This is a genomic window from Flagellimonas oceanensis (assembly GCF_003992595.1).
GTDB classification, from domain to species: domain Bacteria; phylum Bacteroidota; class Bacteroidia; order Flavobacteriales; family Flavobacteriaceae; genus Flagellimonas; species Flagellimonas oceanensis.
The window spans coordinates 115,344-172,589 of record NZ_RZNA01000003.1; the positions used below are offsets into that span (position 1 = coordinate 115,344).

The 57,246-nt window shown below is 43.6% G+C and carries 62 protein-coding genes and 1 pseudogene (2 of these 63 running past the window's edge); 41 read left to right on the forward strand and 22 right to left on the reverse strand.

Going from position 1 to position 57,246, the window contains the following annotated elements; genetic code table 11:
• The 9 genes from atpA to EO132_RS00605 form a co-directional block, all read left to right on the forward strand.
• On the forward strand, positions 1-755 hold the 3' end of the coding sequence (gene atpA, locus EO132_RS00565) for a F0F1 ATP synthase subunit alpha (RefSeq protein WP_127136100.1). The gene continues 826 nt to the left of window position 1, outside the view; 755 of the gene's 1,581 nt are visible here — the last part of the coding sequence; the start codon falls outside the window, past its left edge; the stop codon is at positions 753-755.
• A 100-nt stretch (positions 756-855) separates the two neighbouring features.
• Positions 856-1,716: an ATP synthase F1 subunit gamma gene (gene atpG / locus EO132_RS00570; RefSeq protein WP_127136101.1), complete on the forward strand. Its 861-nt coding sequence runs from the start codon at positions 856-858 to the stop codon at positions 1,714-1,716.
• A gap of 139 nt (positions 1,717-1,855) precedes the next feature.
• On the forward strand, positions 1,856-3,319 hold the full coding sequence (locus EO132_RS00575) for a lipopolysaccharide biosynthesis protein (RefSeq protein WP_127136102.1): 1,464 nt from the start codon (positions 1,856-1,858) through the stop codon (positions 3,317-3,319).
• Positions 3,309-3,743, forward strand: a complete 435-nt coding sequence (gene dut, locus EO132_RS00580) for a dUTP diphosphatase (protein WP_127136103.1) — start codon at positions 3,309-3,311, stop codon at positions 3,741-3,743. Before EO132_RS00575 ends, dut begins: the two co-directional genes overlap by 11 nt.
• 82 nt (positions 3,744-3,825) lie before the next feature.
• Positions 3,826-4,842: a sugar phosphate nucleotidyltransferase gene (locus EO132_RS00585; protein WP_127136104.1), complete on the forward strand. Its 1,017-nt coding sequence runs from the start codon at positions 3,826-3,828 to the stop codon at positions 4,840-4,842.
• Positions 4,843-4,886: 44 nt separating this feature from the next.
• Entirely contained in the window at positions 4,887-5,804 is a 918-nt protein-coding gene (locus EO132_RS00590) for a tetratricopeptide repeat protein (protein WP_127136105.1), read from the forward strand.
• Positions 5,804-6,583 carry a lipoprotein insertase outer membrane protein LolB1 gene (gene lolB1 / locus EO132_RS00595; protein ID WP_127136106.1) on the forward strand — a complete coding sequence of 260 codons (780 nt, stop codon included), beginning with the start codon at positions 5,804-5,806 and terminating at the stop codon, positions 6,581-6,583. Before EO132_RS00590 ends, lolB1 begins: the two co-directional genes overlap by 1 nt.
• 1 nt (position 6,584) lies before the next feature.
• Entirely contained in the window at positions 6,585-7,811 is a 1,227-nt protein-coding gene (locus EO132_RS00600) for a murein hydrolase activator EnvC family protein (RefSeq protein ID WP_127136107.1), read from the forward strand.
• Between the two features lie 4 nt (positions 7,812-7,815).
• Complete coding sequence (locus EO132_RS00605; protein ID WP_127136108.1) at positions 7,816-8,652, forward strand: aldo/keto reductase; 837 nt, start codon at positions 7,816-7,818, stop codon at positions 8,650-8,652.
• Between the two features lie 3 nt (positions 8,653-8,655).
• Here the strand turns inward: EO132_RS00605 and EO132_RS00610 are convergent, their stop codons facing one another.
• Together EO132_RS00610 and EO132_RS00615 are read right to left on the reverse strand one after the other, a co-directional pair.
• Positions 8,656-9,168 carry an acyl-CoA thioesterase gene (locus EO132_RS00610; RefSeq protein WP_127136109.1) on the reverse strand — a complete coding sequence of 171 codons (513 nt, stop codon included), beginning with the start codon at positions 9,166-9,168 and terminating at the stop codon, positions 8,656-8,658.
• Between the two features lie 58 nt (positions 9,169-9,226).
• Complete coding sequence (locus EO132_RS00615) at positions 9,227-10,171, reverse strand: HU domain-containing protein (RefSeq protein WP_127136110.1); 945 nt, start codon at positions 10,169-10,171, stop codon at positions 9,227-9,229.
• A gap of 105 nt (positions 10,172-10,276) precedes the next feature.
• Here EO132_RS00615 and EO132_RS00620 point away from each other — a divergent pair.
• Positions 10,277-11,384 (forward strand): annotated as a pseudogene (locus tag EO132_RS00620) (DNA-processing protein DprA).
• A 448-nt stretch (positions 11,385-11,832) separates the two neighbouring features.
• Here EO132_RS00620 and trpS read toward each other — a convergent pair.
• Positions 11,833-12,801: a tryptophan--tRNA ligase gene (gene trpS / locus EO132_RS00625; RefSeq protein WP_127136111.1), complete on the reverse strand. Its 969-nt coding sequence runs from the start codon at positions 12,799-12,801 to the stop codon at positions 11,833-11,835.
• A gap of 113 nt (positions 12,802-12,914) precedes the next feature.
• Between trpS and EO132_RS00630 the strand changes: the two genes are divergently transcribed.
• Entirely contained in the window at positions 12,915-13,646 is a 732-nt protein-coding gene (locus EO132_RS00630; protein ID WP_127136112.1) for a lysophospholipid acyltransferase family protein, read from the forward strand.
• A 16-nt stretch (positions 13,647-13,662) separates the two neighbouring features.
• Here EO132_RS00630 and EO132_RS00635 read toward each other — a convergent pair whose 3' ends face one another.
• The 6 genes from EO132_RS00635 to recA all read right to left on the reverse strand — a co-directional run bounded on the left by EO132_RS00635 (position 13,663) and on the right by recA (position 18,553).
• A complete protein-coding gene (locus tag EO132_RS00635) occupies positions 13,663-14,481 on the reverse strand; it encodes a histidine kinase (protein WP_127136113.1) in 819 nt (272 codons plus the stop codon).
• A gap of 134 nt (positions 14,482-14,615) precedes the next feature.
• Positions 14,616-14,828 carry a hypothetical protein gene (locus EO132_RS00640; protein ID WP_127136114.1) on the reverse strand — a complete coding sequence of 71 codons (213 nt, stop codon included), beginning with the start codon at positions 14,826-14,828 and terminating at the stop codon, positions 14,616-14,618.
• Positions 14,829-14,974: 146 nt separating this feature from the next.
• Positions 14,975-16,441 (reverse strand): outer membrane beta-barrel protein, encoded by a 1,467-nt coding sequence (locus EO132_RS00645; protein WP_127136115.1) that lies wholly within the window; start codon positions 16,439-16,441, stop codon positions 14,975-14,977.
• Between the two features lie 8 nt (positions 16,442-16,449).
• The gene (locus EO132_RS00650; RefSeq protein ID WP_127136116.1) at positions 16,450-16,980 is read right to left on the reverse strand and encodes an RNA polymerase sigma factor; all 531 of its coding nucleotides are present in this window, start codon (positions 16,978-16,980) and stop codon (positions 16,450-16,452) included.
• Positions 16,981-17,008: 28 nt separating this feature from the next.
• Entirely contained in the window at positions 17,009-17,449 is a 441-nt protein-coding gene (locus tag EO132_RS00655; RefSeq protein WP_127136117.1) for a hypothetical protein, read from the reverse strand.
• Between the two features lie 96 nt (positions 17,450-17,545).
• A complete protein-coding gene (gene recA / locus EO132_RS00660) occupies positions 17,546-18,553 on the reverse strand; it encodes a recombinase RecA (RefSeq protein WP_127136118.1) in 1,008 nt (335 codons plus the stop codon).
• Between the two features lie 273 nt (positions 18,554-18,826).
• Between recA and trhO the strand changes: the two genes are divergently transcribed.
• The 6 genes from trhO to EO132_RS00690 all read left to right on the forward strand — a co-directional run bounded on the left by trhO (position 18,827) and on the right by EO132_RS00690 (position 25,500).
• The gene (gene trhO, locus EO132_RS00665) at positions 18,827-19,858 is read left to right on the forward strand and encodes an oxygen-dependent tRNA uridine(34) hydroxylase TrhO (protein WP_127136119.1); all 1,032 of its coding nucleotides are present in this window, start codon (positions 18,827-18,829) and stop codon (positions 19,856-19,858) included.
• Between the two features lie 203 nt (positions 19,859-20,061).
• Positions 20,062-21,222: a PSP1 domain-containing protein gene (locus EO132_RS00670; RefSeq protein WP_127136120.1), complete on the forward strand. Its 1,161-nt coding sequence runs from the start codon at positions 20,062-20,064 to the stop codon at positions 21,220-21,222.
• Complete coding sequence (locus EO132_RS00675; RefSeq protein ID WP_127136121.1) at positions 21,212-21,703, forward strand: gliding motility lipoprotein GldH; 492 nt, start codon at positions 21,212-21,214, stop codon at positions 21,701-21,703. The genes EO132_RS00670 and EO132_RS00675 overlap by 11 nt, the downstream gene beginning before the upstream one ends.
• Positions 21,703-24,042, forward strand: a complete 2,340-nt coding sequence (locus EO132_RS00680) for a penicillin-binding protein 1A (RefSeq protein WP_127136122.1) — start codon at positions 21,703-21,705, stop codon at positions 24,040-24,042. Before EO132_RS00675 ends, EO132_RS00680 begins: the two co-directional genes overlap by 1 nt.
• Positions 24,043-24,142: 100 nt before the next feature.
• Positions 24,143-24,844, forward strand: a complete 702-nt coding sequence (locus tag EO132_RS00685; RefSeq protein WP_127136123.1) for a CoA transferase subunit A — start codon at positions 24,143-24,145, stop codon at positions 24,842-24,844.
• 2 nt (positions 24,845-24,846) lie between these two features.
• Positions 24,847-25,500 carry a CoA transferase subunit B gene (locus EO132_RS00690; RefSeq protein WP_127136124.1) on the forward strand — a complete coding sequence of 218 codons (654 nt, stop codon included), beginning with the start codon at positions 24,847-24,849 and terminating at the stop codon, positions 25,498-25,500.
• A 328-nt stretch (positions 25,501-25,828) separates the two neighbouring features.
• Here EO132_RS00690 and EO132_RS00695 read toward each other — a convergent pair whose 3' ends face one another.
• The gene (locus EO132_RS00695; protein WP_127136125.1) at positions 25,829-26,140 is read right to left on the reverse strand and encodes a hypothetical protein; all 312 of its coding nucleotides are present in this window, start codon (positions 26,138-26,140) and stop codon (positions 25,829-25,831) included.
• Between the two features lie 141 nt (positions 26,141-26,281).
• On the opposite strand from EO132_RS00695, the gene EO132_RS19715 reads away from it, so the two are divergent.
• Entirely contained in the window at positions 26,282-26,377 is a 96-nt protein-coding gene (locus tag EO132_RS19715) for a helix-turn-helix domain-containing protein (RefSeq protein WP_127136126.1), read from the forward strand.
• 236 nt (positions 26,378-26,613) lie between these two features.
• Complete coding sequence (locus tag EO132_RS19645) at positions 26,614-26,742, forward strand: hypothetical protein (protein ID WP_262707576.1); 129 nt, start codon at positions 26,614-26,616, stop codon at positions 26,740-26,742.
• Between the two features lie 213 nt (positions 26,743-26,955).
• Here EO132_RS19645 and EO132_RS00705 read toward each other — a convergent pair whose 3' ends face one another.
• The 4 genes from EO132_RS00705 to EO132_RS00720 all read right to left on the reverse strand — a co-directional run bounded on the left by EO132_RS00705 (position 26,956) and on the right by EO132_RS00720 (position 30,940).
• Positions 26,956-27,444 (reverse strand): very short patch repair endonuclease, encoded by a 489-nt coding sequence (locus EO132_RS00705; protein ID WP_127136127.1) that lies wholly within the window; start codon positions 27,442-27,444, stop codon positions 26,956-26,958.
• Positions 27,445-27,515: 71 nt separating this feature from the next.
• Positions 27,516-28,262, reverse strand: coding sequence for a succinate dehydrogenase/fumarate reductase iron-sulfur subunit (locus tag EO132_RS00710; RefSeq protein WP_127136128.1), 747 nt, complete (start codon positions 28,260-28,262; stop codon positions 27,516-27,518).
• Positions 28,263-28,268: 6 nt separating this feature from the next.
• The gene (locus EO132_RS00715; protein ID WP_127136129.1) at positions 28,269-30,272 is read right to left on the reverse strand and encodes a fumarate reductase/succinate dehydrogenase flavoprotein subunit; all 2,004 of its coding nucleotides are present in this window, start codon (positions 30,270-30,272) and stop codon (positions 28,269-28,271) included.
• A gap of 2 nt (positions 30,273-30,274) precedes the next feature.
• Positions 30,275-30,940: a succinate dehydrogenase cytochrome b subunit gene (locus tag EO132_RS00720; protein ID WP_127136130.1), complete on the reverse strand. Its 666-nt coding sequence runs from the start codon at positions 30,938-30,940 to the stop codon at positions 30,275-30,277.
• A gap of 116 nt (positions 30,941-31,056) precedes the next feature.
• Between EO132_RS00720 and EO132_RS00725 the strand changes: the two genes are divergently transcribed.
• Positions 31,057-32,004 (forward strand): RimK family alpha-L-glutamate ligase, encoded by a 948-nt coding sequence (locus tag EO132_RS00725; RefSeq protein ID WP_235856348.1) that lies wholly within the window; start codon positions 31,057-31,059, stop codon positions 32,002-32,004.
• Between the two features lie 28 nt (positions 32,005-32,032).
• Here EO132_RS00725 and EO132_RS00730 read toward each other — a convergent pair whose 3' ends face one another.
• Positions 32,033-32,449 (reverse strand): hypothetical protein, encoded by a 417-nt coding sequence (locus EO132_RS00730; protein ID WP_127136131.1) that lies wholly within the window; start codon positions 32,447-32,449, stop codon positions 32,033-32,035.
• An 85-nt stretch (positions 32,450-32,534) separates the two neighbouring features.
• Positions 32,535-32,924 carry a DUF2721 domain-containing protein gene (locus EO132_RS00735; protein WP_127136132.1) on the reverse strand — a complete coding sequence of 130 codons (390 nt, stop codon included), beginning with the start codon at positions 32,922-32,924 and terminating at the stop codon, positions 32,535-32,537.
• Positions 32,925-33,003: 79 nt separating this feature from the next.
• Between EO132_RS00735 and EO132_RS00740 the strand changes: the two genes are divergently transcribed.
• From EO132_RS00740 to EO132_RS00770, 8 genes are all read left to right on the forward strand, one after another.
• Entirely contained in the window at positions 33,004-34,296 is a 1,293-nt protein-coding gene (locus EO132_RS00740; RefSeq protein WP_127136133.1) for an aminopeptidase P family protein, read from the forward strand.
• A gap of 69 nt (positions 34,297-34,365) precedes the next feature.
• Entirely contained in the window at positions 34,366-34,539 is a 174-nt protein-coding gene (locus EO132_RS19130; RefSeq protein ID WP_164732250.1) for a hypothetical protein, read from the forward strand.
• Between the two features lie 39 nt (positions 34,540-34,578).
• A complete protein-coding gene (locus EO132_RS00745; RefSeq protein ID WP_127136134.1) occupies positions 34,579-35,340 on the forward strand; it encodes a cyclase family protein in 762 nt (253 codons plus the stop codon).
• Positions 35,341-35,412: 72 nt separating this feature from the next.
• Positions 35,413-35,682 carry a hypothetical protein gene (locus EO132_RS00750; RefSeq protein WP_127136135.1) on the forward strand — a complete coding sequence of 90 codons (270 nt, stop codon included), beginning with the start codon at positions 35,413-35,415 and terminating at the stop codon, positions 35,680-35,682.
• A 62-nt stretch (positions 35,683-35,744) separates the two neighbouring features.
• A complete protein-coding gene (locus tag EO132_RS00755; protein WP_127136136.1) occupies positions 35,745-36,839 on the forward strand; it encodes a serine hydrolase domain-containing protein in 1,095 nt (364 codons plus the stop codon).
• Positions 36,840-36,900: 61 nt separating this feature from the next.
• Positions 36,901-37,548, forward strand: coding sequence for a cation efflux transmembrane domain-containing protein (locus tag EO132_RS00760; RefSeq protein WP_127136137.1), 648 nt, complete (start codon positions 36,901-36,903; stop codon positions 37,546-37,548).
• A 64-nt stretch (positions 37,549-37,612) separates the two neighbouring features.
• Positions 37,613-38,848, forward strand: a complete 1,236-nt coding sequence (locus EO132_RS00765; protein ID WP_235856349.1) for an alpha/beta hydrolase — start codon at positions 37,613-37,615, stop codon at positions 38,846-38,848.
• A gap of 9 nt (positions 38,849-38,857) precedes the next feature.
• Entirely contained in the window at positions 38,858-39,466 is a 609-nt protein-coding gene (locus EO132_RS00770) for a class I SAM-dependent methyltransferase (protein WP_127136138.1), read from the forward strand.
• Here the strand turns inward: EO132_RS00770 and brnQ are convergent.
• Positions 39,463-40,770, reverse strand: coding sequence for a branched-chain amino acid transport system II carrier protein (gene brnQ, locus EO132_RS00775; RefSeq protein WP_127136139.1), 1,308 nt, complete (start codon positions 40,768-40,770; stop codon positions 39,463-39,465). The two genes, EO132_RS00770 and brnQ, sit on opposite strands and share 4 nt — an antisense overlap.
• A 241-nt stretch (positions 40,771-41,011) precedes the next feature.
• Here brnQ and EO132_RS00780 point away from each other — a divergent pair, with 241 nt between their 5' ends.
• Positions 41,012-41,266: a hypothetical protein gene (locus EO132_RS00780; RefSeq protein WP_127136140.1), complete on the forward strand. Its 255-nt coding sequence runs from the start codon at positions 41,012-41,014 to the stop codon at positions 41,264-41,266.
• Positions 41,267-41,386: 120 nt separating this feature from the next.
• On the opposite strand, the gene thiL is transcribed toward EO132_RS00780, so the two are convergent.
• Positions 41,387-42,433 carry a thiamine-phosphate kinase gene (gene thiL / locus EO132_RS00785; RefSeq protein WP_127136141.1) on the reverse strand — a complete coding sequence of 349 codons (1,047 nt, stop codon included), beginning with the start codon at positions 42,431-42,433 and terminating at the stop codon, positions 41,387-41,389.
• 248 nt (positions 42,434-42,681) lie between these two features.
• On the opposite strand from thiL, the gene EO132_RS00790 reads away from it, so the two are divergent.
• The 10 genes from EO132_RS00790 to EO132_RS00835 all read left to right on the forward strand — a co-directional run bounded on the left by EO132_RS00790 (position 42,682) and on the right by EO132_RS00835 (position 50,552).
• A complete protein-coding gene (locus EO132_RS00790) occupies positions 42,682-43,011 on the forward strand; it encodes a HesB/IscA family protein (RefSeq protein ID WP_127136142.1) in 330 nt (109 codons plus the stop codon).
• A 40-nt stretch (positions 43,012-43,051) separates the two neighbouring features.
• On the forward strand, positions 43,052-44,497 hold the full coding sequence (gene sufB, locus EO132_RS00795; RefSeq protein WP_127136143.1) for a Fe-S cluster assembly protein SufB: 1,446 nt from the start codon (positions 43,052-43,054) through the stop codon (positions 44,495-44,497).
• Positions 44,498-44,535: 38 nt separating this feature from the next.
• Positions 44,536-45,288 carry a Fe-S cluster assembly ATPase SufC gene (sufC, locus tag EO132_RS00800; RefSeq protein ID WP_127136144.1) on the forward strand — a complete coding sequence of 251 codons (753 nt, stop codon included), beginning with the start codon at positions 44,536-44,538 and terminating at the stop codon, positions 45,286-45,288.
• Positions 45,289-45,362: 74 nt separating this feature from the next.
• Positions 45,363-46,679, forward strand: a complete 1,317-nt coding sequence (gene sufD, locus EO132_RS00805; protein WP_127136145.1) for a Fe-S cluster assembly protein SufD — start codon at positions 45,363-45,365, stop codon at positions 46,677-46,679.
• A gap of 26 nt (positions 46,680-46,705) precedes the next feature.
• On the forward strand, positions 46,706-47,932 hold the full coding sequence (locus EO132_RS00810) for an aminotransferase class V-fold PLP-dependent enzyme (RefSeq protein WP_127136146.1): 1,227 nt from the start codon (positions 46,706-46,708) through the stop codon (positions 47,930-47,932).
• A gap of 72 nt (positions 47,933-48,004) precedes the next feature.
• Positions 48,005-48,427, forward strand: a complete 423-nt coding sequence (locus EO132_RS00815) for a SufE family protein (protein WP_127136147.1) — start codon at positions 48,005-48,007, stop codon at positions 48,425-48,427.
• A 6-nt stretch (positions 48,428-48,433) separates the two neighbouring features.
• A complete protein-coding gene (locus EO132_RS00820; RefSeq protein ID WP_100816841.1) occupies positions 48,434-48,763 on the forward strand; it encodes an iron-sulfur cluster assembly protein in 330 nt (109 codons plus the stop codon).
• A 20-nt stretch (positions 48,764-48,783) separates the two neighbouring features.
• Complete coding sequence (locus EO132_RS00825; protein ID WP_127136148.1) at positions 48,784-49,017, forward strand: TIGR03643 family protein; 234 nt, start codon at positions 48,784-48,786, stop codon at positions 49,015-49,017.
• Positions 49,018-49,044: 27 nt separating this feature from the next.
• On the forward strand, positions 49,045-49,554 hold the full coding sequence (locus EO132_RS00830; protein ID WP_127136149.1) for a DUF2480 family protein: 510 nt from the start codon (positions 49,045-49,047) through the stop codon (positions 49,552-49,554).
• Between the two features lie 65 nt (positions 49,555-49,619).
• Positions 49,620-50,552, forward strand: coding sequence for a DUF3078 domain-containing protein (locus EO132_RS00835; protein WP_127136150.1), 933 nt, complete (start codon positions 49,620-49,622; stop codon positions 50,550-50,552).
• Positions 50,553-50,805: 253 nt separating this feature from the next.
• Here the strand turns inward: EO132_RS00835 and hflX are convergent, their stop codons facing one another.
• On the reverse strand, positions 50,806-52,017 hold the full coding sequence (gene hflX, locus EO132_RS00840) for a GTPase HflX (RefSeq protein ID WP_127136151.1): 1,212 nt from the start codon (positions 52,015-52,017) through the stop codon (positions 50,806-50,808).
• Between the two features lie 94 nt (positions 52,018-52,111).
• On the opposite strand from hflX, the gene EO132_RS00845 reads away from it, so the two are divergent.
• Positions 52,112-53,062, forward strand: a complete 951-nt coding sequence (locus EO132_RS00845) for an endonuclease/exonuclease/phosphatase family protein (RefSeq protein WP_127136152.1) — start codon at positions 52,112-52,114, stop codon at positions 53,060-53,062.
• A 151-nt stretch (positions 53,063-53,213) separates the two neighbouring features.
• Positions 53,214-55,409 carry a S8 family serine peptidase gene (locus EO132_RS00850; RefSeq protein ID WP_127136153.1) on the forward strand — a complete coding sequence of 732 codons (2,196 nt, stop codon included), beginning with the start codon at positions 53,214-53,216 and terminating at the stop codon, positions 55,407-55,409.
• A gap of 71 nt (positions 55,410-55,480) precedes the next feature.
• Here the strand turns inward: EO132_RS00850 and EO132_RS00855 are convergent, their stop codons facing one another.
• The 3 genes in view from EO132_RS00855 to EO132_RS00865 are tightly spaced (at most 9 nt apart) and all read right to left on the reverse strand, a layout consistent with a single transcriptional unit that may run on beyond the window.
• A complete protein-coding gene (locus tag EO132_RS00855) occupies positions 55,481-56,194 on the reverse strand; it encodes a 3'-5' exonuclease (RefSeq protein WP_127136154.1) in 714 nt (237 codons plus the stop codon).
• A 9-nt stretch (positions 56,195-56,203) separates the two neighbouring features.
• Positions 56,204-56,674: a methylated-DNA--[protein]-cysteine S-methyltransferase gene (locus EO132_RS00860; protein ID WP_127136155.1), complete on the reverse strand. Its 471-nt coding sequence runs from the start codon at positions 56,672-56,674 to the stop codon at positions 56,204-56,206.
• Positions 56,674-57,246: the 3' portion of a CNNM domain-containing protein gene (locus EO132_RS00865; RefSeq protein WP_127136156.1), read on the reverse strand. 549 nt of this gene lie beyond the right edge of the window; the window shows 573 of its 1,122 coding nt (coding positions 550-1,122); the start codon falls outside the window, past its right edge — the gene reads right to left on this strand; the stop codon is at positions 56,674-56,676. Before EO132_RS00865 ends, EO132_RS00860 begins: the two co-directional genes overlap by 1 nt.

Genomic DNA, 57,246 nt, shown 5'->3' on the forward strand with positions numbered 1-57,246 from the left:
CTTACCGTGAGGTTTCCTTGCTTTTGAGAAGACCTCCGGGACGTGAAGCATACCCTGGTGACGTTTTCTTCTTGCACTCAAGATTGTTGGAGCGTGCCGCTAAGGTTATCAGTGATGATGATATCGCAAAGACCATGAACGACCTTCCAGAATCATTGAAACCAATGGTGAAAGGTGGTGGTTCGTTGACAGCACTTCCAATTATCGAAACACAGGCAGGTGACGTTTCCGCATATATCCCGACCAACGTAATCTCCATTACGGATGGTCAGATATTCTTGGAACAAGATTTGTTCAACCAAGGGGTTCGTCCTGCGATCAATGTGGGTATCTCCGTATCTCGTGTGGGTGGTTCCGCGCAGATCAAGTCGATGAAGAAAGTGGCAGGTACCTTGAAACTTGACCAGGCCCAGTTCCGTGAATTGGAAGCCTTTGCCAAGTTCGGTTCCGATTTGGATGCCGCTACCTTGAACGTGATCGAAAAAGGACGTAGAAACGTGGAGATCTTGAAACAAGGTCAGAACGATCCATTTACCGTGGAAGATCAGGTGGCCATCATCTTTGCAGGTTCCAAGAACCTGTTGAGGGACGTTCCTGTGGACAAGGTAAAGGAGTTTGAAAAAGATTACTTGGAGTTCTTGAACGCCAAGCACAGAGATGTTTTGGATACGCTTAAAGCCGGTAAATTGACCGATGAGGTTACTGAAACTTTGACTGCTGTTTGCAAGGACCTTTCAAGCAAGTACAAAGCATAACAATTGTCATTTCTGAAGGGCCCTGAGCGTAGTCGAAGGGCACTGCAGGAATCCATAACCAAAAAGATTCCGCATCAATTGCGGAATGACAAAGTAGAATATGGCGAATCTAAAGGAAATACGTAACAGGATATCATCCATCTCATCAACGATGCAGATTACCAGTGCCATGAAAATGGTTTCTGCTGCAAAGTTGAAAAAGGCCCAGGATGCTATCACGGCGATGCGTCCGTATTCCGATAAACTGACCGAGCTCCTACAAGGGCTTAGTGCCAGTTTGGAAGGAGACGGTGGAAGCGAGTACGCCGACAAGAGACCCGTAAACAAAGTTTTGGTGGTTGCCATTACTTCCAACAGAGGTCTTTGTGGTGGATTCAACTCCAACATCATCAAGCAGAGCAACAATCTGGTGTCCAATACCTATCCGGGTAAACAAGTTGACTTTTATACCATTGGTAAAAAAGGAAATGACATCCTCAGGAAAAGGCATACCATTTTGGGTGACCAAAGTAAGGTGTACGATGATTTGACCTTTGAGCATGTTGCCGAGATTGCGGAACTTTTGATGCGTTTGTTCACCAAAGGCGATTACGATAAAATCGAATTGGTGTACAACAAGTTCAAGAACGCCGCTACGCAGATCGTAATGACAGAGCAGTTCTTGCCCATTGTTGGAGCAGAAGGGGATGAAGCGATTGCTGCGGATTACATTTTTGAACCATCCAAAGTGGAAATAGTAAAAGAATTGATACCTAAATCCTTGAAGACACAGTTGTTCAAGGCCATCAGGGATTCCTTTGCCAGTGAGCACGGTGCCCGTATGACTGCGATGCACAAGGCGACCGATAATGCCGCGGAACTTAGGGATGAATTAAAATTGACCTATAACAAAGCACGTCAGGCAGCGATTACCAACGAAATCCTGGAAATTGTTGGTGGAGCGGAAGCGTTGAACAATTAAGATCATATACTTTTATAATAACAAAAGGCCACCACATCGGTGGCCTTTTTGTTTTTCTTAGGGCAAGAAGGTTTAGCTACTAATGGCTTTTGCGTAACTTGTGGGCACCTAATCAAGGTTTTTAAAGAAGCAACACCTATTGAACCCACTTAAGAGGCTTTTTAAACAAACGTTTATCTACGGTTTGGCCACGGTATTGCCAAGAGTGCTCTCTTTTCTATTGGTGCCGTTGTACACCTCCGTAATGAATCCTGAAACCTATGGTGAGATTTCAGTGATCTTCTCGTGGTTTGCCATTTTTAATGTGGTGCTCGCTTACGGTATGGAAACGGCTTTTTTCCGATTTTTCAATAAGCACGCGACTAAAGAGCATGTAATTTCAACTTCTTTGCTGTCATTGTTACTGTCTTCCTTGATATTCTTTGTAGCGGCACTGATGTTCAAAGAGACGTTTGCTTCGCTCATTGATGTCAAAGAGTCATTGATCATCTACATCATCCTGATTCTGGTTTTGGATGCACTGGCCATTGTTCCCTTTGCTTGGCTCAGGGCAAAGGAGCGACCGCTTCGGTATTCCATTGTAAAAGTGACCAGTGTGGCCATCAATTTACTGCTGAACATTTTCTTCTTGACCCTGTTGCCAAAAATGGCCGAAAACGGACAGCCATTCTGGTCGGAAATCTATAAAGAGGACTTTCAGATTGAATATGTCTTTATCGCCAATGTCATTTCCAGCGGCGTGGCCTTTTTGTGGATCAGCGGCATCTATTTTGATACCAAATACAAGTTCGACAAGCAATTGTGGAGGGAAATGCTCAAATATTCCTTGCCCATTATGATAGCTGGACTTGCATTTACGGTCAACGAAGTATTCGACCGTATCCTTCTGGATAGGTTATTGCCCGAAGACATAGCCAAGGCGGAAATCGGAAAATATTCAGCCTGCTATAAGTTGGCGGTATTCATGACGCTATTCGGCACGGCCTTCCGATTAGGGGTGGAACCGTTCTTTTTCAGTCATGCAAACACTGAAAACCCGAAAAAGGCCTATGCACAGATTACCAACTATTTTGTGATTATGGGCAGTCTTATCTTCTTGGGCGTCATGGTGTTTATCGACCCCTTGAAAAAATTATTGGTCCGCGACGAAGCATTTTGGGAAGCCTTGGATGTGGTTCCCATCATACTTTTGGCCAGCTTCTGTTTGGGCATCTACCACAATCTGTCCGTCTGGTACAAGGTAACCGACCGAACAAAGTTTGGCGCTTATATTTCATCTGTAGGAGCCATCATCACACTGGTCATAAACATAAGCCTGATTCCAAAAATCGGTTATATGGCATCGGCCCTGGCCACCTTGGCCGCCTATGGTAGCATGATGTTGTTGTCCTATCATTTTGGGAAGAAATATTATCCCGTGCCCTACAATATGCGGAAGATTGTGTTTTATCTATCCGTATCGTTTGTGTTTTCGGTACTTTCGTTCTATGTTTTTAATAGAAATTTAATAGCCGGCAGCCTACTGTTTTTGTTATTTTTGGGGCTAGTGTACAAGATGGAAGGAGATAAATTAAAAAGCATATTTATAAAGCGTGAAGATTAAGATCATCAACAAATCGGGCCATAAGTTGCCACATTACGAAACACTTGCCTCAGCAGGGATGGATCTAAGGGCGGATTTGGAATCTCCCATAACACTGAAACCCTTGGAGAGGGCCATTGTCCCAACGGGACTGTTCATGGAGCTTCCCGTGGGTTATGAGGCACAGGTTCGTCCACGAAGCGGATTGGCCGCCAAAAAGGGAATTACCGTGCTAAATGCGCCGGGCACCATTGATGCCGATTACCGAGGAAACGTCGGAGTGATCTTGGTCAATCTTTCCAATGAGGATTTTACCGTAGAAAATGGTGAGCGCATTGCCCAAATGGTCATCGCCAAACACGAACGTGCCGAATGGGAAGAGGTGGAAACCCTTTCAAGCACCGATCGGGGCGAAGGCGGATTCGGAAGTACGGGCACTAAATGATGAATAATGTCAGGTCGAGCGCAGTCGAGACCAACTGAATAAGTATAACCTATAAAAGATACCCGCCTGCGCGGGCATGTGTATGAAAATAATCGTTCCAATGGCGGGAAGGGGATCCCGTTTAAGACCACACACATTAACCATTCCCAAACCATTGATTCCTGTTGCGGGAAAACCTATCGTACACCGATTGGTCAGCGATATCGCCAAAGTCTTGGGTGAACCTATTGACGAAGTTGCTTTTATTTTGGGCGACCCGGCATTTTTTGGAGATGATGTGGTGGAGAGCCTCATGGAGCTGGCCGATGAACTAGGGGCCAAAGGCTCTATTTACAGGCAAGACAAACCACTGGGAACGGGTCATGCCATTATGAGTGCCAAGGAATCCTTGAGCGGACCTGCTGTGATCGCTTATGCCGATACCTTAATACGTGCTGACTTTGATTTGGATAAATCAGCAGACAGCGTTATTTGGGTAAAGCAGGTAGAGCGTCCAGAAGCTTACGGGGTGGTCCAGTTGAACAATGACAAAGAAATCATCGAATTGGTGGAAAAGCCGCAGGAATATGTCTCAGACTTGGCCGTAATCGGTATTTATTACTTCAAGGACGTTGGGGTGCTCAAAAATGAACTGCAGCACGTACTGGATAACGACATCAAACACGGTGGCGAATACCAAATCAACGATGGCATCAAGCGGATGATGGAGAAGGGCATGAAATTTGTTCCGGGAAAAGTGGACGAATGGATGGACTGCGGCAACAAAAATGTGACCGTAGAGACGAATCAGCGTATGTTGGGCTTCTTGGAAAAAGAAGGAGAGCAAATGATTTCCGATTCCGTAAAGCAGGAAAATGCCAATATCGTTGAGCCCTGTTTTATTGGTGAAAATGTGGTCCTAAAAAATACAACGGTCGGACCTTATGTGTCCGTTGGGGCGAATACCGTTTTGGAAAACTCAACGGTAAAGAACAGTCTGATCCAGAGCAATAGCAAAATCAGCAATGCCAATCTGGATAATGCCATGATCGGCAACCATGTAGTGTACAATGGTAATTTTGAGACCATTAGTATTGGAGATTATTCCGTTTTGGAATAACTTTAGAATGGATTTTTAGTTGGATGGGGACTTAGGGTGTTATTATGAAAAAGAAACTTCTTCTTGGTATGGTTTTGGGAGCATCATTTATGATGCTTTACGGCACCTATGCCCAAGAAGAACAAGAAGGTGCCGATGTCTACCTTGAAGAATATACCGATGAGTTTCAAGAAAACTTCTTTGAAGCCCTAAAGCAAAAGGGCATCCAGAACTACGATAGGGCCGTGGATTTGTTCCTAAAATGCAAGCAACTGGAACCCAACAACAGCGTGGTTGACTACGAACTGGCCAAAGCCTACATGCTGGACAAAAAATATGTACAGGCCCAAGACTATGCCATTGAAGCCTTGCTGTCGGAACCAACCGATTATTGGTATTTGGATAATTTATTGACCATTCTGGATAAACAAGGAAGTCCCATAGAGACTATTAAACAACGCATACCCTACGACAACAAGAAGTTACAGCAGAACATGGCCGTTTCCCTTTTTAAAATGAAAAAGTACCGGGAAGCTTCACAGGTGCTGGATGATTTGGAGAACTCAACATTGAAATCGGAATTGAACCGTAAGATAAAAGATTCCCTCCAAAAGGATTTGCAGCCGATAGAAACACCAATCGTTCAACAAGAAACAGATTTGGATGACCCACTGGCTCCATTGAAAGCTCAGATGGAGCAATTGATTGCGGATGCTGACTTTAAAAAACTGTTGAGCGATGCCCAAGAAGCATTGGGTTCGTATCCGTTGCAGCCGTATTTTTATTATGCCTACGGAACGGCTTTGAACAATACCGGAAATCCGAACAAGGGCATTGAGGTTTTGGAAAGCGGACTCGACTATCTTTTGGATGATGAAGGATTAAGGAACAAAATCTACAAGCAGCTATCCGAAGGGTATTCCAAAATGGGCAATACCCAAAAAGCAAACGAATATTTGAACAAGATCAATTCAGGATTATAATGAACCTATATAAAAACATATCTAAAATAGCCGCGGTTACGGTGTTTCTTTATACACTCGGAGCTTGTAAAAGTACCAAGTCGATTACGGGTGGAGAGGTTAACTCCCGACTGTCCGCAAAGAACATCATCAATGCACATTATTCCAATCAGCCCAAATTTAAAACCTTGAGAGGCCGGGTTAAAATCGATTACGTGAATGGAGACGATTCGCAAGGTGTGAACGTTAGCTTCCGTATGGAGAAGGACAAGGTCATTTGGATGAGCGCCCCCCTCGGTGTGGTTAAAGTCCATATTACACCGAACAAGGTATCGTTTTACAACAAACTCCAAAACGAGTATTTTGATGGAGACTTCAGTTATTTGAGCGATTTATTGGGTACCGAACTGGATTTTGAAAAGGTGCAGAACCTGTTGTTGGGCAACGCGGTGTTGGACTTAAGAAAGGAAAAATTCAATTCGGAGGTGTACAATGGCACCTACCAATTAAAGCCGAAAAAGGCGAGGCAGCTCTTCAAGATTTTGTTTCAGTTGGAGCCTAAAAACTTTAAAATAGCGACCCAAGAGATTTCACAGCCTGAAAACGCCAGACAGTTGATGGCTAAATATACCTATCAGGATATTTCTGGTAATGTACTCCCCGAGGATGTAAAGATCATTGCCGAAGAGGCAGGCGATTTAACCACCATAGATTTGAGTTTTCGTAACTTAGAGTTGAACAAACCCATGAACTTTCCCTATAAAGTGCCCAAGGGATATGATAAAATTACATTAAAGTAATATGAAAGGTAAAATTTCATATTGTATTTACTGTCTGATAGTTATATTTTTTACTTCAGTGGGTTCTTATGCCCAAACAAGTGAGCAAAAGGTGCTCGAGGCCAAAAGGGAACGGCTTCAAGAAGAAATCAAGGAAATCAATAGATTGCTCTTCGCTGAACGTAAGGAAAAGGGAACGGTTTTGGACCAAATGGAGGCCTTGGACAACAAAATCAATGTTCGTCAAGAGCTTATTCGGGTGACCAATCAACAATCCAATTTGCTTAACAGGCAAATCAACGTCAATATCAGAAATATAAGTAAGCTTCGGGAAGATTTAAAAATATTGAAAGAGGATTATGCGGAATTGATTCAAAAAACCTATCAGAACAAATCACAAAGTAACCGGTTGATGTTCTTGCTTTCTGCCGAAAACTTTTATCAGGCATACAAACGATTGCAATATATGCAGCAATACGCAAAGCATCGGAAAAAGCAGGGGGAAGGAATCGTCCAGAAAACGGAAGAGCTCAAGACCTTGAATCAGGATTTGGTGCGTCAACGAAAGGAAAAGGACCAGCTCATTGCCGAAAATCAAAAGGCCAAAGCGGAACTGTCCAAGGAAATCGAATCCCAAAGAAGCCTTTTGACAAGCATAAAACAAAATGAGGCGAAATACACCGCTGCGATTGCCGAAAAGCAAAAGGAGGCCCGTAAGATCGATCGTGAGATAGAACGAATGATCAAAAGTGCCATTGCCAGTTCCAATAAAAGCTCTGGAAAATCTACCAATAGTGCCACCTTTGCCATGACGCCTGAAACCAGATTGTTGGCCGATAACTTTACTTCCAACAAAGGAAGGTTGATTTGGCCCGTGGAAAAAGGTGTCAAAAGCCAAGGGTACGGTGTCTATGCGGATAAATTGTACCCAGGAATCAAGCACCGGAACAATGGAGTTACCATTACCACGGATGCAGGGAGCAAGGCAAGGGCCATTTTCGAGGGCGAGGTCATCGCCATACTTTCGGTTCCCGGCGGAAACAAAGGGGTGCAAATAAAGCACGGAAACTACATCAGTACCTACTATAACCTTTCCAATCTGTACGTGAAAAAGGGGGATAAAGTAGCTGCCAAAGAAGTGTTGGGAGACATAAATACCAATCGGTTGGACGGCACTACCAAATTGAAGTTCTATCTTTATAAGGACTCCAATCGCTTGAACCCCGAAGATTGGATCTATCAATTGTAACACTATGAAGAAAATAACAGATTTACAAGGCTCCTTTGAACTGCACAATGGGGTCCAGATGCCCTATTTTGGATTGGGTGTATATCAATCCGAGGATGGAAGGGAAGTGATCAACGCGGTAAAAGCGGCATTGAACCATGGTTACCGCCATATCGATACTGCTGCCATATATCATAATGAGGAAGGCGTTGGCACAGGAATCCGTGAAAGCAATGTCGACCGAAAGGACGTTTTTTTAACGAGCAAGGTCTGGAACAATGACCAAGGATACGATGCTACCCTGAAAGCATTTGATGCCAGTTTGGACCGTTTGGGAACCGATTATCTGGATTTGTACCTCGTACATTGGCCAAAAGGCGAAATTTCCAAGGACACCTGGAAGGCACTTGAAAGGTTATATCAAGAGAAACGGGTACGTGCCATTGGCGTGAGCAATTTTCTACAGCATCATTTGGAGGACTTATTGACCTCTGCCGAGATTGTGCCGATGGTCAATCAAATGGAGTTCCACCCGTATTTGGTACAACAGGATTTGATAGATTTCTGTAACTCAAAAGGGATTCAATACGAAGCTTGGTCTCCGTTGATGCAGGGGAATATCTTCGATCTCGATATCATGAAGGATTTAGCCTCGAAATACAACAAGACGATTGCCCAAATCGTATTGCGATGGGACCTTCAAAAAGGCGTGGTCACCATTCCGAAATCATCTAAAGAAAAACGTATCATCGCCAATTCCGACCTTTTCGATTTTGAACTATCAGAAGAGGATGTACAACTGCTCGATGGACTGGAAAAGGGCAAACGATTTGGCCCGGACCCGGATAATTTTGCTTTTTAAGAGTTAAGAAGTAAAAAGCGCCTTTAGTTCGGTGGCATCCGCGGGCTTCATTTTACCCGCAAGTACCAAACTCAACTGTTTTCTTCGAAGCGCTGCGGCATAGCGCTCTTTTTCCAGATCGGTTTCAGGTTCCAATGGCGGTACTTCCGTAGGTTTTCCGGTATCATCCACCGCAACAAAGGTATAAATGGCCTCGTTGGCCTTGGTACGCTCACCTGTAAAACGGTCCTCGATCCAAACATCGATAAAAATCTCCATAGAGGTTTTAAAAGCTCTGGAAACCGATGCTTCCACTGTTACCACGCTACCCAACGGAACAGCTCTGTTAAAAGCTACGTGGTTCACCGAAGCGGTCACAGTGATACGTCGGCTGTGCCTACGGGCCGAAATACTGGCAGCCCGGTCCATACGGGCCAAGAGTTCCCCACCAAAAAGGTTGTTGAGGGGGTTGGTTTCGCTGGGCAATACCAAATCGGTCATTACCGTGCGGGATTCACTGGGAGTTTTAGCGCGCATACCATAAATTTTGCGCAAAGATATTGAAGTGTGGAATGGTTTTTAAAGGAAAGCGGGATTATTTCTCTGAAAGCATCCAAGCATCCCTGGAATCCTCAGCTTTTACCTTTCTTAAAAAGACAAGAGCTTCTTTTGGGTCGTCAAAGCTATCGTAGGCCACTTGATGCAGCCCATATTTGTTTACACCCAAATAAAAAGCATTGTAGCCCTTTTGTTTAAGCTGGTCCACCTTTTTGTCCGCATTCTGCTCTTCACGGAAGGCACCGGCAATAATATGGTGTTTGCCCAATTGCTTTTTGGTCACTTTAATATTGATGGCAGGAAGTTCCAATGGAGCACTTTCAAAAAAAGTAGCTTCTTGAATCAAACGGGACACTTCTTGTTGGGCATCTTGTTGAGCGGCCACTTCTTTTTGTTGAAGGTCGCCGTAAGTACGATATGAAGTCACACCCAAAGACACCGCCAATAAAAACACGGCAGCATACTTTAACCAAGGTCTAAAGGAAGTTTGTTCTCTTTTTTCAGGAGTGATGATGAACGGAATGCGTTCTTCCAATTCTTCTACTTCTTCTTTGATGACCTCACGTTGAATAGGAGTAGCTGCAAATGTGGACAGTCCAAAAGAAGAAGTCAAAAAGTTGACTGTGTCCTCTGGCTGAAACTGAATGCGTTGTTCGCTGTTGTGCCACAATTTTCCAATGCCAAAAAGCTCAATGCTTTCTCCTTTTGCCAACTTATTGTTCCAATGCTGGGCAATGTTTTCCACCTCCTGGAGCATATCCTCATATCCCAAATTCTTTTCTTTGGAAATATGGGAGACCAACAGGCCATCATTCTTGGAAAGTTGGGCATTGAAGGAAATGGCTTTGCTTGGCGGCACCAACGTATTGGTGGCCAAATCAATTTCTGCGGATTTACCATGGGCCAAAAAAGCGCCAAAACCTGGTACCACGACACAGTTGTAATCGAACAACAATTTTTCTATGTATGAATCTATCCGCATAGCCACAAATATTGTAAAAAAAGGGACAGCACAAAATATGCTGGATAACTTTTTATTAACATTTGAAAATCTGTATTTTGTGGACAACTTTGACGCCCAAATCAAATGACTGAACCTGAAATTATTGCGGCTCTACGGTTGCAGAACATTCCCAATATCGGGGATGTTACGGCAAAAAATTAATTGCCCATTGTGGAAGTCCATCGGCCATTTTCGAGGACAAATTGCACCATCTTTTAAAAATAGATGGGATTGGCAAAATGACCCTGAAAGGTCTTTTTGATGCTACCCACTTGGAAGAAGCCCCAAAGGAGTTCGAATTTCTGTCCCAGGAAAAGGTTGCTATCTCATATTTTATGGACGATGATTATCCTGCCCGTTTAAAGCATTGCGTGGATGGCCCGATTTTGCTGTTCCAACGGGGATACATCGATTTGAAGAACCAAAAAAATCATCAGTGTGGTGGGTACTCGGAATGTGACCAACTATGGTTCTTCTTTCTGTTACCAATTTTATTGAGGAATTTGCGCCCTTGAACCCTTTCATTGTTAGTGGTTTGGCCCACGGGGTGGATATTGCCGTCCAAAAAGCGGCAATCGACCATGGATTGCAGACCATTGCCTGTATGGCGCACTGTCTCAATCAAATTTATCCGAAGGTACATGCCAAATACCAATCCAAAATGGAGCTAAACGGTGGCTTTCTGACCGAGTTTTGGAACAGTAGTCAGCCCAACCGTGAAAATTTTCTAAAACGCAATCGTATCATCACTGGCATAAGTGAAGCGACCGTTGTCATTGAATCAGCCGAAAAAGGAGGCAGTTTGGTCACGGCGGATATTGCGCACGGCTATCACAGGGGTGTGTTTGCGGTTCCGGGCAGGGCTGCCGATGAGTGGAGCAAAGGATGTAATGACCTTATCAAATATCAAAAAGCACACTTATTGACTTCTACAGCCGAGCTGATTTACCTCTTGGGTTGGGAAATTGAAGAGGAAAAGCAGGAAAAAACGGTGCAAAAGCAGTTGTTCATCGAGTTGGATGAAACAGAACAGTCAATCTACACGTACGTACAGTTAAACGGCAAACAATTACTGGACACCGTGGCTTTGGAGTGCAATATGCCCATTTTTAAAGTTTCGTCCACTTTATTGAACATGGAAATGAAAGGTGCAATCCGACCATTGCCCGGTAAACTGTTCGAAGCGATGTAGTTTCTGAGCTTCAGCTGGCGGATAGCAGTCGGAAGTAGGTCGTTGAGCGTATTCAAAAAGACAGTCGTCGGTTGTTCAGCAGAGAGTAAAGGGTTGTTAAGGTGTCATTCTGAGTTTGTCGAAGTTAGGGTTGGATTTTTCGGTAGCTCGGTTGTTGGATGGTAAAACCACGATTCTTTTGAAAGAAGCGTTTTTTCGGCTCAAAAATAGAATCAAGGTCTGCCGATGACCTGAAAAAACAGCACAATGAACGGACTCGAACAACTTAAAATAACAGCTCATCGATACAAATCTCAACAGAACAGTCACTCTGTTTTTTGGCGCAGTTCAACGGGAAGTTGCCACAAAAAATCGAGGCTTTGCCATGATTAAGGCTAAAAGCTATGCTTGAGTGGATTTCAAACTATTGAAAAAGAACAGCATGTTATATCCAAAGCACGATGAAAGGTTAATAGCCCAACTTTTCACGAACCCTAGCCAGCACCTCATCGGCAACTTTACGTGCTTTTTCGGCGCCAAAAGCCAAAGCTTCGTCCACTTCGTTTTTGTGGTTCATGTAGTATTCAAACTTTTCACGCGGCTCTTCAAACTTTTCATTGATGAGCTCGTACAAGGCCTGTTTGGCGTGCCCATATCCATAGTTTCCTGCTAAATAGTTAGCGCTCATTTCCTCTATCTGCTCCGCGGAAGCCAATAATTTGTACAAAGCAAATACATTGTCCTTGCTAGGGTCCTTGGGTTCTTCCATGGGTGTACTGTCCGTAACAATTCCCATGATCTGCTTGCGCAATTTCTTATCTGTTTGGAACAGATTGATGAGATTGCCGCGGCTTTTGCTCATTTTTTCGCCATCGGTTCCGGGAACGTACATGGTTTGTTCGTGTACCTTGGCTTCGGGCATTACAAAGGTTTCCCCCATTTGGTTATGGAACCGGGAGGCCACATCGCGTGTCATTTCCAAATGCTGTAGCTGATCCTTCCCTACGGGAACGATGTCCGCATCATACAGCAAAATATCGGCCGCCATCAGCATGGGATAGGTAAACAAACCGGCATTTACATCCTCCAACCTATCGGCCTTATCCTTAAAAGAGTGGGCCAACGTCAATCGCTGATAGGGGAAAAAGCAGCTGAGGTACCAGGCCAATTCAGCCGTTTGTGGGATATCGCTCTGTCTGTAAAAAACCGTTTTTTCAATATTCAGTCCAAAGGCCAACCATGCAGCGGCTATGGCGTAGGTATTGTTCCGTAGCAGCTCCCCGTCTTTGATCTGGGTAAGCGAGTGCATATCGGCAATAAACAGAAAGGAATCGTTTTTGGGGTCTTCGGCCATTTCAATGGCCGGTGCAATTGCTCCCAAAATGTTTCCCAAATGTGGTGTTCCTGTGCTTTGTATTCCGGTCAGAATTCGGGCCATGCTTAATTTTTGCCCGTAAAAGTAAGCAACCCGTACTTATAAAAAAAGTGGCAGCTTGTCTAAAAACCAAGTACTTTTTAAGCTGAAATTTGGAAATACTTTACTTTTGGAAGATGCTTGGAGTAATCAAAAATGCGGGCCATTTGTTGTATAGGGTTTGGTTCTATATTTTGGTTACTGTTCCCATTCTCTTGTTTTTTCCGTTTTTGCTTCTACTAACACTTTCCGAAAAGACCTATCCCCAATTTTTTTGGTTGGCCCGAAATCTATGGGCTCGTCCCATTTTATACGGAATGGGCTGTTTTCCTAAAATAATTCGAGAGCAGCGAATGTTGAAGGGCAAAAGCTATATGTTAGTGGCCAATCACACCAGCATGTTGGACATTATGTTAATGCTACATTTAAGCAGAAACCCCTTTGTGTTTGTGGGTAAAAAGGAACTGGTTAATATTCCCATTTTTGGATTTTTTTACAAGCGGGTGTGCATCATGGTGGACAGGGACAGTGTTAGAAGCCGAACTGGTGTTTACAGGCGTGCCCAGAGAAGGTTGGATCAAGGCTTGAGCATTTGTATTTTTCCTGAAGGTGGCGTACCCGAAGAGGATGTGGTGCTGGACAAGTTCAAGGATGGGGCCTTTAAAATGGCGATTGCCCATAAAATTCCTGTGGTTCCGATAACTTTTTTGGATAATAAAAAGCGCTTTTCCTTCACTTTTTATAGTGGTGGCCCTGGAAGAATACGTGCCATTGTGCATTCTTTTTTTGAAACAGGAATTTTAAGCGCTTCGGATACCTCTACGCTAAGAGAAGAGGTCAGGGACGTAATTTTGAAAGATTTAATTTGACTTCGAGAGATTTTTTCTAGGCTAGGTTGGGAAGCTCTATGATAATACTTTTTGCGTGGGTTCTTTTGTCAAAAGCACTGGAAGTATTGTGCTGGATTCCGTAGTTTTCAACAGTGTTGAGCAATTCCACTTGGTCTTCCCACTTCGTGATTTCTTTGCGATACTCATTTTTTGGAGCGCTGTTTTGCTCTTTGCTCTTACAATGATACTGTATTTGTAACACCACTTTTTTTACAGTTGTGGTTATGTCAATATTAAAGTGTTGATTGACCACTTTGTTGATATTGGACTGCTCCACCAAATTTTCGAAGACAAGAAGAATAACGAACGAAGGGATTATGGTTTCTTTGAGGTCGCCACTTTTCTTTTCTATGGAAATGGAGTATTCAAAAGAATCATCGTACCGCAATTTTTGAAGTTCCAAGTACCAGTGAAGCATATCTATTTCGTTATTAAGCGAAACAGTGTCTTTCCCCAATTGCTTCAGATAGAAGCGGACCAGCCTACTGAAAGTGGAAAAATAATCCAAGGCCAGTTTGGTGTTCTGAGTGGTTATAAAATATTGGATCCCATTCAAGGAATTGAACACAAAATGGGGATTGAGCTGTGAGTTCAGCGTTTTTAGTTTCAGTTCCAACATTTCCTCCTTTAGTTGGAAAAGTTTGTCCTGTTTTTCAATGAGTTCTGCATTATCCCTAACGCTTTTTATTTTTATGGCGCAAATGGAAGCAATAGCAGAAAGCATTTTAAGACGGCGGTCGGTAAAAAATCCTTTTTCGGGATGCTCACAATCAATTACACCGTAAAGTTCGTCCTCGTAGACTATGGGACACAAATTTCGGAAAGCCTATTGTCATCATCCAATGATATATCTGGGGTCTATTGATGTATCCATTACCAATTCTGGCTCTTTTGTCTTTGCCACACTCCCGGTTATTCCGTCTCCGATGGAAATGGTCACAGGGTAGTTTAGCTTAAAGTCTCTTGGATTTTTGGTCCATAGGCCGCTTTCTGGACCAACACTTGCTTAGGTTGGTCCACCAGATAAATGACACAATCGACAAATCCCGATTTGGAGATGTAATTTTTAGCTAAGTCCCATAGGATGTCTTCTCCATTTTCCTTTCCCATAAGCGATTTGGAAAAGTAAATGAGGATGTCCTTAAATTGTAGAAGTTTCACAGTATCAATAAGTTGTTCAGTATTCAAGTCCTGAAAGTAAGAAAAATATGTGAATGTTATATGGAGATGAAAAAAGCGCCCCATTTTAATAGAGCGCTCAATTGATTGCTTAAAGGAGCAATCTTCCTAACCAACGTCTTAAAACCTTAGAATTTAAAGCTGAATCCGCTATAGACCCCAATGGAATAAGGTCTAAAATTACCCGACACATTGGAGAACGTATTCAGTTGATATTTAAACACGGGTTCTACATTGAATCTGATTTTTGGACTGAATTGATAATTGAGCCCCATTCCAAAGTTTGCACTAAAATTCAATGAGTTGATATTGTTCGCTTCGCCCATTTCGGTTACGAGTTGATTTGATTCCAACAAGACCGAATTGTCCACAAGGAAGAGTGAGCTCAGCCCGCCAATGAGGTCGACACCGAATTTTTTGTCCAAAACCGCGTAGTTTACTTCGAGGGGAACCTCAATGTAGCCGAGTTGTTGAACCATTTTACCATCCAGAGTGGGCGCATCGTTCAGAGCAACCTCTTTGGAATCGAAAGCAGCTTGGTTTTTGGGACTTTCCTTGCTTTGAACCACAATGGATTCCGAGTTTGGACTATAGTCGATGTTTGCCAATTTATCAGTTGCAGCTGCTCTAAGGGTGGGGGAGAACAGTACATCATTGGTGCTGTACCCATAATTTACCCTATGCACCCCTGAACGGATTTTTACTTTTTTGCCCGCTTCGTAAGCTACGGTAAGGCCGTAACTTAGATTAAGTTTCCCGGATTTTGAATTGGAGGAAAAGTCGGGACCAATAGGAGAGCCGTCCCCGGAAGCATCAAAATATACAGGAGCCACGGATGGGCCAACCGACCATTTGCCTGATTTGTTATCGGCAATGGCTTCCTCTAGTTCATTTTGTTCTTCTATCGCATCATAGATGGACTGCTTTTCAACATCATCTTTTTCGTCTGTATGTTCCGCAACTTGATCATCATTCATTTTTGATGATATGATTGATTGATTTTGAGCAGGTGTCGTCTCATCAGGATTCACTACAACGGCATTGTTGCTTACCGCATTTTCATTAGCGGATGAAAGTGTTTGCGAATTGTTTGAACGATTGCTTTCAACCTGTGCCATCTCAGTTGATGAACCATCTCTGTTTGAACTGGAAGCAGCATTTTCAGCAACCGTTGATGCATTCTTGCTGCTAAGGTTGTTTCCTGTAGTCTGATGATCAGTAGCTTTTGTGTTTTCTTCATTGGACGTGTTTGCCAATCCCTCTTCCTGTATTTTTGAAGAGATTTCGGAATCATTAACATCTTGGTTATCCCTTTCTTCCAATTTGTTTGACGCTTCGCGAACTGCACTGTTTTCCGTATCCGTGATGATTTGTTCTTCCACGGGTTGCTCAGCAAATGGATTGATGACCATCAGCAATAGCACCAAAGCAGCGGCGGCACCCCCAAGGCTCCACCAAATGGGTATGGCCCGCTTTTTTTGTTTCTTCTTGTCCAAAGAGGCTTCAATGGAATTCCAGACTTTTTCGTCCGGAACTTCCTGAAAGTCCTGAAAGCTTTCTTTGAACAATTGCTCTAAATTCTTTTTCCCCATCATTGATCTATTTAAGCAATGTTGATTTTGGCTTTTTCTATTTTATCCCTCAAAATGGCCTTGGCCCTTGCCAAATTGGATTTTGAGGTTCCAGTGGATGTCCCCAACATATCACTGATTTCCTTATGACTGTAGCCGTCCAATACATATAAGTTGAAGGTCAACCTATATTTATGCGGCAGTTCTTGAATGTATCCCAAAAGGGTGGATAAACTAATGTCCACATCTTCGGTGTCCACCTCAATCTCATCTTCGGTATTTTCTGAAATAACGTTGAGGTGTTGGTCTTTTCTATATTTCTGAAGTACGGTGTTAACCGTTATCCTTTTGATCCAACCTTCAAAAGATCCTTTGAAGCTGAATTGATCGACCTTGTCGAATATGGTCATAAAACTGTCGTGCAGATTATCTTCCGCCTCGGTTTTGTTCCGGGAATACTTGAGACACATACCGAAAAGAATACCGGAATATCTCCGGTATAGCTCAGCCTGCGCCTGTCGGTTTCCCTTCTGACAGTTATGTATCAATTCATCAAGATCCAAATGTTGGTCAATTTTGGATTGTTGCTATTTAATTTGTCGGTGTTTCCGTTACCAACGGAACCGTGTATTCCAAGTAAGTGGCATTGTCATCGGCATCGTTCCCTGCGTAAAACCTAAAAGTATAATCATCCTTGTAGATTACTTTAAACCTTAGGTTGGCCACAACCTCCTCTACCGCTTCGGTACATGCTCGGTCTTCATCCGTTAGAACCGAACCTATTACCACAACATCTCGTCCCGTCTCCGCCGTGTCCGTTACATCAAACCCTTCAAAAAAGGTACAGTTGTTAGGGCGTAGGTAGGTTACCTCAATATCGTAGGTTTCCCCGTATTCAAAAGATTCAGGCATATCGACCTCGACCGTGGTCAGGGCGGTAAAGTAAAAATTTGGGGAATCATCGTCCACCTCACAAGAAGTGAACCATGAGCATGCCACAATCAAAATAAAGGGCATTAGCACTTTTTTCATAATAATCCTTTTATTCCCTAGATGTGCAGTATACACAAGGGTTGCGTAGAATCATCACAACTAAAAGTTAATCTCCCGAAAAAATCGATAAAAGGGTTATTCGCTTACCGCGGCGATGGCTTCTTTGATCTTGCCCTCCAATTCTTCGGCAAGTTCAGGGTTATCCATCAACAATGATTTTACGGCATCCCGTCCTTGGCCTAATTTAGTGTCGCCATAACTGAACCATGACCCACTTTTCTTGACGATTTCGTAGGCAACGCCCAAATCAAGGATTTCCCCGATTTTTGAGATTCCCTCACCGTACATGATATCGAACTCTGCGGTTTTAAACGGAGGCGCAACCTTGTTTTTTACCACCTTTACCCGTGTCTTGTTCCCTTGTACATCGCCATGGGTATCTTTGATCTGCGTCGATCTTCTGATATCCAATCGAACGGATGCGTAGAACTTTAGGGCATTACCCCCAGTAGTGGTTTCCGGGTTACCGAACATAACCCCGATTTTCTCCCTCAATTGGTTAATGAAGATTACGGTACACTTTGTTTTGCTTATCGTGGAAGTCAATTTTCTTAAGGCTTGAGACATCAATCTGGCATGCAGTCCCATTTTGGAATCCCCCATTTCCCCCTCGATTTCACTTTTGGGTGTCAAGGCTGCAACGGAATCCACAATTACGATATCGATTGCTCCGGAGCGAATCAGGTTGTCGGCAATTTCCAGGGCCTGCTCCCCGTGATCGGGCTGAGAAATGATCAAATTGTCGATATCCACGCCCAGTTTTTTGGCATAGAAACGGTCAAAGGCATGTTCCGCATCGATAAAAGCGGCAATACCGCCGGCTTTTTGAGCTTCGGCAATGGCGTGCAGGGTCAATGTGGTTTTACCGGAAGATTCAGGACCGTAAATTTCTACCACCCTTCCCTTGGGATAGCCTCCTACGCCCAAAGCAATATCCAATCCCAATGAGCCGGAAGGAATAATCTCTACATCTTCAACAACACTGTCGCCCATCTTCATGACGGCCCCTTTTCCATAGGTTTTGTCCAACTTGTCCAACGTAAGTTTAAGGGCCTTTAATTTTGCTTCTTTCTCTTTGCTCATGGTAAAAAATTGTTAGGAAGGCTAAAATACCATTTCTTTCCACATGAAAAAAAGGGCACGCAACCTTTTTAATAACAATACATCTTAGTTGTACTAACTCATCTATATAGAGCTGTTTAAAGCTCGGAATTGCTACGAGGGAGAAAATAATAGCTATGAAAAAGAATAGTGGATCAAGGGGCCATTAACAGGCCCTTTTGATTTACTCTGCCTTTAATTTCTATCTTTGCACCACATTTTTAAGAACCATTCTTTAACTTAATCGGGTATAGCATGCAACTGTACAACACATTGAGTGCAAAAGAAAGGGAAGCACTTATCGAGGAGGCCGGTAAAGATCGGCTTACCATCTCTTTCTATAAATATACACATATAGGTAATCCTCAAATTTTGAGGAACCATCTCTTCTTGACTTGGGATGGCATGGAGGTCCTAGGCCGTATTTACGTCGCCCACGAAGGCATTAACGCTCAACTTTCGGTTCCTGCGGACAACTTCAAGGTTTTTAAGGAGCATTTGGATAGCATTTCTTTTTTGGAGAATGTGCGATTGAACATTGCCATTGAGCAGGACAATAAATCATTTTTAAAACTCAAAGTGAAGGTCCGCAACAAAATTGTGGCCGATGGCCTGAATGATGCCACCTTTGATGTGACCAACAAAGGAATCCACGTAGGGGCAGAACAGTTTAATGAGCTTATTGAAGACGAGAACACCGTTTTAGTGGATATGCGAAACCACTACGAAAGTGAAATAGGCCATTTTAAAAATGCCGTAACTCCGGATGTTGATACGTTTCGTGACTCTCTCGATATTATTGAACAAGATTTGGCGGAGCATAAAGAAGATAAAAAGTTGGTCATGTACTGTACGGGAGGCATTCGTTGCGAAAAGGCCAGTGCATACTATAAACACAAAGGCTTTAAAAATGTATATCAGTTGGAAGGTGGCATTATTGAATACACCCGACAAGTGAGGGAAAAGCAATTGGAAAATAAATTCCTAGGCAAAAACTTTGTTTTTGACCATAGAAGGGGCGAACGCATTTCAGAGGAGGTGATAGCTCACTGCCATCAATGTGGCAAACCTTGCGACACCCATGTAAATTGTGCCAATGAAGCCTGCCATTTATTGTTTATTCAATGCGAGGAGTGCGCCGAAAAAATGAACAATTGCTGCTCTGTGGATTGTATGGAAATACATGCATTGCCCTACGAAGAACAAAAACGTTTGCGTAAAGGTAAAGGAGCCAGCAACAAAATATTCAAAAAAGGACGTTCCCCCGTGTTGAAATACAAGAAGTAGCATTTCACTACTGCAACAAATTGTACTATATTTACAACTAGTAATTTTTATGAACCCTATTGAGGTTGTTCAAACGGATAGGAAGAAATTTCATGTCATATCGAGCGCAGTCGAGATGTGTTCTAAATTTCTCAGTGCTTGATTAGATGTGACTGTAATCCGACTAACAACGTTTTATTGACACCTCAATCAAGATATTAAATATGGCGTGTAGCAGTTGTTCAACCGGCAAGGATGGACAACCGCGTGGTTGCAAGAACAATGGTACTTGCGGCACTGATGGTTGTAATAAGCTGACAGTCTTTGATTGGCTTTCCAATATGTCGTTGCCCAACGATCAAAAACCCTTTGATTGTGTTGAGGTACGTTTCAAAAACAGTAGAAAGGAATTTTTCAGGAATACGGAGAACCTCACATTGTCCATAGGCGATGTCGTGGCCACCCAGGCCAAATCCGGTCATGATGTTGGTGTGGTTACCCTAACGGGTGAATTGGTAAGGATTCAGATGAAGCACAAAAAAGTGTCCCCTGATGACAAGACCATACCCAAGATCTACAGAAAAGCCACCCAAAGGGACATCGATATTTGGCAAAAATGTAGGGATAGGGAAGAGGAGATAAAAAAACGTTCCAGGGAAATCGCCATCTCGTTAAGACTTGAAATGAAGTTGAGTGATGTGGAATTCCAAGGGGATGGATCCAAGGCCACATTTTACTACACTGCAGATGAGCGGGTTGACTTCAGGCAGCTCATCAAGGACATGGCCAAGGCATTTGGTATCCGTATTGAAATGCGACAAATCGGCTACCGACAAGAAGCCCAGCGATTGGGAGGAATAGGCTCTTGTGGTCGTGAACTCTGCTGTTCCACTTGGTTGACGGATTTCAGGTCCGTGAGTACAGCATCTGCCCGTTACCAACAATTGGCGTTGAACCCACAGAAACTTGCGGGGCAATGCGGAAAGCTCAAATGCTGCCTCAACTACGAATTGGACATGTACTTGGAGGCTTTGAAAAACTTTCCACCGTCCGATTGCAAGCTTAAGACGCAAAAAGGAATCGCATTCTGCCAAAAAGCGGATATTTTCAAGGAAACACTGTGGTTCTCCTACAAAGATGAACCAGCTAACTGGCATACGCTTTCCAAAGATCAGGTGTTGGAAATTTTGGAACTCAACAAGAAGAACCAAAAAGTGGCAAGTCTCGAGGAATATGCGGCCGATAATATAACAGAAGATAAAACGACTTTTGAAAATGTAGTGGGCCAAGATAGCCTTACCCGTTTCGATAGGCCCAAAAAGAAAAAACGCAGAAAGAAAAAACGCAGAAAACCAAAATCTAAAGCATCTTCCAATGCGAAATAAATTTTTGTTGCCACTGATTGCAGTCCTTGCCCTATCATCCTGCAATGAGTTGTTGGTGTATTCCGACTACCAGCCCATCAATGAGGGGAAGTGGGGGATGGACCAAGGGGTCGATTTTCAGTTCTCCGAGCTGGATTCTACCCAGACCTACAACCTGTTCATCAATATAAGAAATGACGATACGTTTGCCTTCAGTAATTTATTCCTGATTACCGAGATGGAATATCCAAGCGGAAATACCGTTAAGGATACGTTGGAATACAGAATGGCGGAACCCAATGGCGAATGGCTGGGAAAAGGAATGGGAAGCGTTAAGGAAAATAAACTTTGGTACAAGGAAAAGATCGATTTTCCGAATTCCGGCGTATATAAAGTGAATATCTCCCACGCCATGCGCAAAAATGGCGATGTGGAAGGCCTTCATATTCTTGAAGGAGTAACGGATGTTGGTTTGGAAATAGAAAAAGCACCCAAATTATAATGGCAAAGAAGCGTCAAAAAAAACAGCAGCAGAATTTTTTCCCTTTCATTAAGTGGTTTTGGATTTTATTCGGAGCAGGAGTTCTTTCTGCCGTTCTCATCTTTCTTTTGGCCTCCTGGGGGGTCTTTGGAGAAATGCCCACCTTTGAACGCTTGGAAAACCCAAGCACCAATTTGGCCACGGAGATAATTTCTTCCGATGGAGAGACCTTGGGCAAATATTATTTGGATGATAACCGTACCCCAGTAGCGTACGATGACCTACCTCAAAATTTAGTTGATGCCTTGGTGGCCACCGAAGATGTTAGGTATTATGACCATTCCGGTATCGATGCCCGTGGATTCGCAAGAGCCTTGGCCTTTTTAGGGACGAAAGGGGGGGCAAGTACCATTTCCCAACAGTTGGCAAGACAACTTTTTATTGGGGTAAGGGACAAGGAGAGTACCACCAATGCAATTCTTCAAAAAGTAAAGGAATGGGTCATTGCCGTCCGCTTGGAGCGCAACTATACCAAAGAGGAGATCATGGCGATGTATTTCAATATCTATGATTTCGGCAACAATGCCGATGGAATTAGATCTGCAGCCAGGGTATACTTCGGCAAGGAACCGATGGAGCTCAGAACGGAAGAAGCCGCCATGTTGGTGGGAATGTTCAAAAACTCTTCCCTATACAACCCTAGAGAACATCGAAACCCGGTAGGTACCAAAAACCGAAGGGATGTTGTCCTATCGCAGATGGCAAAGTATGGATACATTTCCGATAAGGAAAAGGACTCGCTCCAAACATTGGACCTGAACTTGAATTACAGTCCTGAACAACACAATGAAGGATTGGCCACCTATTTCAGGATGTACATGCAGCGTTGGTTGAACAATTGGGCAAGTGACAATCCAAAACCCGATGGCGAGAAATACAATATTTATTTGGATGGATTGAAGGTCTATACCACCATAGATTCAAGAATGCAAGCCAATGCGGAAGAAGCCGTACAGGAACACATGAAGAACCTTCAAGCGGAATTCTTTCATCAAAATACGCCCGATCGCAACCCGACCGCTCCATTCTTGGATGTGAGCAGAGGAGCTATCGACACCATTATGGACAGGGCCATGAGGCGATCGGCAAGATGGCGCCATCTAAAACGCGAAGGATTGTCGGAAAAGGAAATCGAAGCAACCTTCCACGAGAAGACGGACATGACCGTTTTTGATTGGAACAGTGACTCCTATGATAAGGACACCATAATGACCCCTATGGACTCCATCAGGTATTACAAAACCTTCTTACGAACCGCCATGATGTCCATGGAGCCCCAAACAGGCCATGTAAAGGCTTGGGTGGGAGGAGTTGATTATAAACATTTCCAGTATGACAACGTGATACAGGGCTCAAGGCAGGCAGGCTCCCTGTTCAAGCCCTTTGTGTATGCTGCGGCCATCGATCAGCTTCGCTATTCGCCTTGCTATACCTTGCCTGATAATCAATATTGTATTGAACCTGGAAAACATGGAAACATGGCTGCATGGTGCCCAAAAAACTCGGATGGAAAGTATTCTGGGGAAGATATGACCCTGAAAAATGCCTTGGCCAATTCTGTAAACACCATTACAGCGCAGCTTATAGATAGGGTAGGTCCCGGTTCGGTGGCTTCAATTGCCAAGAATATGGGCATTACCAAGGAAATTCCGGAAGTGCCATCCATTGCATTGGGGACACCTGATGTAAGCGTATATGAAATGGTGGGCGCCTTCGGGACATTTGCCAACCAAGGGGTCTATGTAAAACCTGTGATGGTTACCCGTGTGGAGGATAAGAACGGAACCGTTCTTTATGAATATACACCAGAGACAAAGGATGTGCTCAGTAAAGATGTGGCCTATGCCATGGTCAATCTTTTGGAAGGAGTGACACAATATGGTTCTGGTGGGCGATTAAGACACACCTATGGAGTTAACAATACGGTGTATAAAGAAATCATTACAGGATATCCTTACGAACTCAACAACCCGATAGCAGGGAAAACAGGAACCACCCAGAACCAAAGTGATGGCTGGTTCATGGGCATGGTGCCCAACTTAGTGACCGGTGTCTGGGTCGGGGGAGAGGATAGGTCCATCCACTTTAACCGCTTGGCCTACGGCCAGGGAGCAGCTATGGCATTGCCTATTTGGGCGGTTTACATGAAGAAGAACTATGCCAATGAGGAACTAGGTGTTTCCCAAGATGCTTTTGAAGAACCAGAGGAACTTTCCATCAATGTGGATTGTTCCCTGCAACAAGACCAAGAAGAGGAGCAAATCGATACAGAAGACGATTTGGACGACTTGGATTTCTAGCAGGAATCCATTTTGATAAAATAAAGCCCCAAGCATATTTTGATTTGCTTGGGGCTTTTTTATTTAAATCGTAATTTCAGGGAAAATAAATAAGGATTCTATGATCAATAAAACAGTTGCCAATGTTACTGAGGCGCTCAAGGGTACTGAAGATGGCATGACCTTCATGCTGGGTGGATTTGGCCTATGTGGAATACCGGAGAACGCCATCGCCGAATTGGTGCGATTGGGCATTAAGGACATTACCTGTATATCCAACAATGCCGGGGTCGATGATTTTGGTTTGGGACTGCTCTTGCAGAAGCATCAAATCAAGAAAATGATTTCCTCCTACGTGGGCGAGAACGATGAATTTGAGCGTCAAATGCTGAGCGGGGAACTTGAAGTGGAATTGACGCCCCAAGGCACGCTCGCAGAGAAATGTAGGGCTGCACAAGCGGGATTCCCCGCCTTTTATACACCTGCAGGATACGGTACCGAAGTGGCCGAAGGAAAAGAGACACGGGAATTCGATGGGAAGATGTATGTGTTGGAACCAGCTTTCAAGGCCGATTTTGCTTTTGTAAAGGCATGGAAGGGAGATGAAGCGGGCAACTTGATCTTCAAAGGCACAGCAAGGAACTTCAATCCGTGCATGTGTGGGGCTGCCACCATTACCGTGGCCGAAGTAGAGGAACTTCTACCAGCAGGCAGTTTGGACCCCAACGAGATACATATTCCCGGCATATTTGTGCAGCGTATTTTCCAAGGGGATACATTTGAGAAACGAATTGAGCAAAGAACAGTAAGAGAGAAAGCATAATTATGTTAGATAAAAACGGAATAGCAAAGCGCATCGCAAAAGAGGTCAAGGACGGGTACTACGTCAACCTTGGGATCGGTATACCAACTTTGGTGGCCAACTTTGTTCGTGATGACATTAGTGTGGAATTTCAGAGTGAGAACGGCGTATTGGGCATGGGACCTTTCCCGTTTGAGGGAGAAGAGGATGCCGATATCATCAATGCAGGTAAGCAAACCATTACCACTTTGCCAGGAGCCTCATTTTTTGACTCTGCCTTGAGTTTCTCCATGATCAGGGGGCAACATGTGGATTTGACCATTTTAGGGGCGATGGAAGTGGCCGAGAACGGGGATATCGCCAATTGGAAGATTCCCGGAAAGATGGTAAAAGGCATGGGAGGCGCCATGGACTTGGTGGCATCCGCTGAAAATATCATCGTGGCCATGATGCATACCAATAGAGCAGGGCAATCGAAATTGTTGAAGCGATGTACCTTGCCACTGACCGGAGTAGGCTGTGTGACCAAAATCGTGACCAACCTTGCCGTGCTGGAAGTTACCGAAGAAGGATTCAAATTATTGGAGAGGGCACCTGGAGTGTCGGTCGAAGGGATTCAAGAAGCAACAGAAGGTAGATTAGTAGTGGAAGGAGACGTGCCCGAAATGAATATTTGATAAATATTCGCGCCATTTTTACAACATAAACAGGGTGTTACACAACAATAGTTTTAAATTGCCATTCATCGATTATATATTTGGTTATATCGAAATTTTTACCCAAATTAACACCACAAACCAAATTAACCATGGCACTTAAATCAAACACCACTATGGACGAGAATGTTCAAGTTTACAGAAACGATTTTTTCACAGGTTTTATGCTCTTGATCAAGAAGCTTTTTATGCTATAGATCAGTGACATCCCCCTGAAAAATATGGAGCCAACGTTATGTTAGGCTCTTTTTTTTGCAATAGGACCGGGCAACCATATGCTTCAAAACTTTTATAAGTTCCCTAAATACAGGATATCCCATTCGGCCTGCAATTTGTACGCAAAAGAATTCCCAAAGGCGGCATGAACCAAGAGCGAAATGGCATTTGCATTCAGCTTGGTTAAACTGTTGGTTCGGTACACCACATCCCTAATTGTGGAAAAGCTCACATTTCCCTGTATGGCAATATTGGCAAAATCATTTTTGGAAGTGTTTCTTCGCAGTACTTTTGATAGTCTTTCGTTTATATGTTTTACGTAATCCTCTTCTTTGAAAATCAATTCACTCTTTAAAAACGGCCCAAGGCCTTTAATAGAACCCATATATAATCCGTGTTTAAAATAATTATATGTCGGGGTCAAATCCTATTTTCTATTTTTGGCTTGTAACCCAATTACAGAAAACTGAATGAATTGCTGCGTTGAGCGCATATTGCGTAACAATATTACACAGTATAGAAATAGATGTATATAATAAAGCAATTACGGGGAAAAAATAATATCAGCCAATCACAATTGGGCAAAGAAATTGGGGTCAGTTTACGCACCGTTCAGCTATAAGAGCGCAAGGATGCCAACATTCCTATAAAAAACCTTACCAAGATTGCAGAGTACTTTGGGCTTACCATTGCCGAGTTGTACATGCACGAGGTCAACGATATGGGGGAGGCCTACACCAAGCGGCAACCTTTTACCAAGCACGGCAGTGTTTTTTTACCCATTGGAGTATGGGAAATACCTTGTAATGGCACCCTTGGTCATGGTTGAATGGCATCAAGAATATATAAAGTCTGCAGATGGATAGTCTAGTCAATTCCTTTCAAGGAGGGTTTATTATTGATTTTTTGACGGATGAACCGCATCGCATATTCGATGTTTCCGGGGATTCCATGAACGACAATAGCGCAGCAGCCATTCCGAATTAGTCGTATGTCATCGGGTTGGAAATCAAAAAAGAATCTTTGACCCGGAACAAGGAAACCTTATGGAACCAATCCTATATATTGGTTTGTGCAGATCGGATTATCTGTAAACGACTTACAGGGTATGACAAGAAAAAGAAGGCATTCTGTGCCACTTGAATGCATCCCCAGAATTTCAGGATTTTGAATTGTCTCTTGATGATGTGCTCCAAGTCTTCAAGATTGTGAAAAAGCAGCTTTGACCTCATTGAGATGGGTCAGTACTTGTTCCAAGCATTCATCCAAATCCTTTTTCACCTCTGTTTCCCAAAAGCGGAATACTTTGTATCCTTCTTCTTTTAATGCTTGATTTACCTCTCGATCCCGTTGGATGTTCCGTTCAATTTTGGGAATCCAGAACTCACGGTTGCTCTTTATCTTATGTCTACGCTCTTCCCAATTATGGCCGTGCCAGAATTCCCCATCGATGAATACGACGGTTTTGTACTTTTTTAATGCAATATCAGGCCTTCCTATGAGCTTTTTGTAATCGATGCGATATCTGTAGCCCGATTGCCATAGCGCTTTTCTGAAGGCAAGTTCTGGCTTGGTATTCTTGCCCCGGATCTTCCCCATGATTTTCGAACGCTCTGGAGTTGTATAAAAACCCGATTCCTCATTGAAACGAGGTACTTTGATGCGCTCTTTTGGGTATTCTTTGGGCATATACCGTTAAGATAACAAAAAACCCAAACTCCTACTGGAATTTGGGTTTTGTATATGAAAATGTGATGTGTTTATCCCTTTAATGTAGCGGATAAGTACTCACGGTTCATTCTGGCAATGTTGGTCAAGGAAATACCTTTGGGGCACTCCACTTCACAAGCACCTGTGTTGGTACAGTTACCAAAACCTTCCAAATCCATTTGGCGGACCATGTTTTGTACACGCTCGGTAGCTTCCACTTGCCCTTGTGGCAACAAGGCAAATTGAGATACCTTGGCCGAAGTGAACAGCATGGCACTTGCATTTTTACAAGCAGCCACACAGGCACCACAGCCAATACAGGTGGCGGCATCCATCGCTTCATCCGCATCATATTTGTTGATTGGAATGGTGTTGGCATCAATCGTGTTACCGGAGGTGTTTACGGAAATGTACCCTCCAGCTTGTTGAATACGGTCAAAAGCGCTACGGTCCACGATCAAATCCTTGATCACGGGAAATGCTTTGGCACGGAAAGGCTCAATCACGATGGTATCGCCATCGTTGAACTTGCGCATGTGCAATTGGCATGTAGTCACCAATCTATCCGGTCCATGGGGCTCTCCGTTGATCTGCAAGGAACAGGTACCACAGATACCTTCCCTACAATCGTGGTCAAATTCCACGGGTTCTTCTCCTTTGGAGATCAAGTCTTCATTCAAGATATCCAACATCTCCAAGAACGACATATCACCTTCTACACCGTCTAGGGTATAATCAACTATTTTTCCTGGTGTGGATGCGTCCTTTTGACGCCATATTTTCAGATATAATTTCATAGCTTCTTATTTGTAGGATCGTGTCTTCAGTTCAATATTCTCGTACACCAAATCCTCTTTGTGCAATTCGGCATCTTTAGGCTCGCCTTTATATTCCCAAGCCGCCACATATTTAAAGTTTTCATCATCGCGGAGTGCCTCACCTTCTTCGGTTTGGTACTCTTCACGGAAGTGTCCTCCACAAGATTCATTTCTGTGCAATGCATCTTTGGCGAAAAGCTCGCCCAATTCCAAGAAATCGGCAACACGACCAGCTTTTTCCAACTCTTGATTTTTGGAATCGATGCTTCCGGGGACTTTTACGTTCTCCCAGAAATCCTTTCTAAGTGCGGAAATTTCCTCGATGGCTTCTTTCAGCTCTTTTTCGTTACGGGCCATACCACATTTGTTCCACATGATCTTGCCCAGTTTCTTGTGATAGTAGTCCACCGAATGGATTCCTGAACCATTGGTCAACTTCTCCATTCTTTCACGAACCTGTTGCTCGGCTTCCTCAAACTCCTTGGAATCCGTTGGAATGGCACCGGTTCTAATGTCATCGGACAAGTAATCACCGATTGTATACGGCAACACAAAATATCCATCGGCCAAACCTTGCATCAAAGCGGAAGCTCCCAACCGGTTGGCACCGTGGTCGCTGAAGTTGGCCTCTCCGGCAGAATAACATCCGGGGATGGTGGTCTGCAAGTTGTAATCCACCCAAAGTCCGCCCATGGTGTAGTGAACCGCGGGATAGATCATCATTGGGGTTTTATACGGATTTTGATCTACGATTTTTTCATACATCTGGAAAAGGTTGCCATATTTGGCCTCGACAACTTCTTCTCCAAGTTTGGTAATGGTTGCTTTGTCCGGATTCTTGATACCGGAGGTCAAGGCTTTCTCTTTTCCATAACGCTCAATGGCTGATGCGAAATCCAAGAACACGGCTTCACCGGTCTTGTTTACCCCAAACCCTGCATCACAACGTTCCTTGGCAGCTCTTGATGCAACATCACGGGGCACAAGGTTACCAAAAGCGGGATACCTTCTTTCCAAATAGTAATCGCGATCTTCTTCGGCCAGTTCCGTTGGCTTTAGTTTGCCTTCACGTATGGCAATGGCATCTTCTTTTTTAGCGGGCACCCAAATACGTCCATCGTTTCTAAGCGACTCGGACATCAATGTCAATTTGGATTGATGGTCTCCCGAAACGGGAATACAGGTCGGGTGGATTTGTGTAAAACAGGGATTGGCGAAGAAAGCTCCCTTACGGTGTGCCCTCCAAGCGGCCATTACGTTACTTCCCATGGCGTTGGTCGATAGGAAGAATACGTTTCCATAACCTCCTGTTGCCAAAACCACGGCGTGAGCGCTGTGTCTTTGAATCTCTCCGCTTACCAGATCTCTGGCAATGATCCCTCGTGCTTTACCATCCACCAAGACCAAATCCATCATTTCGTGACGGTTGTACGCTTGTATCTTACCTCGGTTGATTTGACGGTTCATCGCTGAATAGGCCCCAAGCAACAACTGCTGTCCTGTTTGTCCTTTTGCATAAAAGGTTCTGGATACCAATACACCTCCAAAAGAACGGTTGTCCAACATACCTCCGTACTCGCGTGCAAAGGGCACCCCTTGCGCCACACATTGGTCGATGATGTTCCCCGATACTTCTGCCAAACGGTAAACGTTGGCCTCACGGGATCGGTAATCGCCACCTTTTATGGTATCGTAGAAAAGGCGGTAGTTACTATCGCCATCCCCTTGATAGTTTTTTGCTGCATTGATACCTCCTTGGGCAGCAATGGAGTGCGCCCTACGCGGAGAATCTTGATAACAGAATGTTTTTACATTGTAACCCAACTCGGCCAAAGTAGCTGCAGCGGCACCACCTGCAAGTCCTGTGCCTACAACGATGATGTCGATGTTCCTTTTGTTGGCAGGGTTAACCAGATTGATGTCGTTTTTATGCTTGGTCCATTTGTCGGCCAACGGCCCAGATGGAATTTTAGAGTCCAATATGCCCATGCTTACTGTGTTATTGGGTTAAGGTGGTGGTATATGGCGATAAATGCAAATGCCAAGGGTACCACTACCGCAAATATTTTAGCAAATTTTTTGAATCCAGCGGTGTACTTGTTGTTAGCACCCATGGATTGGAAAGAGGAGGCAAAGCCATGCCACAAGTGCAAGCTTAACAAAACAAAGGAAACCACGTAGAGAACAGTTCTCCAAATGGGTTCGAATTTCTCGACCGTTTCGTGGTAATAGCGTGTTGGGTCCACTGGATTGGCCTCAACATATTTATAGGCCATTTCGTGTATCCAGAAATCGTAGAAGTGCAATCCCAAGAAAGCAAGGATGACCAGACCTGAGTAGATCATGTTTCTGGAGACCCACGGTGCATTTGCACCGCCATTGTACTTGACATAACCTATATCCCTAGCTTTGTTGTTCTGGATTTCCAAAACAAAGCCCATTACAAAGTGTACGATGACACCAGCGATTAGAATTGGCTGCATCAAGAACTGGACTATAGGGTTATAGCCCATAAAATGGGATGCTTCATTAAAAAAATCTGGAGAAAATACCGAGGCCAAATTAATGGTTACGTGAAGAATCAAAAATGTGACCAAAAAAAGACCCGACAGGGCCATGACATATTTTCGGGCCAACGAAGATTTTATCAAACTCATTAGAAGTTAGTTTTTACACAAATTTACGGCACGGATGAGTTTTTAACAAGCTTTCAACATTGTAAACACGGTTATTTAGACTCATTTTAAGCTACCGGGATTTAATCCTTCAGGATTTGATTTTGGGAATTTTAACCGATATTACCGTTGATTTTCAAACCAATCCCAAAAACATGGATGTTGCCATTCTTTCTGTAAGCCTTAATGTGTATTCCACCTCTAGGATTGCCGAGGAATTTGAAAGGGCAGGTCATTATGTGGAGCATATCGATCATACCAAATGCTCGGTACAATTGGGTGGGGACAAACCACAGATCTTTTATGGAACCGAGAACATCACCGATGAGTTTGATGCCGTTGTTCCAAGAATCGGCACCACGGTTACCAGGCACGGGGCAGCCATTGTGAAGCAGTTCGAGATGAACCATATTTTCAGTACGGCGAAGTCGTTGGGCATCATTCGGGCCAGAAATAAGGTCTCTACATTGCAAATGATGTTCAAAAAGGGTATCTCCGTTCCAAAAACGGTGTTCTCCATCAACCCGAACAATGTTGAAGATCAGATAGAGCTTTTGGGAGGAGCTCCTGTGATCATTAAACTACAGGAGGGCACCCAAGGCAAAGGGGTTATTTTGGCGGAAAGCAAAAAGTCGGCAAAATCCGTCATAGACACCTTATATAATATGAATACCAGCATTTTACTGCAGGAATATATTGAAGAGGCGAATGGAGAAGATCTTAGAATCATTGTTGTGGACAATAAAATCGTGGCCAGTATGAAGCGGACAAGTGGCCTTGATGATTTTAGGTCCAATGTGCACCGCGGTGCGGAAACCCAAAAGGTGCAATTGACCCCACGGGAAAAATTCATGGCCATCAATGCGACCAAGCATTTGGGACTTGGTGTGGCCGGGGTGGATTTGATTCGTTCCAAAAATGGTCCTTTGCTGATTGAGGTGAACGCTTCTCCGGGACTTAAAGGTATTGAGGCGGCCACTGGCGTGAACGTCGCCAAAAGTATCGTTCAGTTTGTGGAAAAAAATGGACGAAGGAACAGGAAATAGGTTAAACAGGTCGTGTTAGGCAGAGAGGTCAATTTTTTTCATTGATTTTGGCCAAACTCCATTTAATGGCGTTTTCAAGATTGGAGAACTGTCTGATTTTATTTCTAAAGAACATCCGCTCCAAAACCACGATCGCCAATCCACTATTGTCGTAAGCTACAATGGAATAAAACTCCAACTGATGCCGATGTTTGTGAAATTTCAACCAATCTGTGGGCACCACGGAATAGTTGTGGATGCGATTGCTGATGTATGCAATGGGTTCGTCCCGACCGAACACTTCGTAGGCAACATCTATTATTTTTTCGGCAATGGTCCAATTAAAAATCTCCCCTTCGTTCATTTCTGAAGTAACGAGGCCATCGAAAAAGTGGAACATTCCAAATTCGTATTCCCGTATCTCTCTAATCTGTTTAAAAAACTCTAAATCTCGAACGCGCTGCATGTCTTCTATCTGTTTGATGAATCAATTGTATCCATCAAAAGTGGCGGCAAGAGTTCGTTCCAGTTGAGGCTGTTTTAATAACTGATTATTTCTCCATGTTCTTTAATTGGATACCAAGCGCTTTGGTGGATAGCTGCACTTCCAAAAGGGAGAGTACCAAGGAGATCATCAAAAAAACAAGGCTAACACCAAAAATGACATTGGCCCAAACACGCATTTCCACATAGATCAGGAACATGGTCACGGCCGCGAGCAAAAAACTGATAATGGCCGAAGCCTGCATATTTTTGATGATGCCCAAGCGAGTCCGCAATTGGTTGATTTGTTCCTTTAAAGGTTGGGCAGAAGTTTCCTCGAATTGTTTATGCAATTGCCGAATCAATGCGGCAATGGCCAAATACCGGGCGTTATAGGCCAACATGGTCAAGGAAATAGCAGGAAAAAGAAGTGCCGGGATGCTTAAGTTGAGCTGCATTTTTTCAATTTGATATGGAAGGTAAGAATTTGTCTTCGGTAACGCAATTACCTACATTTGAACAAATCAAATTATACTTATGAAATACGCTCAAATAGACAGCAATCTTTTTGTTAAAAACCGCAAAAAATTCATGGCTCAGATGAGACCAAAAAGTATAGCGGTTTTCAATTCCAACGATATATACCCCATAGGCGCTGATAGTACCTTGCCTTTTGAACAGGACCGAGACATTTTTTATTTGAGTGGGGCCGACCAGGAGGAAACCATTTTATTGTTGTTCCCAGATGCCATGGATCCAAAACACAGGGAAATTCTATTTGTGAGGGAAACCAACGATCATATTGCCGTTTGGGAAGGAGCAAAGCTTACCAAGGAAAAGGCGACGGAAGTATCGGGTATAGAAACGGTGTATTGGCTTACCGATTTCGATAAGATCTTTTTTGATTTGATGACCGAAGCGGATACGATTTACTTCAACACCAACGAACATTACCGTCAAGCTGTGGAAACACAGACCCGAGAAGCTCGATTCATTGAAAAGTGCAAAAAGGAGTATCCAGCACACCAATGTGCCAAGAGCAATCCTATTTTGCAGAACATCCGAGGAGTAAAGGAACCCGAGGAAATCGAGTTGATGCAGAAGGCCTGCGATATTACCGAAAAAGGGTTTAGAAGAATATTGGAGTTCGTGAAACCTGGTGTTTGGGAGCACGAAATTGAGGCGGAATTTCTGCACGAGTTTATCCGTAATCGTTCCAGAGGCTTTGCGTATTCTCCCATAATTGCAGCGGGGAACAATGCCAACGTACTTCATTACTTGGAAAACAATCAAGAAGTGAAGGACGGAAGTATGATATTGTTGGATTTGGCGGCGGAGTACGCCAACTATTCCAGTGATATGACCCGTACCATCCCTGCTAACGGAAGATTTACCGATAGACAGAAACAGGTTTACAGCGCGGTACTTCGCGTAAAAGACGAGGCGACAAAGATGTTGGTTCCCGGAACCATTTGGGCAGAGTTCCATAAAGAAGTGGGCAAATTGATGACTTCCGAGTTGATAGGGCTGGGCTTATTGGACAAAGCCGATGTGCAAAATGAAAACCCAGATTGGCCAGCGTACAAAAAATTCTTTATGCACGGAACCAGTCATCATATAGGATTGAACACCCACGATTATGGCGAATTGAAGAAACCGATGAAAGCCAATATGGTATTTACCGTGGAGCCTGGCATATATATTCCAGCTGAAGGAATGGGCATCCGTTTGGAAGATGATGTGGTCATCCAAGAAAAAGGGGAGCCCTTCAATTTGATGCGAAACATCCCTATTGAGATAGAAGAGATAGAGGAATTGATGAACAAGTAAATTGTCATATCGAGTGCAGTGGAGATATACTGTTTCCTGCTTTACTCATCACGATAAAAACGGAACCATATGAATCTAATTTGGTTGATTCAACAATCAAACATTGAAAAAAAGATGGAGGAAGCTCCCGATAGCGCCTACGAAATTGGTGTGGTCATCGGGAGTTATCTCCCTTTTGTGGTATTAGCGGGTATCGCCTACGCCATATATCACTACAATAAAAAAAAGCGGGGCTCGGAATAAACCTGACAGCGCCTCAATCATTCATCAATCAAAAATCAAATGAAAATTGTTGACCTCTCCAAGCCTATTCGGTACAATAAGGCCGACCCTTGGTTTATGAAAGTCAAAATTAAGCATAGGCCACACCACAAGGCAAAATGGCTTTTACGTGCCATGGGTTTGCCGTTCAAACTCTTTCCAAAAGGGTTCAATGGATGGGCCGATGACACGATTAAAAAAATGGGCGTCCATGCCACCACACATATCGATGCGCCTTGGCACTATTCGCCGACCACCAATGGCAAAAAATCAAAGACTATTGACGAGGTTCCGTTGGATTGGTGTTTTGGCAAAGGCATCGTGATCGATATGAAGCACAAACAGGATTTTGACCCCATTACCGTTGCTGATATTCAGTCTTTTTTGGATGCTAATAAATTGAGCCTGGAACCTGGATTGATTGTTCTGGTCAAGACGGGAAGGGATAAATTGAACGGTACCAAGGACTTTCATAAAAAGGGGACTGGAATGAGCGCTGCTGCCACGGAATGGCTCATTGACAACGGCATAAAAGTGATGGGAATCGATTCTTGGGGCTGGGACCTGCCCTTGCCCTATATGTTGAAGAAGGCAAAGGAAAGCGGTAATTCGGAATATTTTTGGGAAGCCCATTTGGTTGGTCGGGAAAAAGAGTATTGCCATATGGAACAGTTGGTCAATCTAGATGCATTACCGTACTCTGGATTCAAAGTGGCAGTGTTCCCACTTAAAATAGAGGGTGCCTCCGGGGCACCGGCAAGAGTGGTGGCGATGTTGGATTAAACGAAAATTTCTCGATCATCAAATAACAAGAATTTGATGCGGGAAGAGTAACCAATTCAAAATTTGAAAACAATGAGAATCGCAGGCTGGTTTTTTGCTTTTCTGGTTCTGGCCATTGGCCTTGTCAATACGTTTTGGGGAAACGATCAAGGTTATGGCATTTTTGTAATGCTGTCCTCATTGTTTTTTTTCAATCCAGTGACCGACTATTTGAGTCGGAAAACAGGAGTGGTTATTCCGCTTTGGGTCAAGATCGTTTTGGCACTCCTTATTTTTTGGACCGCTTTGGGCGTTGCGGAGTTAAGTGACAAGATTGATCTTATGGTCAATGATTTTCTCTGACCCATGTAACCTGTTCCGATAAAGTGCCGTCATACCTTACAGATCAAAAAACGTAAGGTAAAATGAAAACCAAAATTTGTAAGGGGCTGTGGAAAGTCCTCTTGGCAACTGTTGTAGCAGGGTCTCAATTTTCATTGAATGCGCAGGACCTATCATCCCGAATAGATCAGAAACTTGAAGAGAAGTTTGCCGAAAATGGACCAGGAGCCGTTTTCCTGGTGGCAAAAAAAGGAGACATCATTTATAAAAAAGCCTTCGGTATGGCCAATCTCGAGCTTCAAGTGCCCATGGAGACCAATAATGTCTTCGAGATCGGTTCCATGACAAAGCAGTTTACCGCTGTTTCCATTTTGATGTTGATGGAAGAGGGAAAGTTGCAATTGAATGATGAAATAACCAAATACATCCCCGATTATCCCACACAGGGCAATTTGATTACTATCCACCACTTATTGAACCATACATCGGGAATAAAAAACTTTACAAGTGTAAAAGGACTCAATGCCATTGCAAACAATGATATGACCCCCTTAGAGGTAATCCATTTTTTTAAGAACGAACCCATGGACTTCGCCCCAGGGGAGCAATTCAAATACAACAATTCGGGCTACGTCATTTTGGGCCACATCATTGAAAAAACCTCTGGCATGAGCTATGCTGATTTTGTGGAACAGCGGATTTTCAAAAAATTGGACATGTCATCATCACACTATGCAAGCCACGCGAGCGTGGTGCCCAATAGAGCATCGGGCTACCATAAACGGGAGGCATATATCAACTCCAGGCATATCAGTTATTCCATACCCTTTGCATCGGGCTCTTTGATGTCCACTGTGGACGATATGCTCAAATGGGAGGAGGCTATCAAAAACCATGTGTTGCTCAGCAAGGAAACCACGGACAAGGCTTTTGCCAATTACCGTTTGAACAATGGGGAACTAACCAATTATGGTTATGGGTGGCATGTTGAAACCCTCAATGGCACCAAGAGTTTTGAACATGGTGGGTCGATTTTTGGATACAAATCCATGGGGGTCTATTTACCAAAAGAGGATATTTACGTGATTGGATTGAGTAACTGCGATTGCAACTCGCCCACAAAAATTACTCGGGACATAGCTGAAATGGCCTTGAATTCCATGGATTTTGGCAAATAACCACATTAAATTTGATTTTTGTCCCTGAAACTCGGAAATTCATGGGGTCGATGAAGAAGACATGACCAGAACATTTCCTATGGCCCACGATAAAAAACTGTATAGAACAGCATTTGCCTTGGCTTTGTTTACCATTTTTTACAACATAGCCGAAGGGGTTATTTCCACGTATCTCGGTTTTGAGGATGAAAGTCTTGCCCTTTTTGGGTTTGGCACTGACAGTTTTATCGAAGTGATTTCGGGACTCGGCATTGCCCATATGGTGCTGCGTATCCAAAATAACCCCGAAAGCAATCGGGACAATTTTGAACGAACCGCTCTCAGGATTACCGGTGTGGCTTTTTACTTGTTGGTCGTGGGCTTGGTCGTTTCCAGCATCTATAATATTTGGATAGGACACAAACCGCTGACCACTTTTTGGGGCGTCATCATTTCGTCGATATCCATTCTTGTCATGTGGATTTTGGTCTGGTGGAAAAGAAAAGTCGGGCGCGAACTTGATTCCGCACCTATTTTGGCCGATGCCAATTGTACGTTGGTCTGTGTGTACATGTCCATCATCCTATTGGTCAGTAGTGGTGTTTACGAACTTTTCAAAATACCCTACATCGACAGTTTGGGTACATTGGGATTGGCCTATTTTGCTTTTTCCGAAGGAAAGGAATGTTTTGAAAAAGCCAACAGCAACAAGCACTGTTGTTGTGACTGATAAAATATCCTAACTTTAAGTCCTTTAAGCTTCAAACTAAATAAACAAACCAGCACATAAAATTATGATGAAAACAGTAATTGCTCTATCAATGGTGGTTTTGGCCGTAAGTGTTTCTTCTGCCAAGATCAAACCTCAAAAAACACAGGACATGTATAAAGTAACCATGGTCTCACCCGTGAATGGGTCGTACACCATTTCCCCTGCATTGCCCGATGATGGTATGGTAGCTTCCGGAACGGAACTCACGGTTAGGGCGAATTCCTTTGACGGATATAGTCTGGATGCCATTTATTATACCTACAAAGGGGGGATGTGGGGAACCACCAGCGTGGAGAACTTCACGCCAACAATGAAGATAACCGTGGACAAGGACATGTCCGTTGGAGCCACTTTTGTGAAAAGTGATTTGGTCGACAATTTGAATGTGACCCACGATGTGGTATATGCCCAACCAGGGGTAAAGCCCTTAAAGTATGATGTGTATTCGCCCAAGGGAGCCGAAAACCTGCCGTTGGCCATTATTGTGCACGGTGGTGGATGGTCATCCAATAACGAAGACATTATGAGGGGACTTGCACGTGAGCTGGCCATAGGAGGTAAATATGTGATTTTCAGTATTGATTACCGATGGGTGAATACCTTGGACGGTGATGAAGAGCCCAACTCCATGCACGAACTTATTGAAGATGTTTTCGGTGCCATTGCCCATATCCAGGAGCATGCTGCGGAATATGGAGGCGATCCGACTAAGATTGCCATAACTGGGGACAGTGCAGGAGGGCACTTGTCTGCATCCGCTGCAATATTGAGCCCAATGATCGGCGATGGTGGTTTTGGCAAAGCCAATGGGGTATATGAGTTTATGCCGTCCTACATGCCTCAGGGAAAAACCGTGGAAGCAGTTAATAAAGAGATCACTGATGCCATAAAAGTGGCGGCTCCCAGCTATGGTCCGTTCAATGCTTCGGATTTTAAACAATTTATGCCCAAAGACGCTGGAGAAGATTATTATGATGCCGTATCGCCAGCAGCACATGTTCCAAATGTGGGGGAGAGGGTAATTCCATACTTTATCGTGAGAGGGACCCAAGACCCATTGATCAGCAATGAAGTGGTGCAGCCTTATGTGGAAGATCTAAAAGAGAACGGTCAAACCGTGGAATACATTCAGGTTGAAGGGGCAGGACATGCCTTTTTTGATTGGAAGCCCGATGCACAGACCAGGGCCACCTTTGCTAGATACGGGGTTCCGTATGCGGCCGAAATGAAATCCTTTTTTGATTCGGTTCTCTATTAATTGATTGTATTGGATAGAAAAAATCATTGGGAAACCGTTTACAACACCAAGAATCCAGATGAGGTAAGTTGGACGCAGGAAGTTCCGCAGACCTCTCTGGATTTTCTTCATTCTTTTGAGTTGGGGAAAACCGCTAAAATCATTGATGTAGGTGGTGGCGATAGTAAATTAGTGGATTTTTTGCTTACGGAAGGTTTTGAGGATATCACCGTGCTCGATATTTCTGGTAGAGCCATCGAAAGGGCCAAGGCAAGGCTTGGTGAAAAAGCACAAAAAGTAAAGTGGATAGAAAGTGACATCACTGAATTTGAACCCAAGGAAACCTATGAGGTCTGGCACGATAGGGCAGCGTTTCATTTTTTAACGGAACCCGAACAGGTTCAGGCCTATCTGGATTTGACCAAAAAGGCCGTTACAGGGTATCTTGTTCTAGGCACTTTCTCTGAAGATGGCCCCAAAAAATGTAGCGGACTGGACATAAAACAATACAATGAAGGGTCTATGGAGGCGACATTCCCACATTTTCAGAAGATTGAGTGTGAAACCATGGACCACAAAACACCTTTCGGTACCACACAGCATTTCATCTTTTGCAGTTTCAAAAAGATGCGGGATTAGCTTGATGATGGGGTTTCATTGTTCTTGATAACATTAGAGGCAATGAATGCAACCAGCGCGGGCAGCACCCATCCCATTTGATGCTGGCTCAACGGAATCCAACTAACAAAAGGAGTGATTTGCTTACCCAGCCCAATGCTTCCCAAAAAATCGGGAATACTGAACAAAATGGTAACCGCTACGACCCGTCTAAACACTTTTGGAACGGTCCACTTGTCCGGTGCGACATTCAGTAAAATCAAAATGATGGTAATGGGGTAGATGAACATTAAAGCGGGAACTGCTACAGTTATAATGTAGCCCACATCAAACTGGCCCACGAGTACGCCCAACAAGCATCCTAAAAAAGCTGTAATGCGATAGGCCAATATGGAATCGTTGAACCGGCCCTTTATAAAATCTGAAGTACCCGTAACAATTCCGACAGCGGTGGTAAAGCAAGCCAAACTTACGAGAATGCTGAGTAAGAGATTGGCTGTTTTTCCCAGTGTCTGTGAGCTAATTCCCCGTAAAAGAGCCGTTCTTGAGATTTCACGGTCAAAAGCATCCACGTGAAGGGCACCAGTTAAAATCAAACCACCGTATACCAAGAACAGACCGATTCCAGCCCATAGTCCAGATTTACCAATAAGTCTTCGTTTTTCTTCAAAGGAGGCGGATTTCTCTTTTAAGTTGATGGATATGATGATTACTGCCCCTACGACAACGGCCCCAATGGCATCAAAAGTTTGGTAGCCCTCCAGAATTCCCGAGCTAAAGGGCTGACTGATTTCAGAAGGGGCAAAATCAAAATCCAAAGTGAAAATGGCGGTCAATATCATGACCAACAAAATGATGAGGATACCGGGTGTCAAAAGTTTGCCCAGTGCATCCAAAACCTTGGTTCGGTTGATGGCAAAAACGAAAACCAATAAAAAATAAACGAGGCTTGTGAGCAACGAAGGGGAGTTCCAAAAAAGCTGTATGGCCATTTCGTGTGTTACAGATGCGGTACGCGGAGATGGCAGAGCAATGGCGATGGCATAGATTAAATAACAATAGACCACGCTAAATGTGGAGGATACTTTTTTGGCAAAATCGAACAGGGTGCCTTGCAGTTTGGCATGTGCAACAATGCCTAAAATGGGAATCAGCACTCCTGAGATACAGAACCCCAGAGTGACCAACCACCATAGATTTCCCGATTTAAACCCCAATAATGGGGGTAATACAAGGTTTCCAGCTCCAAAAAAGAGGGAGAAAAGGGCAAATGCGGTAACGGTCAATGATTTTTTGTCCGTTGGTTGTTGATAATTTGTTTTCAATATGGTATATTACAAAAGCGTTTTTGAGCGGAAAAAGACGGCTTTTTGTCGATTTTATGGTATTTCATCGAAAAAAATACTTTATCGACACAATCGCAAAATAAAAAGTTATCAACATCCGTTCCTATAAAAAGATGAACCTCTAAAAATCATTTTCTATAACAAAAAACTACGAACCAATTTAAGCATTTTTCGAAGCCCCATTTCGTAAACCTTTGCTTTTTCCAAACAACACCAGCTTATGAAAACAACTACTACGCAACATGGCAACAAATTTTCTTCTTTCTTCTGTAGCTTGTTCGGGCACCATTACACGGTTTCCAAAAAAGTGACACAGCACATCAAAGAGTACAAATGCATTCATTGCCAAAAAGAGGTCACAACGGATGTCAGCGGCAAGCTTTCCGCGTTGACGCCACAAATGCAAGAAATCAACAGTACATTGGAAGACATGTACAGAAAAAGAAAAAGTAGGGTAGTGCACCAAGTGGCATAGCCCTTTTTTGTTTTAGGAAAGACCCAAATCTTATCCCGGAAACTTAAGTAATTGCCTACTGCTAATGGTTGCGTGCCCCAATGCCATGATGTAGGGATGCCCTTGATTTTCGGGATTTTTTTATTCGTTGAACGAGTTCCACCCCTGTGCGGTAATCGGAATTTTAGTCTCCGCTCTGGTAATCAAGTGAATGCCTTCATTCTTTTCTGTCATATGACCAATCACCGTTAGGTTGGGATTCCCTTTTATTTTTGAAAAATCATCTTGGTCAATGGTGAACAATAACTCATAATCCTCGCCACCACTCAACGCAATCATGGTGCTGTCCATTTTAAATTCTTCGGATGCGGAAATTACCGTTGGATCTAAAGGAATCTTATCTTCAAAAACATTACAGCCGATATCACTGTGCTTGCACAGATGTATCACTTCGGAAGAGAGGCCGTCGCTGATATCGATCATAGAGGTTGGTTTTACCTTTAATTTTTTGAGGAGCTCCACAATATCTTTTCGTGCCTCTGGCTTCAACTGACGCTCTACGATATAGGAGTAGGGCTCTAGATCGGGCTGGCTGTTTGGATTTACCTTGAAGACCTCTTTTTCGCGCTCCAGTACTTGAAGCCCAAGATATGCACCTCCCAAATCGCCGGTTACCACCAGCAGATCATTGGGTTTACTGCCTTTTCGGTAAACAAGGTCATTATCATCGGCAGCGCCGATTGCCGTTACACTAACAATCATTCCCCTAGTGGAAGAAGTGGTGTCCCCGCCGACCAAATCCACGTTGTACAGTTTGCAGGCAAGGGCAACGCCTTCATAAAATTCTTCGAGGGCTTCCAGAGGAAACCTGTTGGAAATGGCCAAAGAAACTGTGACCTGTGTGGCCACGGCATTCATGGCGTATATGTCGGAAAGGTTGACCATAACCGACTTGTAACCCAAATGCTTTAGGGGCATGTAGCCCAGGTCAAAATGAACCCCTTCCACCAACATATCGGTGGACACGACGGTTTTTTTGTCATGGTAATCCATAACGGCGGCATCGTCCCCCACTCCAATTATGGTGGATGGTTGTTTGAGTTCAAAGTTTTTGGTGAGATGATCGATCAGGCCAAATTCGCCCAATTCTTCCAAAGATGTACGTTCTTGATTCTTGTCTTCTAGCATTTTGCAAAAATAATGAGGATAATCGTAAATTCTGTAGTTGGAAGGAACATAAAATTTTTTGAGGGAAAACCTGTCAAAAATCATGAAAAATGCGTGCGAATACAACATTGATGGGACTTATGGTCAAATCAAGCTGATTTTCCATAGGAAACACCTATGGAATCATTCGTTATAATAATGTTAGTTGCTATGGTAAAACCCTACATATACAGTATATTTGTGGGCTATTTAGATTAAATTCAAGTAAGATGATTAAGGTTTCAGAATCAGCAAGGCACAAAGTGGTGTCGCTTATGACCGAGGAAGGTTTTAATGCGACCACGGATTATGTGCGTGTTGGAGTAAAGAGCGGAGGGTGCAGCGGATTGTCTTATGAATTGACCTTTGACAATTCCGCAACGGATACGGATAAGATCTTTGAAGATAACGATGTGAGAATCATTGTGGATAAAAAGAGTTTTTTGTATTTGGTGGGCACCACATTGGAATATTCCGGAGGGTTGAACGGAAAGGGTTTTGTGTTCAACAACCCCAACGCACAGCGAACCTGCGGATGTGGAGAAAGTTTTTCACTATAAACATTGACAAAAAGCCTGTAATTGGCTAACTTAAAGATATATGGCTTATACAGAGGAAGAATTAAAAAAAGAACTGGAGACCAAAGAGTACGAGTACGGTTTCTACACGGATATTGAATCGGACACCCTTCCGAAAGGGTTGAACGAGGAAATCGTGATTGCCATCTCCAAAAAGAAGGAAGAACCCGATTGGATGACGGAGTGGCGATTGGAGGCTTTTCGTGCCTGGCAGGAGATGGAAGAGCCCGAGTGGGCGAACGTTACCTACAAAAAGCCGGACTTCCAAGACATTTCCTATTACTCGGCTCCCAACAAAAAACCCAAATACAATAGTTTGGACGAGGTGGATCCAGAATTATTGGAAACCTTCAAAAAGTTGGGAATCTCCGTGGACGAGCAGAAAAAGTTGGCAGGAGTTGCGGTGGATATTGTAATGGATTCCGTTTCCGTGGCCACCACCTTTAAAAAGACATTGGCCGAAAAAGGCATTATTTTCTGTTCTATTTCCGAAGCTATTCAGGAACATCCGGAACTGGTAAAGAAATATCTCGGGACCGTAGTGCCCAAAAAAGATAATTTCTACGCGGCATTGAATTCAGCGGTGTTTTCCGATGGATCTTTCTGCTACATCCCAAAGGGTGTTAGGTGTCCCATGGAACTTTCCACCTATTTCCGAATCAACCAAGCGGGAACCGGACAGTTCGAAAGAACCTTGGTGGTGGCCGAAGAGGGCAGTTATGTGAGTTATTTGGAAGGGTGTACCGCGCCCATGCGAGACGAAAACCAGTTGCACGCGGCAGTTGTGGAATTGATTGCTTTGGACGATGCTGAAATCAAATACTCCACCGTTCAGAACTGGTACCCCGGTAACGATCAAGGAAAAGGAGGTGTTTTCAACTTTGTGACCAAGCGTGGACTTTGCGAAAAGAATGCTAAAATCTCTTGGACACAAGTGGAAACAGGTTCCGCTGTGACATGGAAATATCCGTCCTGTATTTTGAAAGGTGACCATTCCATTGGAGAGTTTTATTCCATTGCAGTTACCAATAATTTCCAGCAAGCGGATACGGGGACCAAAATGGTTCATTTGGGCAAGAATACCAAGAGTACGATCATTTCCAAAGGGATTTCTGCAGGTCAGTCACAAAACAGCTACCGTGGATTGGTGCAAGTAAACAGTCGTGCTGAAAATGCAAGGAATTTCTCCCAATGTGATTCCCTATTGATGGGCAACCGTTGCGGAGCGCATACGTTCCCTTACATCGAGGCCAAGAACAAGACTGCACAGATAGAGCACGAGGCCACGACCAGTAAAATTGGCGAGGACCAGATTTTCTATTGTAATCAAAGGGGAATCGATACCGAAAAGGCCATTGCCCTGATCGTAAATGGATTTAGCAAGGAAGTGTTGAACAAGCTACCAATGGAATTTGCCGTAGAGGCTCAAAAACTATTGGAAATCAGTTTGGAAGGCTCCGTAGGATAATAAATACCATCATAAAATAATATTTGAAGAACAACAGCATGCTAGAAATCAAAAATTTACACGCAAGCGTAGACGATAAAGAAATCCTTAAGGGAATCGACCTAAAGGTGAATGCAGGAGAGGTACATGCCATTATGGGTCCTAACGGTTCCGGCAAAAGTACCTTGGCCGAGGTAATCGCTGGTCAGGAGGAGTTTGAGGTAGGAGAAGGAAACATTCTTTTGGAAGGAGAGGATTTGGAAGAACTTTCCCCTGAGGAAAGGGCCCACAAAGGAGTGTTCTTGTCGTTCCAGTACCCAGTGGAGATTCCAGGGGTGTCGGTGACCAACTTCATGAAAACCGCTATCAATGAATCCAGAAAAGCACAAGGTTTGGAGGATATGCCCGCCAACGAAATGCTCAAAAAGATTCGTGAGAAATCAGAAATGCTTGAAATCGATAGAAAGTTTTTGTCACGTTCCTTGAACGAAGGGTTCTCCGGAGGCGAAAAGAAACGCAACGAAATCTTTCAAATGGCAATGATGGAGCCCAAATTGGCCATTTTGGACGAGACGGATTCCGGATTGGATATCGATGCCCTGCGTATTGTGGCCAATGGTGTGAACAAATTGCGCAGCAAGGACAACGCCATTATCGTGATCACACACTACCAACGATTGTTGGAGTATATCGTACCCGATTTTGTACACGTGTTGTACAACGGGAAAATCGTAAAATCCGGAACCAAGGAATTGGCCTTGGAGTTGGAAGAAAAAGGTTACGATTGGTTAAAGGAAGAAGCTGCGGTATAAATAGATGTAAGACTTCAGGGATTGGATTTCAGAAAACCTATTGCTGAAAGCTGATGACTGAAAACTGAAAAAATATGGATTTAAAGGAAAAATTAGTCTCCTCTTTTATGGCTTTTGAAGATGGCTTGGATTTAGATCATCCAGTACATGAGGAAAGATCCAATGCCATGAAGAACTTTGAGACCAAAGGCTTCCCAACAAAAAAGGATGAAGCTTGGAAATACACCTCTTTGAGAGGCTTGCAGAAAGTTGATTTCAGCATTTTTCCAAAGCATGAGACCACGTTGGAATATAAAGACGTGAAGAAGTATTTTCTTCATGAAATAGACACTTACAAAATTGTTTTCGTTGATGGGGTGTACAGTTCATACCTGTCCGAAACCACACACGATGGCGTTGATATTTGTTTGATGAGCTCTGCGTTCAGCAAGCCAATGTTCCAACAGGTAATCGAAGTGTATTTCAACAAGGCGGCCTCCAAAGATGAGTCATTGACCTCACTGAATACAGCTTTCAGTAAAGAAGGGGCCTATATCTATATCCCAAAGAACAAAATGCCCAAAAAACCTATCCAGATCTTGCATTTGGCCACAGGTAATGAGGCGGCCCTGATGTTGCAGCCCCGTAACTTGATTGTTGCCGAGGACAACGCTGAGGTTCAGATCATAGAGCGCCACCAGAGTTTGACGGGCAACGAAGTGTTCACGAACTCCGTAACGGAGATTTTTGCTGGAAAGGATGCCATTGTGGACTACTACAAAGTACAGAACGATGAGCCGACCGCTTCATTGGTGGATAACACTTACATCTCGCAAAAGAGAAGTAGTGTGGTAAGGGTGCATACCTTCTCTTTGGGAGGGAAACTCATCCGTAACAACCTGAATTTCTATCAGAACGGGGAGCGTATCGACTCCACTTTGAAAGGGGTTACGATTTTAGGCGACAAACAGCACGTGGACCATCATACTTTGGTACACCATGCACAGCCCAATTGTGAGAGCCATCAGGATTACAAAGGTATTTTCGGTGACAGTTCCACAGGAGTGTTCAATGGGAAGATCATTGTGGACAAGATTGCCCAGAAAACGGATGCCTTTCAGCAGAACAACAATATTCTGTTGAGCGATAGATCGACCATCAACTCAAAACCACAGTTGGAGATTTTTGCCGATGACGTAAAATGTTCGCACGGATGCACCATTGGCCAGTTGGACGAAGAAGCGATGTTCTATCTGAGATCAAGGGGGATTCCAAAGAAAGAGGCCAAAGCTTTGTTGATGTACGCATTCGCCAATAATGTATTGGAGAGCGTTCGCATTCCAGAGCTTAAGGCACGGATCAATAAAATCATTGCCGACAAATTGGGCGTGCGTATGGGGTTTGACTTATAATCCAATCTTTCCCACAAATTCAGATAATGATAGAGACCACTTTGGACATACAGGCCATTAGAAAGGACTTTCCCATCCTCCAAAGAGAGGTCAATGGACAGCCTTTGGTGTATTTGGACAATGCAGCCACCTCGCAGACGCCACAGCAGGTAATAGATACCATTGTCGATTACTATCAAGGTTATAATGCCAATATCCATCGTGGAGTGCATACCTTGTCACAAGAAGCGACCGATGCCTATGAAGTGGCACGCCAAAAAATCCAAAAACACTTTAACATTGTCCATTCCCATGAAGTGATCTTTACTTCGGGGACAACGCAAAGCATCAATTTGGTGGCAACAGGTTTCACTTCCTTTTTAAAGGAGGGTGATGAGATTTTGGTATCGGCAATGGAACACCATTCCAATATTGTGCCTTGGCAAATGTTATGCGAGCGAACAGGAGCGGTTCTCAAAGTGATTCCAATGAATCTGGAAGGGGAATTGGTCATGGAGGAATACCAAAGCCTATTATCGGAAAGGACCAAGTTGGTATTCTGTAACCATGTGTCCAATGCGTTGGGAACCATAAACCCCATAGAAGAAATCATTGAAGCGGCACATAAAGTTGGAGCGGCCGTATTGATAGATGGGGCGCAGGCTGCGGCACACATCAAAGCTGATTTACAAGCCTTGGATGTGGACTTTTATACCGTTTCCGCCCATAAAGTGTGCGGACCAACGGGGGTTGGAATGCTTTATGGCAAAGAGGAATGGCTCAAGAAATTGCCTCCTTACCAAGGAGGAGGGGAAATGATCGCCGAGGTAACTTTTGAAAAGACCACTTATGCCGATCTGCCCCATAAGTTTGAAGCTGGAACGCCCAACATCTGTGGAGGCATTGCCTTTGGAGCCGCATTGGATTATATGAACAGCATAGGTTTTGATGCCATTGCCCAGTACGAAGATGAGCTGATGCAATATGCCACAGAGCAATTGCTTGCCATTGACGGTTTGAAAATCTACGGAACCGCAGCGCATAAAACTTCGGTAATATCCTTTAATATTGAGGGCGTGCATCCCTATGATATCGGAACCATTGTCGACAAATTGGGTATTGCCGTTAGAACTGGTCATCATTGTGCGCAGCCGATTATGGATTTTTATCAGATCCCTGGAACGGTAAGGGCCAGTTTTAGCTTTTACAACACCAAAGAGGAAGTGGATAAACTGGTGGAAGGTGTTGTACGTGCAAGGAATATGTTGCTATAGCCAGACCGTTATCATTATCATAAAGACTTGAATGGCAACCCTCCGAGTTGTACTTTTGAATAAAACCATCGCATGACCATAAAAGAGATACAAGAAGAGATAATTGATGAGTTTTCCATGTTCGACGACTGGATGCAGCGTTACGAATACATGATTGAACTCGGAAAATCACTTCCATTGATAGCCGAACAGTACAAAACCGATGACAACCTGATCAAAGGATGCCAGAGCAAGGTGTGGGTACATGCCGAACTCGATGGTGACAAATTGGTGTTTACCGCTGATAGTGATGCCATCATCACGAAAGGAATCATTGCCATTTTGGTCAGGGCGTTCAGCAATCAAAAACCACAGGATATTATTGATGCCGATGTGGAATTCATTGATGAAATCGGTCTTAAAGAGCATTTGTCGCCAACGCGGGCAAATGGATTGGTAAGTATGATCAAGCAATTGAAATTGTATGCGGTTGCCTATCAAACACAGTTAAAATAACACAGAATGAGCGAAGAAACTACCATAGATACACAAGAACTCGGTGAGAAAATCGTAAAGGTGCTCAAAACCATTTATGATCCGGAAATCCCTGTGGACATATATGAGTTGGGTTTGATCTACGATGTATTTGTGAACGAGGAATACGAAGTAAAGATTTTGATGACCTTAACATCGCCCAATTGCCCTGTTGCGGAAACCTTGCCCGTGGAGGTAGAGGAGAAGGTTAAGTCCATTGATGTTTTGAAGGACGTTGAGGTGGAAATCACTTTCGATCCACCCTGGACCCAAGAACTTATGAGCGAGGAAGCGAAACTGGAACTTGGACTCTTGTAAAGTACCCCGATAAACACAAAATGACCACAAGACAAATCGATAGAATCATTGAGATGGCTTGGGAGGACAGAACCCCGTTCGAGGCCATTGAATACCAGTTTGGCCTCAAGGAGAATGATGTTAGGGAGGTAATGCGAAATAATCTCAAGCGTTCCTCTTTTGAGTTGTGGAGGAAACGGGTAAAGGGGAGGAGGACCAAACACCAGAAAACTTCTCCTGCTGACAGATTTAAATCGCAGAATCAAAAATTATAGTGGATAACCTTCACGGGAAGTACAAATATGGAAAAGGAAATTGTAAATAGAGTAGCCCAAAGCAAGTTGATCACCTTCAACCTGGAGGATTATTATCCAAATGGAGAGCGAAAGTTGCTGGACATCAAGGATTGGTTGTTCGAAGGCTTTATCCTGCGTGAAAAAGAATTCCGTTCCCATATTGATGAACATGATTGGTCTACCTATCAGGATGCTTATGTGGCGCTTCAATGCTCTTCGGATGCCATTGTTCCAGGCTGGGCATTTATGCTGATTGCTTCCAAACTTCAACCTTACGCTAAAAAAGTGGTGCAGGGGAGCTTGGAAAACCTCGAAACCGCGCTTTACCAATCTATTTTGGAAAACTTGGATGTGACACAGTTCACGGATAAGCCTGTAATTATTAAAGGGTGTTCGAACAAACCCGTGCCAGAGAATGCTTATCTCATGGCAGTGGCCAGAATACAAGAGGTCGCTAAAAGCGTTATGTATGGCGAGGCCTGTTCCTCGGTTCCTCTCTATAAAAAGCGGAAGTAGCAGTTATTGATTTTCAAACCGAGACATTTCTTATTTTTGCGGTTCTAAACAGTAAACTCCATACTATGAAAAAATTGCTTTTTGCTATTGCGGGATCCATTTTCATTTTTTCCGCGACCGCCCAAACAAAGGAAGAACTAAAAGCTGAGATAGGTCCCAAAAAGGATTCTATTGCGGCTATTCAAAAAAGAGTGGACGGCCTGCAGGCAAAACTGGATGCCTTGCCTGGTTGGAAGATTGGTGCTTTTGGAACCATTGGGGGCAGTATTTCACAGTTCAACAACTGGTTTGCCCAAGGAATTCCGAACAACTCATCAGGAAATATCGGATTTACCGTCAATGCTTTTGCCAATCTCAAGGAAGAGAAATTCTTTTGGAGAAATGCGGCCAATCTCAACCTGTCTTGGGTCAAATTGGATGATAAGGATGACCCAACGGATGATGATAGCTTCCGCCAAGCAACGGATGTTTTCAATATATCATCATTATATGGTAGAAAACTGAGTGAGAAGTTTGCCATTTCCGGTTTGGCGGAATACCGCACCACAATATTGAGCAATTTCAACGACCCGGGCTATCTCGACCTTGGTGTGGGTGCTACATGGACCCCGATATCCGATTTGGTGGTGGTCATACACCCGCTCAACTACAATTTTGTGTTCAGTAGTGAGGACACCATTTTTGAATCTTCCATGGGTGCCAAGATAGTGGCGGACTATACCAAACAAATAGGCGCTGTAAGCTTTAAAAGTAACCTTTCCATGTTCCAGAGTTATGAGAGCAGTGACCTGAGCAATTGGACCTGGACCAACTCTTTTAGTTATACCTTATGGAAAATGATAGGTGTCGGGTTCGATTTTGGATTGCGAAACAACAAACAGGAGACCTTGAACTACATTGTGAACAATGCACCAACTCCAAATCCGGATGCTACTTTCGATACGATTGACAATGAACTACAAACGTACTGGACTTTGGGATTGAGCTATAAGTTTTAAGAAGAGAATTCAACAAAAAAAGCCCTCGATAATGAGGGCTTTTTTGTGGGGTGAAAAATGTTTTTCATGTTTTTAAGACCATGGTCTAAGTAGGTTAAGATCCGTAAGATCTGCGTTCGACACTAAAATGACTTAAAAACAGTGTGAAAGTAGGTCATCTGTGGTCACTCCCTAAACTTTTGTTGTGAACTGGTCTAAATATGTTGTGAACGGAACAGGTATTTGCAGTTTATCGAAGAAGTTGGAAAAAGGCCTAGTATTCATCCAAATGCTCTGGATACAAAAAGTTGTTGTACGGAAAACGGGTTACATGGATGTCCCGTACGGCATCGTACACACGCTTTCTGAATTCGTCCATGTTTTCCTTGTTCAAGGCCGAGATAAATAGCACTTTGTCACCAAGTTTGTTGAAATACGTTTTTTTCCACTCCTCCAAAGTGAAATGCGCTTTTGTGCGCTCTGTGACCAGGTCGTCCTCATCTATGGTTTCCGGAGTGTACCGGTCTATTTTATTGAAGACCATGATGCAAGGTTTATCCTTGCTTTCGATTTCATCAAGGATTTTATTTACCGAGTCGATATGCTCTTCGAAATTGGGATGCGAAATATCCACTACGTGAAGCAATAGATCCGCTTCGCGCACCTCGTCCAGAGTACTTTTAAAACTCTCCACCAGTTGGGTGGGCAGTTTTCTGATGAACCCTACCGTGTCACTCAACAAAAAAGGAAGGTTGCCCAAGACCACTTTTCTTACCGTGGTGTCCAAAGTGGCAAATAGCTTGTTCTCCGCGAATACATCACTCTTGCTGATCACGTTCATCAAAGTGGATTTCCCTACATTGGTGTACCCAACCAAAGCTACACGGACCAAAGAGCCGCGATTACCTCGTTGGGTTTCCATTTGACGGTCTATTTTGGCAAGTTTCTTTTTGAGCAAAGCAATTCGGTCACGAACAATACGTCTATCCGTTTCAATTTCGGTTTCACCGGGACCACGCATTCCAATACCCCCTCGCTGCCTTTCCAAGTGGGTCCACAGACCGGTCAATCTGGGCAATAGGTATTCGTATTGGGCCAGTTCCACCTGTGTTCGTGCATAACTCGTCTTTGCCCTTTGGGCAAATATGTCCAGAATAAGGCTGGTCCTGTCCAGAACTTTGCAACGCAACAGCTTTTCGATATTGTTTTGCTGTGCCGGGGAGAGTTCATCATCAAAAATAACGGAGCCGATATCGTTCTCCTTCACATATTTGCGCACCTCTTCCATTTTCCCACTACCGATATAGGTTTTGGGATTGGGCACATCTATCCGTTGGACAAATCTTTCTTCAACTTCGCCACCGGCAGTGTATGTCAAAAATTCAAGCTCATCCAAGTACTCCGTTACCTTGTCCTCGTTCTGGTATTGGTTCATTACACCAATGAGTACCGCCTTTTCATATTCTATTGACTTCTTTTCTAGCATCAAACAGTTTTAAAGTACAAATCTACGCAATGTTTTGGAAGCTCTTTTTGTACTTTGCCATTTCTATTGACGCAAAAGAAAAAACCTTAGCACTTTGCAAAAACAGGACGACCGATATACGATAGCTTTTTACAATCTTGAAAACTTTTTCGACACCAAGAACGATCCATATTTGCTGGATGATGATTTTACCCCCAAGGGCTTTAGAAAATGGACCAAATCGAAGTTTTGGAAAAAGGTCAAAAAAATCTCGAGGGCCATCTCGAAAATAGGATTGGAGGATAGTGAGTATCCCCCGGTTTTGGTGGGCATGGCGGAGGTGGAGAACAAAGGTGTGATCGAAAGCCTGTTACAGACCAAAAAACTACGGGATTTTGATTATGATGTGATTCATTTTGATTCGCCAGATGAACGGGGCATCGATACGGCACTGATTTACGATAAACAGCACTTTTCCGTACTGGATGCGGAAACCATACCCTTGTTGGTACAGAACACCAATGGGGACAGGGACCTTACCCGTGATATTCTGTATGTACACGGCAAGTTGCACCAAGAGGAAATCCATGTCTTTGTCAACCATTGGCCATCCCGAAGGGAAGGGGCCGAGGAAACCAGCTATAAACGCATCAAAGCTGCGGAAACCATTCTGAATAAAGTTGAACAGCTCCAAGGGAACAACTCGAATATCATCATTATGGGTGATTTCAATGACGACCCCAATTCGGAAAGCATAAAAACAATTATGGAGACTGGAAGATTCATCAATCCGATGAAAAAACTACTGTCCCCTATATCCGGTAGTGCCAATTATAGGGGAAAATGGAGTTTGTTCGATCAAATACTGCTCTCCCATAGTTTTTTGAACTATGAAGCAGGCACCCATAGCTTTGTAAAGGCCAAGATATTCTCACCTCGTTTCCTGAAAGAATGGAAAGGAAGGTACAAGGGGAACCCATTCAGAACTTTCGCTGGAGGTAGATATTTGGGTGGTTACAGCGACCACTTTCCGGTGTACATCGTTTTGGATGAAAACAAATCATAATAGTAGGAAAAAAGTTACACAACGTAAAAGTGGTTTTTCACAACACAATGAGGTAAAAAACTATGCATTTCATCGAATAAAGTAGGAATTTAATCGATAATTACTACATCTAATCATATATTCGTAGTCCAAATCTTACCTAAACTTAATTATGGACTACAGATTTCCTTCAGGGGCCAAGGGAGTGATCTTCTCCATTTTACTTTCGCTTTTAGGCGCGATTTCCGCACATGCCCAATCCCAAAATGCAAAGAATCGGATTCTTTCTTCCTACGATCAAGGAAAAATTTCCGCTTTTATTTCCCAAATGGAAATGGAGCATCAATCCAAACTCAAACAAATAGGTAAACTGATAAAGTCCAAAGGGCTTAAAGCTTCAGAGGAAAAGAACAATGGTGCCCAGATAGCATTGAAGGATATTGGTACTGATGGCACACCACTTTACTATACCACACTTACCGATCCTGCTTCACAAACTTCGAGAGCACATACATTATACGAAAAGGGCCTATTGAATTTAGGCTTGACGGGAGCCAACATGGAAGTTGGTGTTTGGGATTCCGGTATTGCCCTATCTTCCCATCAAGAGTTTGATGTCCGTGCCAAAAATGCCGATAATGCGGACGAGATAAGCTTGCATGCCACTTTGGTGACGGGGAATCTTATTTCCGCTGGAGTGGAGCCCAATGCCAAAGGTGTTGCCTATGGAGCCCAAGCCTTGACCCATGATTGGAGCAGAGATAAAATTGAAGTGGCAGAAGCAGCTGCCAATGGTCTTTTGTTGAGCAACCACTCCTATGGAATTCTATCTGACAGGGTGCCCGATTGGTATTTTGGTTCGTATATCAAGGTTACCCAAGATTGGGATAGGATCATGTACAATGCACCGTATTATTTGATGGTGACTGCTGCAGGAAATGCCCAGAAGTCCTATGATAATGAAGCGCCGAGTTTTGGGAAAACCGCTGATGGTTTTGATTTGTTGCTGGGCTTTACCACCACTAAAAACGGGTTGACCATCGCCGGAGCCAATACAGAGATTGATGGCAATGGTGATTTGAAGAAAGCTTCCGTGGCTGGGTACAGTAGTTTTGGTCCTGTTGATGATGGCCGTGTAAAACCCGATCTTGCTGGAGATGGCGGGGATATTCTTTCCACAAGCTCTGTTACCAATAGCAGTTATCAGGTATCTGCCGGAACTTCGATGGCAGCTCCAGGGGTTACCGGGTCACTCTTGTTGTTGCAACAGTATCATGAAGAACTTTTCGGTTCCTATATGAAAGCGGCTACCTTAAAGGGGCTTGCGCTTCATACTGCCGATGATGTGGATGCCAAGGGACCTGATTACAAAATGGGCTGGGGTGTAATGAATGCCAAATCTGCGGCAGAAGTACTTCAAAATAAAGAATACACCACTTTGGTGAATGAAGAATCACTATCCGAAGGGGAAACCTACTCGATTACCGTAATGGCCATGGAAAACGAACCTTTGGTGGCTTCGATTTCTTGGACGGACCCGGAATCCGAATATGTAAACCGAGGAGACCTAAACAGTACGACAGCTGCCTTGGTCAATGATTTGGATATTAGAATCACAAAGAATGATGAGACCCATTTTCCCTGGAGATTGAACCCGGCCAAAGCAAACGACGCTGCTACTAAGGGCGACAACAAAGTTGATCCCTTTGAGCGTGTAGAGGTGGAGAATGCTGTGGGAGTCTATACGATCACCATTTCGCATAAGGGTAGCTTGAAAACTGGATTGCAGGATTTTTCGTTGATAGTTTCCGGTGCCCAGATTTCCAATTGTTCCATTGAAACCCCCTCTGGTCTGGACTTGGAAAATTCAGCAAGTGACAGCACTGTCCTTTCATGGGATGGGGCGGAAGAAACCTTGTTCGAAGTACAGTACAAAAGTATTGATGTGGATGGTTGGCAAAGCGAGTTGATTTGGGACAACACTTTTGATCTTTCCAATTTAGAGATAGGTAAGGTGTACGAAGCCCGTGTGCGTTCCATTTGTACCGAGAATGCGGTATCGGAGTTTTCGGAAACCATTGAATTCGAGTTCAACGGAGCGGAAACCGAACTGATTCAAAATGCTCCAATGTCCATGCCCCAGGAACTCAATATATCAGTATATCCAAATCCTGCTGTTGATTACTTGAATGTGAACGCTGAGTTGTCCAAAGATGCTGAATTCTCCATTGTGACCACATCGGGAAACACCATTAAAAAAGGTAAGACCGAAGGTTCCATCAATGTATCATCGCTAGCTTCCGGATTGTATGTTTTGGTGGTCCAGGATTATGGAGGCATCAAGAGCACGAAATTTTATAAAAACTAGTCGACGAGACAGTGTAATCAATCATAGAATGACTACATGTTCAGTATCAGTTCGAACGCAGTCGAGAACCATTACACCTTCTTAATCTCCTCATCGGTCAAAAGTTCCTCGTTACGCAGTCGTAGGAATACTTGCGCCGTGGTCACCACATCCAGTTCACAATAGGTAATGATTCTATCGATATCCTTTTCCTTGTAGAACACATCCTTTACCATGCTGCCGTCCATATCCTCTTTGGGAGAAGGGATTCCGAGCACGTGTGCTAAGAGCTTGAGGGAAGTATAGTGTTTGTAATCGCCGAACTTCCAAAGTTCCATGGTATCCAAATGTGGGACTTCCCAGGGCTTTTTTCCGAAAAGATCCAGTTTGTAGGGCAGATTGATGCCGTTTATGATCATTCTGCGGGCGATATAGGGGAAATCGAACTCTTTCCCGTTGTGGGCGCACAAAAGATGTTTTACGTGGCTAAAATGGTCTTGAAGCAGTTGCTTGAACTGTTTTAGGATGTCGGGTTCGTCCCCATAAAAGGAAGTGACCCTAAAAGTTCTAACATCGCCTTGTGTTTTAAAATAGCCTACCGAGATACAAACGATTTTACCGAACTCGGCCCAAATGCCTGCTCGCTCGTAGAATTCATCGGGGGTGTACCCATCTTTACGCTGGTATTGCGTTTTTTGTTCCCATAGGATCTGGGCGGCTTCATCCAAATCGGAGAAATTTTGATGTTGGGGTACGGTCTCGATATCCAAAAAGAGGATATGCTCCAGGTTAAGTTTATAAAGCATGGTAGCCAATTAAAAAAGAGTCGTCTGCTTTACAGGACTCTCGTGTTCCAATAACCATTTTTTTCTATGCAGTCCACCTGCATAGCCTGTGAGGTCTCCGTTGGTTCCTATTACACGATGACAGGGAACCACAATCCAAAGTGGATTTTTGCCATTGGCCGAGGCTACTGCACGAATGGCCTTTACGTCACCGAGTTGTTTGGAAAGTTCCAAATAAGAAATGGTTTTACCAAAAGGTATTTGTAATAGGGCATCCCAAACTTTCTTTTGAAAATCGGTGCCCGAGGGATTCAATTTAAGGTCAAATACCGTTCGGTCTCCATTAAAATATTCCTGAAATTGTTCGGCAGGACCTTTCAGGACCTCAGGAATTATACCTTTTGGTTTTTTATTGTCCAAAACAGCAATGGATGCAAGGCCATTTTCATCACCTTTCATTTCAGCAATCCCGATAGGTGTCTGTATGTAAGCTGTTTCCATCACTCCACTTCATCTTCATCTTCAATGATTCCCAATCGCTTTGCTCGGGCATGCCAGTTCTTTCTAGCTAGCTTTTGAAGGTCTTCTACGTTATCACTTTCATCCATGATCTCGAAACCTAGCAGGGTTTCAATCACATCTTCCATGGTAACCAAACCACTGACCGAACCGTACTCGTCCACCACCAAAGAAATGTGCTCTCTCTTCTGCACAAATTTTTTGAAAAGGTCATTTATGGACTTGCTGCGGTTGGTGACCAATAGTTCCCTACGGATAGTGGCCAAGGTTTCATTTCCTTTTTTATTGACAATGGCTTCCAGCAATTCATCTTTCAATACAAAACCTGTAATATTGTCCATGCGGTCTTTGTACAATGGTATCCGTGAGAAGCGAAGTGGTCGGTTTTTTTCAAAAAACTCCTTTATTGGCGTGTCTTCGGATGCCACCTTCATTACGGTTCTGGGGGTCATGACATCGCGAGCCAAAATTTCATCAAAATAGAGCAGGTTTTTGATCATTTTGGATTCCGATTCCTTGAATACGCCTTCCTCATGGGCAATTTCGGTCATAGC

Bases quoted from the DNA above. Each gene is read 5' to 3' on its own strand.
- atpG (WP_127136101.1), top strand. From the start codon at position 856: ATGGCGAATCTAAAGGAAATACGTAACAGGATATCATCCATCTCATCA.
- EO132_RS00585 (WP_127136104.1), top strand. From the start codon at position 3,826: ATGAAAATAATCGTTCCAATGGCGGGAAGGGGATCCCGTTTAAGACCA.
- EO132_RS00590 (WP_127136105.1), top strand. From the start codon at position 4,887: ATGAAAAAGAAACTTCTTCTTGGTATGGTTTTGGGAGCATCATTTATG.
- lolB1 (WP_127136106.1), top strand. From the start codon at position 5,804: ATGAACCTATATAAAAACATATCTAAAATAGCCGCGGTTACGGTGTTT.
- EO132_RS00600 (WP_127136107.1), top strand. From the start codon at position 6,585: ATGAAAGGTAAAATTTCATATTGTATTTACTGTCTGATAGTTATATTT.
- EO132_RS00605 (WP_127136108.1), top strand. From the start codon at position 7,816: ATGAAGAAAATAACAGATTTACAAGGCTCCTTTGAACTGCACAATGGG.
- EO132_RS00610 (WP_127136109.1), bottom strand. From the start codon at position 9,168: ATGCGCGCTAAAACTCCCAGTGAATCCCGCACGGTAATGACCGATTTG.
- EO132_RS00615 (WP_127136110.1), bottom strand. From the start codon at position 10,171: ATGCGGATAGATTCATACATAGAAAAATTGTTGTTCGATTACAACTGT.
- trpS (WP_127136111.1), bottom strand. From the start codon at position 12,801: ATGGCCCGAATTCTGACCGGAATACAAAGCACAGGAACACCACATTTG.
- EO132_RS00630 (WP_127136112.1), top strand. From the start codon at position 12,915: ATGCTTGGAGTAATCAAAAATGCGGGCCATTTGTTGTATAGGGTTTGG.
- EO132_RS00645 (WP_127136115.1), bottom strand. From the start codon at position 16,441: ATGATGGGGAAAAAGAATTTAGAGCAATTGTTCAAAGAAAGCTTTCAG.
- EO132_RS00655 (WP_127136117.1), bottom strand. From the start codon at position 17,449: ATGAAAAAAGTGCTAATGCCCTTTATTTTGATTGTGGCATGCTCATGG.
- recA (WP_127136118.1), bottom strand. From the start codon at position 18,553: ATGAGCAAAGAGAAAGAAGCAAAATTAAAGGCCCTTAAACTTACGTTG.
- trhO (WP_127136119.1), top strand. From the start codon at position 18,827: ATGCAACTGTACAACACATTGAGTGCAAAAGAAAGGGAAGCACTTATC.
- EO132_RS00670 (WP_127136120.1), top strand. From the start codon at position 20,062: ATGGCGTGTAGCAGTTGTTCAACCGGCAAGGATGGACAACCGCGTGGT.
- EO132_RS00675 (WP_127136121.1), top strand. From the start codon at position 21,212: ATGCGAAATAAATTTTTGTTGCCACTGATTGCAGTCCTTGCCCTATCA.
- EO132_RS00680 (WP_127136122.1), top strand. From the start codon at position 21,703: ATGGCAAAGAAGCGTCAAAAAAAACAGCAGCAGAATTTTTTCCCTTTC.
- EO132_RS00685 (WP_127136123.1), top strand. From the start codon at position 24,143: ATGATCAATAAAACAGTTGCCAATGTTACTGAGGCGCTCAAGGGTACT.
- EO132_RS00690 (WP_127136124.1), top strand. From the start codon at position 24,847: ATGTTAGATAAAAACGGAATAGCAAAGCGCATCGCAAAAGAGGTCAAG.
- EO132_RS00695 (WP_127136125.1), bottom strand. From the start codon at position 26,140: ATGGGTTCTATTAAAGGCCTTGGGCCGTTTTTAAAGAGTGAATTGATT.
- EO132_RS19715 (WP_127136126.1), top strand. From the start codon at position 26,282: ATGTATATAATAAAGCAATTACGGGGAAAAAATAATATCAGCCAATCA.
- EO132_RS19645 (WP_262707576.1), top strand. From the start codon at position 26,614: ATGGATAGTCTAGTCAATTCCTTTCAAGGAGGGTTTATTATTGATTTT.
- EO132_RS00705 (WP_127136127.1), bottom strand. From the start codon at position 27,444: ATGCCCAAAGAATACCCAAAAGAGCGCATCAAAGTACCTCGTTTCAAT.
- EO132_RS00710 (WP_127136128.1), bottom strand. From the start codon at position 28,262: ATGAAATTATATCTGAAAATATGGCGTCAAAAGGACGCATCCACACCA.
- EO132_RS00715 (WP_127136129.1), bottom strand. From the start codon at position 30,272: ATGGGCATATTGGACTCTAAAATTCCATCTGGGCCGTTGGCCGACAAA.
- EO132_RS00720 (WP_127136130.1), bottom strand. From the start codon at position 30,940: ATGAGTTTGATAAAATCTTCGTTGGCCCGAAAATATGTCATGGCCCTG.
- EO132_RS00730 (WP_127136131.1), bottom strand. From the start codon at position 32,449: ATGCAGCGCGTTCGAGATTTAGAGTTTTTTAAACAGATTAGAGAGATA.
- EO132_RS00735 (WP_127136132.1), bottom strand. From the start codon at position 32,924: ATGCAGCTCAACTTAAGCATCCCGGCACTTCTTTTTCCTGCTATTTCC.
- EO132_RS00740 (WP_127136133.1), top strand. From the start codon at position 33,004: ATGAAATACGCTCAAATAGACAGCAATCTTTTTGTTAAAAACCGCAAA.
- EO132_RS19130 (WP_164732250.1), top strand. From the start codon at position 34,366: ATGAATCTAATTTGGTTGATTCAACAATCAAACATTGAAAAAAAGATG.
- EO132_RS00745 (WP_127136134.1), top strand. From the start codon at position 34,579: ATGAAAATTGTTGACCTCTCCAAGCCTATTCGGTACAATAAGGCCGAC.
- EO132_RS00750 (WP_127136135.1), top strand. From the start codon at position 35,413: ATGAGAATCGCAGGCTGGTTTTTTGCTTTTCTGGTTCTGGCCATTGGC.
- EO132_RS00755 (WP_127136136.1), top strand. From the start codon at position 35,745: ATGAAAACCAAAATTTGTAAGGGGCTGTGGAAAGTCCTCTTGGCAACT.
- EO132_RS00760 (WP_127136137.1), top strand. From the start codon at position 36,901: ATGACCAGAACATTTCCTATGGCCCACGATAAAAAACTGTATAGAACA.
- EO132_RS00765 (WP_235856349.1), top strand. From the start codon at position 37,613: ATGATGAAAACAGTAATTGCTCTATCAATGGTGGTTTTGGCCGTAAGT.
- EO132_RS00780 (WP_127136140.1), top strand. From the start codon at position 41,012: ATGAAAACAACTACTACGCAACATGGCAACAAATTTTCTTCTTTCTTC.
- thiL (WP_127136141.1), bottom strand. From the start codon at position 42,433: ATGCTAGAAGACAAGAATCAAGAACGTACATCTTTGGAAGAATTGGGC.
- EO132_RS00790 (WP_127136142.1), top strand. From the start codon at position 42,682: ATGATTAAGGTTTCAGAATCAGCAAGGCACAAAGTGGTGTCGCTTATG.
- sufB (WP_127136143.1), top strand. From the start codon at position 43,052: ATGGCTTATACAGAGGAAGAATTAAAAAAAGAACTGGAGACCAAAGAG.
- sufC (WP_127136144.1), top strand. From the start codon at position 44,536: ATGCTAGAAATCAAAAATTTACACGCAAGCGTAGACGATAAAGAAATC.
- sufD (WP_127136145.1), top strand. From the start codon at position 45,363: ATGGATTTAAAGGAAAAATTAGTCTCCTCTTTTATGGCTTTTGAAGAT.
- EO132_RS00810 (WP_127136146.1), top strand. From the start codon at position 46,706: ATGATAGAGACCACTTTGGACATACAGGCCATTAGAAAGGACTTTCCC.
- EO132_RS00815 (WP_127136147.1), top strand. From the start codon at position 48,005: ATGACCATAAAAGAGATACAAGAAGAGATAATTGATGAGTTTTCCATG.
- EO132_RS00820 (WP_100816841.1), top strand. From the start codon at position 48,434: ATGAGCGAAGAAACTACCATAGATACACAAGAACTCGGTGAGAAAATC.
- EO132_RS00825 (WP_127136148.1), top strand. From the start codon at position 48,784: ATGACCACAAGACAAATCGATAGAATCATTGAGATGGCTTGGGAGGAC.
- EO132_RS00830 (WP_127136149.1), top strand. From the start codon at position 49,045: ATGGAAAAGGAAATTGTAAATAGAGTAGCCCAAAGCAAGTTGATCACC.
- EO132_RS00835 (WP_127136150.1), top strand. From the start codon at position 49,620: ATGAAAAAATTGCTTTTTGCTATTGCGGGATCCATTTTCATTTTTTCC.
- hflX (WP_127136151.1), bottom strand. From the start codon at position 52,017: ATGCTAGAAAAGAAGTCAATAGAATATGAAAAGGCGGTACTCATTGGT.
- EO132_RS00850 (WP_127136153.1), top strand. From the start codon at position 53,214: ATGGACTACAGATTTCCTTCAGGGGCCAAGGGAGTGATCTTCTCCATT.
- EO132_RS00855 (WP_127136154.1), bottom strand. From the start codon at position 56,194: ATGCTTTATAAACTTAACCTGGAGCATATCCTCTTTTTGGATATCGAG.
- EO132_RS00860 (WP_127136155.1), bottom strand. From the start codon at position 56,674: ATGGAAACAGCTTACATACAGACACCTATCGGGATTGCTGAAATGAAA.